The sequence below is a fragment of the Streptomyces sp. NPDC016851 genome (genome assembly GCF_055562795.1).
Window position 1 is genome coordinate 1 of sequence record NZ_JBVHEP010000008.1, and the last position, 56,006, is coordinate 56,006.

Consider the following 56,006-nt stretch of genomic DNA (forward strand, 5'->3'; position numbering starts at 1 on the left):
TTTGGGGTGCTCTCCGCCGCCCGGTGGGGGGGGGGGGGGGGGGCCCCCCCCCCCCCCGGGGGGGCCCCCCCCCCCCCCCGGGGGGGCCCCCCCCCCCCCCCCGGGGGGGGGGGGGGGGGGCGGCGCGGCCCCGTTGTGCCGGAACATCCGGTCGGGTGGAACGTGCGGTCGGATGGAACGTGCGGTCGGCCGGAACGCCCTGTTCGTCAGAACGTCACGTTTGTTGGTACGTCCTGACAAAGCTGTTGACATCGCCCGGAGGCCCCCGCATAGTACCTGCCACTAGAGCGCGCTAGTGACGCGCTCCAGTTGCCTCCCGGACCGGGCACGGCCCGCTCTCCCCAGCACACCGAGGTGCACCCGACATGCGCAGACACCACAGATCCGCCGCCCTGACCACCGCCGCCCTCGTGGGCGCCCTGCTCGCCGCCGGCTGCTCCAGCGGCTCCGGCGGGAAGCAGTCCGAGACCGGCGGTGACGACGCCGCCGCGGGCAAGGCCACCACCCCGCGGATGACCGTCGCCCTGGTCACCCACGCGGCACCCGGCGACACGTTCTGGGACCTGATCCGCAAGGGCGCCCAGGCGGCTGCCGCGAAGGACAACATCAAGCTCGTCTACTCCAGCGACCCGGTCGCCGGGAACCAGGCCAACCTGGTGCAGAACGCCATCGACCAGAAGGTCGACGGCATCGCGCTCACCGCCGCCAAGCCCGACGCCATGAAGGCGGTCGTGGCCAAGGCCAAGGCGGCCGGCATCCCCGTAGTCGGCTTCAACTCCGGCCTGGACAACTGGCGGGAACTCGGCATGCTCGAGTACTTCGGCCAGGACGAGAACATCGCCGGCCAGGCCTTCGGCGAGCGCCTCAACCAGCAGGGTGCCAAGCACGCCGTCTGCGTGATCCAGGAGCAGGGCCAGGTCGCGCTGGAGGCGCGCTGCGCCGGCCTGAAGAAGGGCTTCAAGGGCACGACGGAGAACCTGTACGTCAACGGCACCGACATGCCCTCCGTGAAGTCGACCCTGACGGCCAAGCTCCAGAAGGACTCCAGCATCGACCAGGTGGTCACACTGGGCGCGCCGATCGCCATGACCGCGGTGCAGTCGGTCAAGGACGCGGGCAGCAAGGCCAAGGTGGCCACCTTCGACCTCAACAAGGACCTCGTCGCCGCCATCCAGGGCGGGGACATCCAGTTCGCCGTCGACCAGCAGCCCTACCTCCAGGGCTACCTCGCCGTCGACGGGCTGTGGCTCTACAAGACGAACGGCAACTTCAGCGGCGGCAGCACCGCTCCCGTGCTCACCGGGCCGGCCTTCGTCACGAAGGACAACGTCGACAGCGTCGCCGAGTTCGCCAAGAAGGGCACGCGCTAGGGGTGTCCGCAAAGTCCCGTCGTCCGCCCGGAGGGCGGGCCGCGCGGCGTCCGGTGCGTGCTCTGGGGGTCCCCCCGGCCGAAGGCTGGGGGAGTGCCGGGCGGACGCCCGCGTACTGGTTGCACGCGGGTGTTCGGCCGGTGCGGCGAGTGGGGGCACCTCCCACGCCCTTAAGGCAGTGGGGGAGCGTGCCGGGCGTCGCGCGGCAGGCGGGACTTTGCGGGCACGCGCTAGGCGGGCAGAACCTGGGAACCCTCCGCCGGGGCAGGCCCGCTCGTCCCCCGCACCACCAGCTTGGGGTCCAGCACCGCCTCCCTCGGCGGCAGTTCCCCGTTCTCCAGCCGTTCGACGGCGAAGCGGACCGCGTGCTCGGCCATGAGGACCGCGTCCTGGCGGACGGTGGTCAGGCCGATCGGCATCAGGTGGGAGAGGTGGCTGTCGTCGTAGCCGACGACGGACAGGTCGCGCGGGACCTCGACGCCCGCCCGGGTGAGGGCCATCAGCAGCCCCATCGCGCAGCGGTCGTTGCCGGCGAGGACCGCCGTCGGCAGCGGCCGCCCGCTGTCGCGTTCGGCCAGCAGCAGCCGCCCGGTCTCGATGCCGGACTCCTCGGTGTGCTCGCCGGGAATCACCCGCGCCCGGTCCTCCAGTCCGTGGCGGCGCATCGCGGCGCGATAGGCACGCCGCCGCTCCGCCGACCCGGGACCGCGCCCGCCGTCGATGTGCACGATCCGGCGGTGCCCCAGCTCCACCAGGTGGTCCATGGCCTGCCGGACGCCCTTGCCCTCGGCGGAGTGCACGAAGTCGACATGGGCCTGGGGCACCCGGCGGCTGATCGAGACGGTGACCGTGCGCTGTCCGAGCTCGGCGACGTAGGCGGGGTCCGCGTCCGGGCCGAGCAGGATCACCGCCTCGCAGCGGTGGCTGAGCAGCGCCTCGACCGCCTTGGCCTCGCTGCGGCCGTGGGTGGCACCGGAGAGCAGGACGTCGTAACCGAGCCGCTCGGCCTCGGGGTAGATGCCGGTGATGAGGTCCGTGTGGAAGGTCTGGTGCACGGTGAACATCACGCCGAGCGTGCGGCTGCGGCCCCGGGCCAGCAGCCGGGCCGCACTGTCGGGCCGGTAACCGATCTCGTCGGCGACGCGCAGGACCCGCTCCCGGGTCTCCTGGCTGGCTCCCGCCTGGTTGCGGAAGATGATCGAGACGAGCGCGCGGGACACGCCCGCCTTCTCGGCGACGTCCGCCATCGTGGGCCGCTGCCTGCCCGATGCATCCACGTGTGAACCCACCCTCCGACGCCGACCACCTTACGGGTGCCCCGTGCAAGGCCCGTACCAGGACTCGGCAATCTCCCGGCAACAACCTATTGACATGACATTTGGACAGGGGTCATCGTACTCGAACTAGAGCGCGCTAGTAGAGCGCATCAGTTCACGCCTGCCCCCTTCCTCTCCCCGAAGGACTCTCACCATGGCAACGGTGCCAGCCCCGCTGCGTACGACCGTCGGCAACCTGTGCCTCGGCTCCGCCCCCGACTCCTGGGGCGTCTGGTTCCCCGACGACGAGCACCAGGTGTCGTACACCCGCTTCCTCGACGAGCTCGTCCAGGCCGGATACGAGTGGCTGGAGCTCGGCCCGTACGGCTACCTCCCCACCGACCCGCGGCGGCTGAAGGCCGAGCTGGACGCCCGCGGGCTGAAGGTCTCCGGCGGTACCGCGTTCGGCGCGCTGCACCGGCCCGATGCGTGGGACGAGATGCTCGCCCATGTCCGGCAGGTCGCCGAGCTGACCGCCGCCGCGGGCGCACACCACCTCGTCTTCATCCCGCCGATGTACCGGGACGAGAAGACGGGTGCGTTCACCGAGTCGCCCGAGCTGACCGCCGAGCAGTGGGCCGGGTTCGGCCGGGCCGCCGACCGGCTGGGCCGGCTGCTGCTGGAGGAGTACGACGTACGGCTGGTCGTCCACCCGCACGCCGACAGCCACATCCAGACGCAGCCCGAGATCGAGCGGCTGCTGAACGAGTCCGACAGCCGTTACACGAACCTCTGCCTGGACACGGGGCATGTCGCGTACGGCGGCGGGGACAACCTCGATCTGATCCGTCGCTTCGGTGAGCGGGTCGGCTACGTGCACATCAAGCAGATGGACCCGGAGATCCTGGCGCAGGTCGCGGCCGAGGACCTGTCCTTCGGCGAGGCCGTGAAGCGCGGGGTGTGCGTGTCACCACCGGCCGGGGTACCGAGGCCGGCCGACGTGGTGGGTGAACTCGCCAAGCTCGACGCCGAGTTGTTCGTGATCGTCGAGCAGGACCTGTACCCGTGTGCTCCCGGGGTGCCGCTGCCGATCGCGGTCAGCACCCGTGAACACCTGGCCGGCTGCGGCCTGTCGGGTACCCGGCGCCCGAACATCGACAGGTAAGGAGCGGCCCATGGACGTCACCGACGACACGACACCGGCCCCCGTCCCGCCCCCCGCCACCGCCGTCGCGGACGACGCTCCCCCGGCGGTCAGGCGGCGGCTGAGGCTGATCACGATCATCGCCACGTTCGGTGGTCTGCTCTTCGGCTACGACACCGGCGTCATCAACGGCGCCCTGCCCTACATGACCGAGGACCTCGGTCTGACCCCGGTCACCGAGGGCATGGTCACCAGCTCACTGCTGCTGGGCGCCGCGCTGGGCGCGGTGACCGGCGGCCGGTTGTCGGACGCGCGCGGCAGGCGGCGCAACATCCTGCTGCTGGCCGTGCTGTTCTTCGTCGGCGCGCTCGGCTGCACGCTCGCCCCCACGACCGAGGTGATGATCGTGGCGCGGTTCGTGCTCGGTCTCGCGGTCGGCGGCGCGTCGGTGACCGTGCCGGTGTATCTCGCCGAGGTGTCCCCCGCCGAGCGGCGCGGTGCCCTCGTCACCCGCAACGAGCTGATGATCGTCAGCGGTCAGCTGCTGGCCTTCACGTCCAACGCGATCATCGCCCAGGTCGGCGGCGAGTCCGGCGGTGTGTGGCGCTGGATGCTGGTCATCGCCACGCTGCCGGCCGTGGTGCTCTGGTTCGGCATGCTGGTGATGCCGGAGAGCCCCCGCTGGCTGGCCTCGCAGAGCCGCTTCGGGGAGGCCCTCGACGTCCTCAGGCAGGTGCGGTCGCAGGCCCGGGCCGAGGCCGAGCTGAAGGAGGTGTCCGCGCTCGCCGTCAAGGACGAGCAGGCCAAGCTCGGCGGCTGGCAGGACATGAAGAGCACGCCGTGGGTGCGCAAGCTGATGTTCGTCGGGTTCGGCATCGCGATCGTGCAGCAGATCACCGGCGTCAACACGATCATGTACTACGGCACGCAGATCCTCACCGACGCCGGTTTCGCCGCCGACAGCGCCCTGACGGCGAACATCGCCAACGGTGTGATCTCGGTGCTGGCCACCTTCGTCGGCATCTGGCTGCTGGGCCGCGTACCGCGCCGCCCGATGCTGATGACCGGTCAGGCCGGCACGACCGCCGCCCTGTTGCTGATCGGCGTCTTCTCCCTGGTCCTGCCCTCGGGTGACGCGCGGGCGTTCGCGGTGCTGGCCATGACGGTCACGTTCCTCGCGTTCCAGCAGGGCGCGATCTCGCCGGTGACCTGGCTGATGCTGTCGGAGATCTTCCCGATGCGGATGCGCGGCTTCGGCATGGGCGTCGCGGCCGTGGTGCTGTGGCTGACCAACTTCGTCATCGGGCTGGTCTTCCCATCCCTGGTCTCCGGGATCGGGATCTCCAACACCTTCTTCCTGTTCGTGGTGGCGGGGCTGCTGTCGCTCGCCTTCGTCAAGCGCTACGTCCCCGAGACCAAGGGCCGGACCCTCGAAACCCTCGAAGCCGAACTCCGCACCCGCTTCTCCTGACCCTCCCTTCGAAGGAACGACCATGACCGTACGTGTAGGCGTCATCGGCGCCGGAATGATCGGCCAGGACCACATCCGGCGGCTCACCGAGGTCGTCATCGGGGCCGCCGTCACGGCCGTGACCGACATCGACGCCGGGCGTGCCGCCGAGGTGGCGGCCCGGGTGGGTGCCACCGCGCTGCCCACCGGCGCGGAGCTGATCGCCTCCCCCGACGTGGACGCCGTGCTCGTCACCTCCTGGGGGCCCACCCACGCCGAGCACGTCCTGGGCGCGATCGCGGCCGGCAAGCCGGTGTTCTGCGAGAAGCCCCTGGCCACGACCGCCGAGGACTGTCTGCGGATCGTGGAGGCCGAGCGGGCGCACGGCCGGCGGCTGGTGCAGGTGGGCTTCATGCGCCGCTTCGACGCCGGCTACCGCCAGATGAAGGAGGTCCTGTCGACCGGCTCGCTCGGGGCCCCGCTCATCGTGCACTGCGCCCACCGCAACCCGACCGTGCCGGAGGCGTACCACTCCGCCATGGCCGCCCAGGACACCGCCGTGCACGAGATCGACGTGCTGCGCTGGCTGCTCGACGACGAGATCGTCTCCGCGCAGGTGGTCACCCCGCGCGCCACGAGCAAGCGGTTCCCCCATCTGAAGGACCCTCAGATCATGATCTTCGAGACGTCCGAGGACGTCCGGATCGACCTGGAGGTCTTCGTCAACTGCCAGTACGGCTACGACATCCAGTGCGAGGTCGTCGGCGAGGACGGCCTGGTGCGCCTGCCCGACCCGGCGGCCGTCGGGATCCGCACCGCCGCCCGGCACGGCACGGATGTCCTCCAGGACTGGAAGGACCGGTTCGCGGAGGCCTTCGACACCGAGTTCCGCGAGTGGGTCGCCTCGGTGGCCGCCGGCACCGAGCCCACCGGCCCGTCCTCCTGGGACGGTTACGCCGCCACCGTCATCACCGACGCCGCCGTCCGGTCCCTGGAGACCGGCGGCGAGACCGTCACCACCGACATGAAGCCCCGCCCCGCGTTCTACGGAGGGACCGCGTGAAAATCGCCCTCGACCCCTATATGTTCCGCTCCCTGCCGATCGACGACATGGTGCGCACGGTGGCCGAACTCGGCTATGAGTACATCGAGTTGTCGCCGCGCGCGGAGTTCATGCCGTTCTTCCTGCACCCGCGTGCGGACGACGCGCGGGTGGCTGAGCTGAAGCAGTCGCTGCGCCGGCACGGTGTGCGGCTGTCCTCGGTGCTGCCGCTGTACAAGTGGTCCTCGCCGGACGAGACCGAGCGGCAGGCCGCCGTCCGCTACTGGAAGCGGATGATCGAGATCACCGTCGAGCTCGAATGCCCACTGATGAACTCGGAGTTCAACGGCCGGCCCGAGCGCGCCGCCGAGAGCGAGGCCGCCTTCTGGCGCTCGCTGGAGGAGCTGCTGCCGGTGTTCGAGCGCGAAGGCATCGCTCTGAACCTGGAGGCGCACCCGGACGACTTCTGCGAGGAGAACACCCCCGCCGTCGATCTCGTCCGCGCGATCAACAAGCCGTGGGTGAACTACCTGTACTGCGCCCCGCACTCCTTCCACCTCTCCGGGGCCTCGGAGGTCGGCGCCGACATCGCGGCGATGATGCGCTACGCCGGTGACAAGCTCCAGCACGTGCACATCGCGGACTCCTTCAACCACAAGGGCTCGTCCGGCCTGCGCTACATCCTCAACCCGCCGGGTACGCCGGCCCGGATCCACCAGCACCTGGACATCGGCCAGGGCGAGGTCGACTGGGACGCCTTCTTCGGCACGCTGCGCGAGCTGGGCTTCGACGGTGTCGCCACGTCCTGCGTCTTCGCCTGGGAGGAGCGCGCCCGGGAGTCGTCGGCGTTCATGCTGGACCGCATCCGCAAGGAGCTCGCCGCCTGAGCGGCGTCCTGAAACCTCCGGCCGGGGCCCCCACTGCGGGAGGGCCCCGGCCGGAGCCCGTCTCAGGAGCTCGTGAGGACCACGAGCCGCTGGGTCGCCCGGGTCATCGCGACATAGTGGTCGACCGCTCCCTCGATGCCCGTGCCGAAGTCCTGCGGGTCGACGAGGACGACCAAGTCGAACTCCAGCCCCTTCGACAGCTCCGGGGTCAGCGACCGCACGCGGGAGGACGCCGGGCGGAAGGCGGGATCGCCGATGACACAGGCGATCCCGTCGGCGTGTGCGGCCAGCCATGTGTCGAGGACCGAGCTCAGCTCCGAGACCGGCCCGTACGCGACGGGAACGCCGCCGCTGCGGATCGACGTCGGTACGTTGGCGTCCGGCAGCGCGGCCCGGATGACCGGCTCGGCCTCCGCCATGATCTCCGCCGGTGTCCGGTAGTTGATGCTCAGCGAGGCCAGGTCGACCCGGTCGAACCCGACCCGCTCCAGCCGTTCCCGCCACGACTCCGTGAAGCCGTGCCGGGCCTGGGCGCGGTCCCCGACGATGGTGAAGCTGCGCGACGGGCAGCGCTGCAGCAGCATCTGCCACTCCGCGTCGGTCAGTTCCTGCGCCTCGTCCACGACGATGTGCACGAACGGTCCGGCGAGCCGGTCCGGGTCGGCGGTGGGCAGGGCACTCTCGTCCACCAGGGAGTTGCGCATGTCCTGCCCGTGCAGCATGACCAGCACGCCTTCGCCGTCGTCGTAGCTGTGGGCCTCCAGCAGGTCGTCGATGACGTCGGCCATGCGCTCGCGCTGGGCGGCGACGGCGGCCTCCCTCCGGCGCGCGCGGCGGGACGCCTCCGGGTCGCCGAGCCGCTGCCGGGCCGCGTCCAGCAGGGGCAGGTCGGACACCGTCCAGGCCTGGGGCTGCGCGCGTTGCAGCGTGCGCACCTCGTCGCGGCTGAGCCAGGGAGCGCACATTCGCAGATAGGCCGGTACCGACCAGAGGTCGCCGACGAGGTCGGTGGCCTCCAGGATCGGCCAGGCCCGGTTGAAGGCCGTGAGCAGTTCCCGGTCCTGTGCCAGCGACTTGCGCAGCAGGGCCTCGGAGACCTCGCCCTCGTGCTTGTCCACCAGGATGGTGAGCAGTTCCTCCCAGACCTGGTCGCGGGCCTCGTTGTGCGGTGTGCCGGGTTCCGCCGCCTCGAACGCCACCGCCCAGTCGGCGGCGCTCAGGTGGACGTCGGACCAGTGGGTCGTGACCGTCCTGGCCTCGGTGGGCGGTTCCTCGTAGAACCGGACGGCCTTCTCGATCGCGCGCACCATGTCCGCGGACGACTTCAGCCGGGCCACGTCCGGGTCGGTCTCCTCCCCCGCCGTCGCTCCCTCGTCGACGAGGTCCCGCAGGACGCAGGTCTGCACGCCCTCCTCGCCGAGACTGGGCAGGACGTCGGACACGTAGGACAGGTAGGGCCGGTGCGGTCCGACGAACAGCACGCCGCCCCGGCGGTGCTGCCCGAGGCGCGGGTCGGAGTAGAGGAGGTAGGCGGAGCGGTGCAGGGCGACGACGGTCTTGCCGGTGCCCGGCCCGCCGTCGACGACGAGGGCGCCGCGCGAACCGGCGCGGATGATGGCGTCCTGGTCGGCCTGGATGGTGCCGAGCACGTCCCGCATCCGGGGCGAACGGTCGGTGCCCAGGCTGGCGATGAAGGCGGACTGGTCGTCGAGCGCGGCGTGCCCGTCGAAGGCGTCGGCGGTGAACACCTCGTCCCAGTAGTCGCTGATCCGGCCGTCGCTCCAGCGGTACCGGCGACGGCTGGCGAGCCCCATCGGGTTGGCATGGGTGGCCCCGAAGAACGGTTCGGCCGCGGGGGATCGCCAGTCGACCAGCAGGCGGCGACCCTCACGGTCCGTCAGGCCGAGCCGTCCCACGTACACGGGCTCGGAGTCGTCGGTGGCGACCATGTGCCCGAGGCACAGGTCGAGTCCGAAGCGGCGCAATGCGCGCAGGCGGGCGGTCAGCCGGTAGATCTCGGCGTCCCGGTCCATGGCCTGCCGTCCCTTGCCGCCGGGGGCCCTGCGCTCGGCTTCGAGACGCTCGGTCAGTTCGGCGATCGACTGCTCGAGGCAGTCGGCGACGGCGGCGAAGTGCCGCTCGTCCCCGGCGATCAGCGCCGGGTCGGCTTTGTGCGAGAGGCGGTCGGGAAGGTCGAACGCGCTCGTGGTCAGGGGGGTCACGTCATGCTCCCGTTTCCGCAGGTCGTGGGCCTAGGCGGGACAGTTTGCGGGAGACATGGGGCCTTGCCGCAAGACCCCCTGTGTGTTATAGCTTGAGAGTGGCAAGGAGAGGACTCCTTGCCTTTCTTGTTGCCTTGTTTGTTGCGGGCCGCCGTTCGGGCCAGGTCACACCGGTCCGGGTGCCGTCATCCAACGCCACTGGGTGAACTCCTCCAGACTGGCTGTGCCGCCGATCCGGGAGCCGTTGCCGGAGATGCCCATGCCTCCGAAGGGGGCGTTCGCGGCGTCCTTGGCGGAGACGTCGTTGATGTGGACCATGCCGGTGCGCAGTCGCCCGGCGACAGCGGTCGCCCTCGGTACGGATCCCGAGTGCACGGCGGCCGTCAGGCCGTAGGCGGTGTCGTTGGCGATCTCGACGGCCTCTTCCTCGCTGTGAAAGGGAATGACGGGGGCGACGGGACCGAAGATCTCCTCGGTGAACGCGGGCATGGCCCGGTCCACGCGGTCCAGGACGGTGGGTGGGTAGAAGAGGCCGTCGCGGCGGCCGCCCGTGAGCACCCGCGCCCCGCCGGCCACGCTCTCGTCGACGATGCGCTCGATCCTGGTGGCCAGCCGCTCGCTGATGATCGGGCCGACGCTGACGCCCTCCACGCGGGGGTCGCCGATGCGCAGGGTGCGCGCGTGTCCGATCAGCGCCTCGGTGTACGCCTCGACCAGGTCGGCATGGACCAGGTGGCGGCCGGCGGCGACGCACGCCTGTCCCTGGTACCCGAAGGTGCTCACGGCTCCGGCCAGGGCGGCCGCGTCCACATCGGCGTCCTCGAGCACGACGAGCGAGTTCTTGCCGCCGAGCTCCAGGGCGACCCGCTTCAGCCCCTCACCCGCCACACGGGCCACGACGCGCCCGACCTCGGCGGAGCCGGTGAAGGCGACCATGGCGACATGAGGATCCTCCGCGACCGCCTGCCCGGTCTGCGCGCCGCCCGGCAGGACGTGCAGCACCCCGTCGGGAAGTCCGGCGTCCTCGAAGAGCCGCGCGACGAGGACTCCCCCGGACACCGGGGTGAGGGGGTCGGGCTTGAGCAGCACGGTGTTGCCCAGCGCCAGTGCGGGCGCCAGCGCGCGCATCGCGAACAGCAGCGGCGCGTTCCATGGGTTGATGACGCCGACGACGCCGAGCGGCACCCGCCACGCCAGACTCGTTCCGCCCGGGGTCTGCGGGGCCAGGACCTCGCCCCTGGGCAGGGACGCGAGTCCCACGGCGTGCGTCAGCTGGGCGAGGGCGGCGGTGATCTCGTAGTCACCCTTGGCGGGGACGCCGGCCGACTCCCGCACGATCCAGTCGCGGACTGCGGCGCTGTGCTCACGCAGCGCGGAGGCTGCGCGCAGCAGGACGTCGATGCGGTCGGATGGAGCAGCCGCGGCCCAGTCCCCGGCGGCTCGGGCGGCCCGGGCGCCGGCCCGGGCGACGTCCGCGGAGGAGGCGACGCCGACCTCGGCCAGCACCTGTCCCGTGGCCGGTTCGATCACCTGGCGTGTGCCGCCCTCGGACGCGCGCCAGCCCGCGCTGTAGATCTTCCCGGTCCATTCGGCCGCGTCCGGCCACCTCGTGCCGTTGCCCTCCATGGGTGCCGCCCTCCGTCCGGGATCGGTGCCGCCGTCCTGACATGAGGACCGATACACGCCTGTCTGTCACTCTTGTTGTCTAGTGTCGTAATAGTGAAGGTGCGACGCACCTCCGGCGCAAGGGGCTCCTGGGCACAGGCCGCCAGGGCGGGATTGAGGGCAGATGACGTCATGACCGGATCCGCGTCCGCCTCGGACGACGGCCCGAGCGCCGGGTCGCAGGACCGTTTCAACAATGCGGCGACGGCCAGGGTCGTCGTCGATGACCTCGGTGTCGTGACCGCGTGGAACGAAGGGGCGCGGCGGCTGCTCGGGTACCGGGCCTCCGAGGTGGTCGGCCGGAAGGCGGCCGCGCTGCTCGCGGACGCCGCTCCCCTCGATGTGGTGGACTCGCTGGCCGGCCAGCGCAGGTGGAGCGGGACGGCCACGCTGCTGCACCGGGACGGCCACCGCCTCACCGTCGGGCTGCTGGCCCATCACCGGACGGTCGACGGGGACGACTGGCTGCTGGTGTCACCGGTGGCCCGACCGGCGCCGACCCCTGAGGACGACGCGTTCGTGCGGCGCAGTTTCGCCCAGGCTCCCTACGCCATGGCCCTGTACGACACCGGACTGCGGTTGCGGTGGGCGAACGCGGGCATGGAACGTGTGCTGGGCCTGTCCGAGCGGGAGATGCGCGGCCTGCGGGTGACGGAGATCGTCCTCGACCCGGAGAGCGAACGGGCCGAGCAGGGCATGCGAACCGCACTCGAGACGGGGTGTCTCCAGGAGCTCGGAGCCGCCCTGCACCTCGCCGGCCATGAGCGGGAGAGCGTGTGGTCGGTGTCCCTCGTCCCCGTACGGGGCTCCGACGGCCGGCTCGAAGGTGTCCTGCTGTCGGCACACGACGTGACGGAGCAGCACCTCGCACGGCAGCGACTGGTCCTGGTCAACGACGCCAGCCTGCGGATCGGCAGCACCCTGGACCTGCCCCGTACCGCCCAGGAACTCGCCGACGTGGCCGTCCCGCGATTCGCGGACTTCGTCACGGTCGATCTGCTGCCGGCGATCGAGGGGGGCGAGGATCCGCCGCAGGGTTCTCCGCACGGTCCGGTGATGCTGCGCCGGGTCGCCTGTCAGTCGGTGCTGGAGGGCTGCCCCGAAGCCGTGGTGCCGTTCGGGACCGTGACGCCCTACCCCGAGGGTTCCACCGCGGCGGAGTGCCTGGCCGCCGGGCGGCCGCTCATCGAGCACATCACGCCCGCCGCCCTGGAGGATCTGGACCGGACGGCCCCGGACCGGGCCGAACGCATGCGGCGGTTCGGGTTCCACTCGGTGCTGGCGGTACCCATGCGTGCGCGTGGCCTCACCTTGGGCGTGGCCACGTTCTCCCGCCATCGCCGGCCCCAGCGCTTCCAGCAGGACGACCTGCTGCTGGGCCAGGAGATCACCGCTCGCGCCGCCGTGTGCATCGACAACGCCCGGCGGTACACCCGCGAACGCGACACCTCCCTCACGTTGCAGAGCAGCCTGCTGCCGCAGCGTCTCCCCGAGCAGGCGGCTCTCGATGTCGCCTCCCGTTATCAGCCCGCCAGCACCCGGGCCGGTGTCGGCGGCGACTGGTTCGACGTCATCCCGCTCTCCGGTGCCCGGGTCGCCCTCGTCGTCGGTGACGTCGTGGGCCACGGCATCCAGGCCTCGGCGACCATGGGGCGGCTGCGCACCGCCGTACGCACGCTGGCCGATGTCGACCTTCCCCCCGATGAGTTGCTGACCCACCTCGACGACCTGGTCAACCACGCTGCCGGCGGCGGCGACACCATGGCCCCGCTGGACGGCGACGTCGGCGCCACCTGTCTCTACGCCGTCTACGACCCCGTCTCGCGCCGCTGCACGATGGCCCGCGCGGGCCACCCCGGACCGGCCCTCGTGGCGCCCGACGGCACTGTCGAGTTCCTCGAGGTCCCGGCAGGCCCTCCCCTCGGCCTGGGCGGCCTGCCCTTCGAGTCGACCGAGCTGGAGCTGGCCGAGGGCAGCCTTCTCGTCCTCTACACGGACGGGCTCGTCGAGGCCCGCGGCCGGGACATCGACGAGGGGATCGCCGCCATGCGCGAGGTGCTGCGGCGACCGGCTCAGGATCTGGAGGCCGTGTGCGACGCCCTGTTGAGCACCCTGATCGCGGATCGCCCCTCCGACGACGTGGCACTCCTGGTGGCCCGCACCCGAGCCCTCGACGCCTCGCACGTGGCGACCTGGCCGGTGTCACCGGACCCCGCCGCGGTCGCGGATGTACGCAAGACCGCCTGCCGGCAACTGTCCGAGTGGGGCTTGGACGATGCCGTGTTCGTCACCGAGCTGGTCGTCAGCGAACTGGTCACCAACGCCATCCGATACGGCCGGCCTCCCATCGAACTCAGACTGATCTACGACCGCACCCTCATCTGCGAAGTGTCCGACGGCAGCAGCACCGCGCCCCACCTGCGCCGGGCCCACACCTTCGACGAAGGAGGACGCGGGTTGCTGCTCGTCGCTCAGCTCACCCAGGGCTGGGGATCCCGTCAGATGACCAACGGCAAGACCATCTGGGCTGAACAGTCACTTCCCGGCGAGTGAGAGGCGCAGGAGGCCTGACCTCCCCCGCGGCCGGTGCCGTGTGACACGCTCTTCGGCGAGCGGGCGGCCGAGGAACGGCCGTCGGCTGTCACGGCACCGTGGAGAGGCGACGGCATGCGCATAGGACTGCTCGGCACCGGCCCATGGGCGCAGATGGCCCACGCACCCGCCCTCAGCGGGCACGACGAGCTCGACTTCACGGGCGTGTGGGGACGCCGCCCCGAGGCGGCGAAGGAGCTGGCGGAGCGGCACGGCGTCCGGGCCTACGACGACGTGGACGCCCTGTTCGCCGGCGTGGACGCGGTCGCCGTGGCACTGCCTCCCGAGGTGCAGGCCGACCTCGCCGCGCGGGCGGCGCGGGCCGGGTGTCATCTGCTGCTCGACAAGCCCCTGGCGCCGACGGTGGAGCAGGGCCGGGCGGTGGTCGAGGCCGTCGAGGAGTCGGGGGTCGCCTCCATCGTGTTCTTCACGGCCCGCTTCCAGCCCGAGCCGGCGGCGTGGATCACCGAACAGGCGGCGGTGCCGGGCTGGTTCACGGGGCGGGCGCAGTGGCTCGGGGCGGTGTTCAGCAGCAGCGAGAGTCCCTTCGCCACGCCGTGGCGGCGGGAGAAGGGCGCCCTGTGGGACGTCGGGCCGCACGCCCTGTCCGTCCTGCTGCCGGTCCTCGGCGACGTACGACGCGTGACGGCGGCGGCGTACGGCCCCGGGGACACGGCTCATGTCGTCCTCGACCACAGCGGCGGCGCGTCGAGCACGCTCACCCTGAGTCTGACGGCACCGCCCGCCGCGTCCGGTGCCGCCGTGGAACTCCTCGGGGAGGCCGGGGTCGCGGTCCTGCCGGAGAGCTCCGACGGGGCGGTCCCCGCGCTGATGCGGGCCGCGGACGCCCTGCTCACCGCCGCCCGGACCGGCCGCCCGCACGCGTGCGACGCGGTGTTCGGCCTGCGGGTCACGGAGATCCTGACGGCGGCCGACGACCTGTTGAACGGCGGCGCGCGTTAGTCCTGGAAGACGGCCGGGTTTCTACGCCGGTGCGAAGTTGAGGCGTTCCCTGACCACCGGGAAACCGGCCTTGGTGAAGTTCGCGGCCATGGGGAAGTTGCCCTGGTCCGTTGCTGCCGCGATGAACTCGGCGCCCCGCTCGGCCAGGAAGTGGGTGCACTCGGCCAGCAGGTCGTAGGCGTAGCCGCGGCCCCGCTGATCGGGCAGGACCCCGATGAAGCCGATGCACGGGCCCGACGGGTTGTGGGCCGGGATGTGGATGCCGACCGGTTCGCCCTGCCGTGTGGAAGCGACCTGCCACCACTCGCGGGGTGAGGGGCACCAGTGGAAGAAGTCGAGTTCCTCCTGGGCGGCCTGGTCGAGTCCGCCCTGCTCGACGGCTTTCAGCGCGTGCGCGTCCAGCGTGACGGAGTGGATGCGGCGCAGCGCGTCGAAGAACACGGCGTCGTCCGGTTCGGCGCGGAACACCAGGCGCCCGGGCCGCTCGGGCAGACCGCGGTCGGGTGTCCACCGGTACAACAGGCGTTCCACCAGGAGGTCGTAGCCGGCCTTCCGTGCGGCGGCGGCACGGGTCTCGGCCGCGCCGCGCAGAGCCGGGTCGTCGCGCCAGCCCGCGGGCAGGTTCAGTTCCAGTTCCACCTGCCAGGGGGCGGAGCGCAGGAGGGCGGCGCCCGCTTCCTCCTCGCCTTCCGTCACGTCGAACCAGTTGAGGCTGAGGGGCTCGGTGTCGTCGGGGCCGCCCCACCAGGCGCCGCGGGCCACGACCCTGCCGTCGCGCAGGGCCACCCGCTTCCAGTCGGGACGATGCCGGGTCAGCCGGTGGCCCTCACGGGCGCCCAGCGGATCGGGCAGGGTGTCGAAGAGATCGGCGTCGCTCGCGTCGAGCGCGCGGATGACCGGATCGGTCACGGAATTCCTCCGGGATGCATGCTGCGGACAGCCATGGCTTGTCGGACGCGCCTTAAGTGGCCCTTAAGAGCCGGTTAAGCGATCAACGATGTCCCCAAGTGGCGGCTTCAGCAAGGGATTTCCGCGGGACGGACGGGTTGGCGAGGGCACGCCCCCTCCGTAGCATCCGTCACACGCATCCGCGTGAGAGCGCTCTCAAGAAGCCCAGGAACCCGCACCCCGTACCACAAGGAGGCCCCCCACATGACTCCTCGTCACCGACGCCCGCTCACCCGCCGTACGCTCCTCGCCGGCCTCGGCGGCGCGGTGGTCGCCGCTCCGGCTGTCGCCGCACTGGCCCCCCACGCCCTCGCGGAGACCACCGGGAGCACGATCGGAGGCAAAGCCGGAAGCAAGGCCGCGCCCGAGGCGGCGGCTTCCCTCCCGCTGACGCTCGTCAACAACAGCGGGTCCTTCGGCAACGCGAGCGTCCACGTCTACGTCGTGGGCAACGCGGACGGCCGGCAGGTGCGCCTGACACCGGAGGGCACCCTGGCCCCGGTGGCCCTGTCGGACAACGGGCCCGACGGCTTCACCGACTACGCGATCTCCCTGGCCGGCAGCGGCGAGACGCGGTTGTCCCTGCCGTACATGTCGGGCCGGATCTATGTGTCGCTGGGCGCGAAGCTCAAGTTCAAGGTCGTCGCGGACGGGGCGGGCCGGCCGGCGCTCCAGTACCCCGCGGGCTGGGTGACGTCCGACCCCAACTACGCGGCGCTGCACGACTGTGCCGAGTTCACGTACAACGCGTCGGGGATGTTCTGCAACACCACGATGGTCGACATGTTCAGCGTGCCGCTGAGCATCCGGCTGACCGGCGCGAAGGACCAGACGACGGGCACGCTGCGCGACGGGGGCCGGGCGGCCGCGTTCGCCGCCGTGCGGGAGGTCCCGGAGTTCGCGCGGCTCGTCGTGGACGACACGCGGATCATCGCCCCCGGGCACGGCCTGGACGCAGGTCTGTTCGCCGAGGACTACTTCGCGCCCTACATCGACGAGGTGTGGAGCACGTACACCGGCAAGGACCTCAGGGTGACCACCAACGCCGGTACGTTCACCGGGCGGGTGCGCGGTGAGCGGCTGTCGTTCACCGGGCCCGCCGAGGTCTCCTTCGGCAAGCCGTCCACCCGGGACGTGCTGTTCTGCGACGGTGCCCTCGCCGCTCCCAACGACGGCACGACGGGGCCGGTCGCCGCGATCCTTGGCGCCGGGTTCAACCGCTCGACGCTGGTGAGCTCCGCGGCCCAGCCGACGGCCGACGCCGCGTCCTTCTACCGGGCCGGCCTCACCAACCACTACGCCAAGGCCATGCACGCGGCCGCGCAGGACGGCAAGGCGTACGGCTTCGCCTTCGACGACGTGGCCGACTTCGCCTCGTACATCCAGGACACGGCGCCGACGGGGCTGCGGCTGACGCTCACGCCGTTCTAGCGGGGCGGCGGGCCGTTTCGGCGCGGGCCCGGAGTGCGGTGCCGGGTGGGGCGTAGCAGCGTGGTGGTGTGAATGGTGCGCACGTCCGGCTGCCGCGCCGGGACCGGGACCTGGACCGGCGGGGCTGGCTGCGGGGCGCGCCGCCGCCGGTCTGGGCGCGGTTGCTGCCGTCCGTGCTGCTGGCGGGCGTCTGCACGGCCGAGCTGATCAGTCCGGAGCCGCTCGACATCGGATTCCTGCTGGGTGCGATCCCGCCGCTGGCCGTGCTGGCGCACGGGCCGGTGATGACGGCGGTGCTCGGCGCACTGGCGGTGGTCGTGCTGACGGTGCCGGTCTTCCGGCTGGACGACCCCGGCAGCACCGATCTGCTGACCGTGTGCTTCGTCGCGGTGCTGAGCGTGCTGCTGTCGTACGTGCGCAGCAGGCGTGACGCGCAGTTGGTCACCGAGCGGGCCGTCGCCGAGGCCGCGCAGCGGGCCGTGGTGCCGCCGCTGCCGGAGCGGGTCGGGCCGGTGCGGTGCGCGGGGCTGTACCGGGCCGCGCAGAGCGGGACGCTGGTCGGGGGCGACTTCTTCGACGTACGTGCGTGCCCCTACGGCGTACGGGCGGTCATGGGCGATGTGCAGGGGCACGGGCTGTCGGCGGTGGCCACGGTCGCGTCGCTGCTGGGGGCGTTCCGGGAGGCGGTGCTGGACCAGCCGGACCCGGAGTCGGTGGCGGCCCGGCTCGACCGGAGGCTGGTGGTGGACTCCGCGGCCGAGCCGCATGCCGAGCTGTTCGCGACGGCGGTGTTGATGGACTTCTCCGCCGACGCCCGTGTGGTGCGGATCGTGGCGTGCGGGCAGTCCGGGCCGTTGCTGTTGCGGGACGGGCGGGTCGTCGAGCTGGACGTCGAGCCGTGCACGCCGTTGGGGCTGGGCCTGGCCGAGGCCACCGCGGCGAAGGTCGTCTCGGTGCGGCTGCGGCCCGGGGACCGGCTGTTCCTCGCGTCCGACGGTGTCACCGAGGCCAGGGACGCGGGCGGGGTGTTCTATCCCCTCGCCGAGCGGTTGCCGGGCCTCGCGGACGATGACCCGGCGGCGCTGGCGGAGCGGGTGTGGACCGACCTCGTCCGGCACTGCCCGGATGTGCGGGACGACGTCACGATGCTCGTGCTCGCGCCCCGTCCGCGGGGCGAGCCCTGACGGCGGCCGGGGGGGGGGGGGGGGGGGGGGGGGGGGGGGGGGGCGGGGGGGGGGGGGGGGGGGGGGGGGGGGGGGGGGGGGGGGGGGGGGGGGGGGGGGCGTGCCGCGCCCCCCCCCCCGCGCCCCCCCCCCCCCCCCGCCCCGCCCCCCCCCCCCCCCCCCCCCCCCCCCCCCCCCCCCCCCCGGCGGGGCCGTACGACCGGTGCGTCAGTCCTTGATCGTGCACTCGTTGCCGAACGCCGGGTTCAGCAGGCCGATCACGTTGATCGAGTTGCCGCAGACGTTGGCGTCGATGTCGATGGGGATCTGCACGACGTTGCCGGAGAGGAAACCGGGGCTGTTGGCGGCGATGCCCACGGGATCCGAGTCGGCGCTCGCCGTACCGGCGCAGGCCAGGAGGGCGGCGCAGGCCAGGCCGATCGCGGCGGTCACACGTGTGCGCATGGGAAAGCTCCTGTCAGTCGAGGAACACGTGCCTCCACGGTCGCCCGGCACATGGAAAGACGACAGCGGTGAGCGTCCGAACGGGGGGCTGGTGGGCCTGACCGGTGGCTTTCGGGGCTGGGGACTTCCCGGGGCGGGAGGTTTCGATGCTCGGCGGACCAGCGGCTGCGGGCCGCTGGCAGAGCGGGCCCGGAGCCGGCCGCGGGCCGGGCTCCTGCAGGCCGCGGGCCGGGGGCCAGCAGGCCGCGGGCCGGGGGCTGGCAGGGCAGGGCCCGGGATGCCCGCCAGGGCCGAGAGCCGGGGTCGGCAGGCTCGGAGGTCGGAAGGGCCGAAGGACTGGAGGGCCGAAGGAGCTGGCAGACGCGTGGCCTGGAGCCGGAGTCCGGTGGGCCCGGGCGGACAGGTGGGTTTGGCGGGCACATGCGGCGGGAGGCTCAGAGACCGGCCAGCCACGGATGGGCGGGGTCCGGAGGAGCCAGCAAGCCAAGGGATCCGGAGGCCCGGAGACCGGGGCCGGGGCCGGGAATCCCGAAGGACGGGAAACCCGGAGACCCGGGGCCGGGAGCCCGAGAGGCCCGGAGGCCGGGAAACCCGCAGGCCCGGGGGCCCGGGGGCCCGGGGGCCCGGATGCCGGGATGCCGGGATGCCGGGATGGCAGGAATCCCGCAGGCCGGGATGCCGCGAAACCCGGAAGCCCGGAGGCCCGGAGGCCCGGAGTCCGGGAAACCCGGAAGCCCGGGGGCCCGGAGTCCGGGAAACCCGGAAGCCCGGGGGCCCGGAGGCCGGGATGGCAGGAAGGCCCCCACGTTCGCCGGGTCCATCCGCACGCACCGGCAGGCGCGGGACATCCTGGGCAACCCGGCCCTGACCGTCTACGACAACCCGCACTCGTTCCTGATGTGCGTCTACAACCGCGACCGCGCCCTGTGTCACCGGCTCGATGTCAGCGACGCCCCGAGCCTGGACCGATGCCAGCCGACCTGCGCGAACATCGCGCGCACGGACCGTCACGCCGACGAACTCGTGCAGTACGCGCAAGTGTTGGAGAAACAGGCCGCCTCGGAGGCAGCGCCCGGCCCGCTCGCCGACCGGCTCACCCGGCGCGCTGAGCATCTCCGTGACCTGGCTGACCGCCATCGCCACGGCCGCATCGACCACCAGGAGCAGACGTCATGAGCCCCATCCCAGGCGAGCGTGACCTCATCCGTGCCGCGATGGACCGCATCCTGGACGGTGCGCCCAAACGCTCCAACGGCGCGCTGACGATCGTCGCTCTCGCGCTCGAAGCCGGTGTCCCACGCAACGCACTCACTCAGCGGCACACCGACCTGAAGAACGAGTTCTACGCCAAGGTCCGCGCCCGCGGCGGCACCCCGGACAGCGAGCAGCGGCTGCGCAAGCAGGTCCGCAAACTCAAGGAGCTCCGGGCTGCCGACGCAGTGGAGATCGCCCGCCTGAAAGCCGACGTCGAAGGCCTCGTCGGGGCTCTTCACGAGGCCACAACCGAGAACCAGCTCCTGCACCGGCAGCAGGCGGAGAGCACCTCTGTGGTCCGTGCACTGCCCGTGCAACTCCAGCGCCCTACGACACGTACGGAGCCCGGCCACCGGAGGGGCGAAGGGAAGTGAGAACAATGATCTCCGTCAGGGATGCGGTCAGCGGTAATGGCGGAAGTATTGCCGGAGGTCGCCGATGAGGAGGTCGGGCACGTCGAGTGCGGCGAAGTGGCCGCCGCGCTCGAAGACCGACCAGTGGACGATGTTGTTCGCGCGCTCGGCAATGGTGCGTACCGACTGGAAGTTGTAGGGGAACAGGGCGACCCCGGTGGGGGTCGGGTTGGGTGTCTCCGGGTTGCCGGCCTCGCTGTGGGCGTCTTCGAAGTACCAGCGGGCCGAGGATCCGGCGGTCCGGGTGAACCAGTAGATCGAGGTGTTGGTGAGCAGTACGTCGCGGTCGCGCGGCTCGGGGGGCGCGAAGCGGCCGAGACCCATGAGGGGGTCGTTGATCCAGGCGAGCTGGCCGACGGGCGAGTCGGTCAGGCCGTAGGCGAGGGTCAGGGGCCGGGTCTGGTGGACGCCCTGGTGGCTGGAGTGGTCGTTGAATTCCGCCATGAACGCCAGGCGATCCTTCTCGGTGTCGTTGAGACCGTCCAGTTCGCCCGGTGCGCCGGTGGGGAAGGCCCAGATCTCCAGGACGTGGATGGCGAGCAGCCCGGCGGGCTGTGCGATCCCCATCTGGCGGGTGACGAACGAGCCCACATCGCCGCCGTGCGCGACGTAGCGCGGGTAGCCGAGGCCGTGCATCAGCGTGTCCCAGGTCCGGGCGATGCGGGCGCTGTCCCAGCCCGGTGTCGTGGTCGGGCCGGAGAAGCCGAAGCCCGGGAGAGAGGGGATGACCACGTCGAAGGCGTCGGCCGGGTCGCCGCCGTGCCGGCGCGGGTCGGTCAGCGGGCCGATCATCTCGGCGAAGTCGGCGAAGCTGCTCGGCCAGCCGTGGGTCAGGATCAGCGGCAGCGCGTTCGGTTCGGGCGAGCGGACGTGGATGAAATGGACCCTCTGATCGTCGATGGTGGCTGTGAACTGCGGGAACGCGTTGAGCGCCGCTTCCTGCTTGCGCCAGTCGAAGCCGTCGCACCAGTAGGCGGCCAGGTCCTTGGTCCAGGCGAGGTCGCTGCCGTGGGTCCAGCCGGAGCCGGGGATCGTGTCCGGCCAGCGGGTGCGGGCGAGGCGATCCTTGAGATCGTCGATCTCGGCGTCGGGAATCGCGATGGTGAAGGGTGTGACGTCCAGGCTTGTCATAGCGGTCTCCTGTAGCGAGCTATCGATGGATCTGTGTGATGGATGGGATCGGACAGGGTCGATTTGGACGTGCTCCTCCCTCGCCTCCAGCCTGGGGCAGGGCGGTGTGCGGGTCGGCTTGGGCTACTGCACCCGGGCGCCCGTGTCGGCCCGTGTTTTCGGGGGTCCGTTCGGCGTCCGCACGCTGGTGGCGGCCGGGGTCGGGTACGGCAGGTCCGGCGCTGTCAGTGGACGATGACCGGCACCGTCGGCCCGTCCTGGACGGCCTCGCCGGACCCGGCGGCCGTGCTGGCACCCGGGCGTCCGGCGTTGATGAAGGTCACAGCGATCACCGCGGCCAGGACGAGAATGGCGACGGCGCACCAGATCGCGTCGGTGTAGCCGTGCACCATGGCCTGCATCTGGACCAGTTGCTGCGACCGGCCGTTCGCCCCAGCGGCGGCGGCGCTGTGGTCGGTGAGGTAGGAGGCGGTCGCTGAGGCGGCGATCGTGTTCAGCAGGGCCGTGCCGATCGCACCGCCCACCTGCTGTGAGGTGTTGACCATCGCGGAGGCGACACCGGCGTCCCGCGGCGCGACGCCCTGGGCGGACAGCGCCATGGCCGGCATGAACGCCGTGCCGATGCCAAGGCCCAGCAGCAGCATCCCCGGCAGCACGAATGAGGCGTACGCCGAACCGGTTTCCAGCTGGGTCAGCAGGAACAAGCCCGCAGCGGCGACCAGGAACGCGGGGGCCATCACCAGCCGGGGTGCGAGGCGGGTGACCAGCCGGGTGCCGATCTGGGCGGAGCCCGTGACCATGCCCACGACCAGGGGCAGGAAGGCGAACCCGGTGCTGATCGGGGAGTAGCCCTTCACGATCTGCAAGTAGTAGGTCAGGAAGAGGAAGGTGCCGAACATACCGATGATCGCGAGGCCCAGGGAGAGGTAGGCGCCGCCGCGGTTGCGCTCGGTGAGCACACTCAGCGGCAGCAGCGGGGCCTTGGACATCGCCTCGACGAAGACGAAGGCCGCCAGCAGCACCGCCGACGCGACGAACAGGCCGACCGTCACCGCATCGCCCCAGCCGTCGGTCTCGGCGCGGGTGAAAGCGTAGACGAGACAGACCAGGCCCAGGGTGGACAAGACGACACCGGGAAGGTCGAGCGGCGAACGGTTGCGCCCACCCTCGGGCTCATGGATGACGAAGTAGGCGCCGGCCGCCGCGACGATCGCGAAAGGGATGTTGACGAAGAACGTCCAGCGCCAGTCCAGGTACTCGGTGAGCACGCCACCGAGGATGAAGCCGACAGCGGCGCCGCCACCGGAGATCGCCGTGTAAATGCCGAACGCCTTGGCGCGCTCCCTGACGTCCGTGAACATCACGGTGAGCAGGGAGAGCGCGGCGGGCGCGAGCAGCGCGCCGAAGACGCCCTGCAGGGCGCGGGCGCCGAACATCATCGCCTCATTGGTGGCCGCGCCGCCCAGCGCGGAAGCGACGGCGAAGCCGCCCAGGCCCACGACGAAGGCCTTCTTGCGGCCCCACAGGTCGGCAATCCGGCCGCCGAAGATGAGCAGGCCGCCGAAGGCGAGGGCGTAGGCGGTGACGACCCACTGCCGGTTGCCGTCGGAGATGCCCAGGTCCTGCTGGGCGGAGGGCAGGGCGATGTTCACGATGGTGGAGTCGAGGACGACCATCAGCTGGGCCAGTGCGATGAAGACGAGCGCTTTCCAGCGGTTGGCGTCCGGTGCGCCGGGAGCCTTTGAGGCTACTTGAGACATGGGGGTACCCACTTCGGGACTTCAGGACGGAAACATGGGGCGGACGAAAAGGAACGGCTCGTCGGCGCTGACGGCCGGAATCTCGACGCGAGGTCTCCTGCCCGAGCTATCGCTGGAGCTTTGGGACGGAGCGCATCAGACAGCGGTGTGAACGCACTGTTCGGCTTGGATTCGCTCAGGCTGACGCATTCGTCAGGTGGCGGCCGCGCGGGCCAGATCGGCCAGCTTCAGCACGGTGTTCCAGTTGCGCGCCGTGTTGGGCACGCCGATGCCCTTGTCGAACCGTGCCGCCAGGTTCCTGCCGTCGAAGCCGCCCGGCGTGTGGATATAGGCGACCCTGTCGATGACGGCGAACCCCTCGCCGGGCGCCGCAAAGGCGCGCAGCGCCTCCACCTTCTCCGGCTCCGGCTGCCCGGCCAGAACCGCCACGTGGAAGAACTTCGGCACGGCGACGGCGTCCGGGAACGGATTGGCCTCGATCAGCCCCTCCCATTCGGCGAGCGAGACGGCATGGATGTCCTTCTCGAAGCCGAATTCCCGCACGCAGATCTGCGCGATGCGCTCCACCACTGCTTTCCGCGAAAGGTCGCTCTCCACGATCGCGTTACCGCTGCTGATGTAGGTGGCGACCTTGGCGAAGCCCGCCTTGGCAAGCTTTTGGCGCAGCGGCGCAACGGGAAGCCGCGTCGCGCCGCCCACACCGCGGAACAGGATGATCCAGACCGTCCGTGCGTTCATGTCTGAAACGCTATCCGCAATTAAGGTCAGTTCCTGTCCTCGTTTGCTGGCAGAATGAATTCCATGCTCGACACGTCGGCGCGCCTCCTGCGGTTGCTGTCCATCCTCCAGAGCCGCCCCGAATGGACCGGCCCGGAACTCGCCGAGCGCCTCGAGGTGACGGTGCGGACCCTGCGCCGGGACATCGCCCGACTCCGCGAACTCGGCTACCCGGTCCAGGCCACCGTGGGTGTCGCCGGCGGCTACCGGCTCGGCGCGGGCTCGACGCTGCCGCCGCTGCTGCTCGACGACGACGAGGCGGTCGCGATCGTGCTGAGCCTGCGCACAGCCACCAGCCACACCGTGACCGGCATCGCGGAGACCTCGCTGCGTGCCCTGACCAAGCTGGAGAGGCTGCTGCCCATCCGGTTGCGCCGGCGCACCGCCGCCCTCCGGGAGACCACCATCGCCCTGACCAGCCAGGCACCCACGGCCAGCCCTGAGGTGCTGACGGTGCTCGCCGAGGCCTGCCAGGCTGCACACCTGCTCACGTTCGGCTACCGCGCCCACAACGGCGAGACGAGCTTCCGCCGAGTGGAGCCGCACCGGCTGGTGCACACCGGCCGCCGTTGGTATCTCGTCGCCCGCGACCAGGACCGCGACGACTGGCGCACCTTCCGCGTGGACCGCATCGACGATCCCCGCTCGACCGGGATCAGGTTCGTTCCCCACGATCCGCCCGACGCCGCGGCCTATGTCGCCGACGCGGTCACCGCCGCCCCCTACCGCCACCGCGCCCGCATCCTGGTACGGGCACCGGCGGCCACCGTCGCCGAGCGGGTCTCACCTGGCACCGGGACCATCGAAGCGACAGACCCCGACAGCTGCCTGCTGACCATCGGCGGCGACTCGCTCCCGCTGCTCGCGATGAACCTGGCGCTGCTTGGCCACGACTTCATCGTGCACGAGCCCACGGAGTTGGTCGAAGAGCTGGGACGGCTGGCAGACCGGCTCGGCCGGGCCCACCAAGCCTCCGCGCAGTAGCCGCGCAACTCCTACCTCAAGCGCAGCCACCCCCGCGTGACGCACCGCCCTTCAACACGTCGAACTGACAGAGAAGGCCCTGCGAGCTTGCCGCAGGGCTGGCGCAGGGCTCTCAGCAGGGCCTGCGGCCGGCTGTCCGCGGAGGTTGCGGGGTCGGGGCCGGGCTCTCCGGATGCACAGTGGGCTCTCGCGTTGAATGGTGGTCCTGGGCCCGTTTTTCAGCACCGGGGCCGCACCAGCGATCCGGACCCTAGGAGCAGAGAACATGTCGACTTCACAGCCCGAAGCGTCCCGGCCGCCCGAGGACCGCACCACCCCGGACCGCCTGCTCCACGCCCGCACCGGCACCGACGTGTCGCCGGAGGACCTCGTCCTCGCCTCGGGCAAGGACCTCACCCCGCGCACCCTGGAATGGGCCAGGCGCAAGCTGGCCGCGGAGGGCCCGGCCGCGCTGGAGAAGCTGCTGCCGTAGCCCCCGCCCGGAGGTCACGCCCTGTCGTCGTCCTCCGGGAGGGCGCTGTCGTCCTCCACCACGTGGACCGCCGCCTCCTCCGCACCGGCCGCACCCCCGTCGATGCCGATGTCCGTCGCGACGGTCTCCTTCGTCGTGTCCGGGTGGGCGCCCTCGTCCGGGGCGACCAGGCGGCCCGCACGGGCGGTGCCCGCCTCGGGGTCGACCGGCTCGCCGTCGCTGTCGGGGGTGTCGCCCACGCCGTCCCCGGCGGGCTCGGCGGACACGTCGGGGACCTCCTGGGAGAGGCGGTCGTCGAGCGTCTCGCCCTCGTGCTGCTCGGCGGCGGTCGTGCCGCGCTTGGTGACGCCGAGCGGCTTCTCCGGCGGGGAGTAGCCCTCGTCGAGCGTGTCGTCGTAGGTCCGTTCGTCGACGGCGTCCTGGAGGTCCAGAGGCGCGGCGTCCTCCTGCTCCTCGTTGCTCCCGGTGGGCTGGTACGCGTCGTCCGCCATCGGCTCGGGGCGCATCGGTTCCGTGCCCATCACTTCTGCCTCCCTGTCGCGCTGCGTCGACTCGTTCGTCTCATGTGCCCGTTCCGCGTTTCCCGTTACGCGGGCTCTAACCTTCCCGCCCCGGCCGGGCCAGGCCACCCGTCCACTTGTCCTCGATGCGCCCGAGCCTCCACACCAGCAGCGCGACGACCCACGTGGCGACGAACAGCGCCACGACGACGTATCCCAGGACGTTGAGGTCGAGGCCGGAGATCCAGTCCCAGAAGGGGCCGTGCAGGCCGAGCCGCGTCACGAGCAGACCGAGGAGTTCGACGGTCCCGATGAGCAGCGCCACGGCGACGGACAGGCCGGTGATCGTGAGGTTGTAGTAGACCTTGCGGACGGGCTCGGAGAAGGCCCAGCCGTAGGCGAAGTTCATGAACGAGCCGTCGATGGTGTCGAGGAGGCACATCCCGGCGGCGAACAGGACGGGCAGGCACAGGATCGCGTACCAGGGCAGACCGGACGCGGCGCCGGAGCCGGCCAGCACGAGCAGGGCGATCTCGGTGGCGGTGTCGAAGCCGAGGCCGAAGAGGAGGCCCAGCGGGTACATCTGCCCGGGCTTGGAGACCGACTTCATGACACGGCCCAGGAGCCGGTTCATGAAGCCGCGGTTGTTCAGCTGTTCCTCCAGGGCGGCCTCGTCGTAGTGGCCCGAGCGCATCCGGCGGAAGACCTTCCAGATGCCGGCGAGGATGACGAGGTTGACGGCCGCGATGAGGTAGAGGAACGTCCCGGAGACGGTCGTGCCGATCAGCCCGGTGACGTCGTGCAGCGAGGAGCCGCCGTCGCGGACCGGTCCGGCCAGGGTCTTCACGCCGAGGGTGAGCAGGAAGGCCAAGACGAGGACGACGCTGGAGTGGCCGAGGGAGAACCAGAAGCCGACCGACAGCGGACGCTGCCCCTCGCCCATCAGCTTGCGGGTGGTGTTGTCGATGGCGGCGATGTGGTCGGCGTCGAAGGCGTGCCGCATGCCGAGCGTGTACGCGGTGACGCCGATGCCGACGCCGAAGGTCTGCGTGCCGATGGCGCGGTGCTCGGGGGCGACGATCGCGACGAGGGTGACCCAGCCGATCACGTGCAGGGCGACGATGACGGCGGCCATCCCCCCGGCCCTGGTCCACTCCTGCCGCGTCATGGAGGTACGGACGCGGTGCCGGGCCGTGCGCTGGGCCGCGGCCGGGGCGGGGAGGGGTGGAGTGGACTCAGGGGCGGCCGCCATCGGGGATGGGTCTTTCTGTCGGACCGACGGCTGCGGGGAGCAGCCTTGCGCCATCCTCCAGTACCTGCAATCCATGCGCAGTAAAGCCCGCGACAGGTCTTGTCCATGGAAGCGGAAACTCCGCGGGAGCATAGGCTTCCTCGACCCGGACGCCCCGCGGCCGGGGGGTCACACCGCGGCGTTCGGTCCGTCCGGCCGGCCGCGGCGCTGCTCGACCATCTCGCGGCTGAGCTCCTCCGTCTCCGTCTCCGGCAGCCGCTCGAAGCCGTCCTCGGTGATGACGGACACGACGGGATAGATGCGGCGGGTGAGGTCCGGACCGCCGGTCGCGGAGTCGTCGTCTGCCGCGTCGTAGAGCGCCTGGAGTGCTGCCAGCGCGGCCTCGCGCCGGGTCAGTCCGGGGCGGAACAGCTTCTTCAACGCGCCCCGGGCGTACGGCGATCCGGAGCCCTCGGCGTGGAAGCCGAACTTCTCGTAGCGGCCGCCGGCGACGTCGAAGCCGAAGATGCGGCCCTGTCGGCCCTCGGGAGCCGCGGGGTCGTAGCCGGCGAGCAGCGGGACGACGGCGAGGCCCTGCATGGCCTGGCCCAGATTGCCCCGGATCATCGTGGCCAGCCGGGTGGCCTTCGCGGCGAGGGTCATGGGGATGCCCTCGACCTTCTCGAAGTGCGTCAGCTCGACCTGGTAGAGCTTCACCAGGTCGAGGGCGAGCCCGACGGAACCGGCGAAGGCCACGGCGGTGTGGTCGTCGGCGGGGTGCACCTTCTCCAGGTCCCGCTGGGCGATCAGGTTGCCCATCGTCGCCCGCCGGTCGCCCGCGATCAGCACGCCGTCGCCGAAGGTGAGGGCCAGCACGGTCGTGCCGTGCGGGGCGCCCTCGGCGCGGACGCCGTCCGGGAGGACCCGGCGGGTGCCCAGCAGTTCGGGGCGGTGGGCCGCCAGGAACTCGGTGAAGGACGAGGAGCCCGGTGTGAAGAACTCCTCCCCCAGCCGGCCCTCGTGGTCGATCCCCGTCATGGCGTTCCCCCCTCGTCCGTGACCCTCGTCTCCCGACTCCTACCTGGACCACGCGGGGGGGAAACGCGAGTTGATCCCTCAGTGGCCGCTGTTCCCCGGCGCAGGCGGTGCGACGCGGACGTCCAGGTCCGAGATCCGGTGGACGGGCCAGGTGCGGGCGTAGCGAGGCGGGGTGCCGCCGGCCGGTGCGATGTGGGCGACCGGGAGACGGTCCGCGGTACGCAGGATGTCCGCCACCGTGGTGTTCTCGTTGTGGCCGGCCGTCGCGCCCGAGGAGCAGCCGGTGTAGTAGCCGATCGGGATGGCCTCGTGGCCGGTGAGCAGGCAGGGCGGGCGGACGCCGAGGCGGTGCAGTTCTCCGGCGGTGCGGTCCCAGTCGCGGCGGCTCTCGGTGTTGCGGGACACGGCGCCTTCCAGGACGGCGATCTGCACCGCCAGATGCCCGGCCAGGCCGAGCGCGACCAGCGTGGCGGCCACCGGCCGCCACTTCCTGCCCGGGGTTCTGACCAGGTGCCACAGGGCGTCGGCGACCGGGATCGCGAGCAGCGCGTAGGCCGGCTGGAGGAAGCGGGGCGCCGCGTAGCCGATCATGAACAGGTACGGCAGTGCGGCTGTGGCGGCGCAGGCCAGGGGGATCAGGGTCCGTCCCAGGCGCCGGGCCCGGGCCGCGACGACCAGGCCGAGTCCGGCCAGGACGGGCAGGGTGAACCACCAGACGGTGACCAGGGGGTTGGGCATCGGCACGGTGCACGGCCGGCACAGGGCCCGTCCGCCCAGGCTGCGCAGCTGGTCGTCGACGGCGATCTGCCAGCCCAGCCCGCCCTGGATGCGGGAGGCGTCCGACAGCCGCTGTCCGAGGCCGCCGTGGCCGAGGTAGGCCTCGATCACCCACTCGACGGCGCCGGCCGCGAGGCCCGCGGCGAGCGCGAGGAGGAGTCGCCAGTGGCGGCGGACCAGGGTGAGGACGAGCAGCGGCACGGTCACCCAGACCGCGTCGGTGGGCCGCATCCACGCCATGAGGGCGGCGCCCGCGGCGATGCCCCACAGCGCCGCCCGGGCGGAACGGTCCGCCCGGGCCCGCAGGAAGCAGCCCACGGTGATCAGGGCGCCGATCGCGACCCAGTAGTTGGGCATGGCCTGCGGACCGTAGAAGAGGGTCACCCACAGGGAGGCGAAGAGGGCGCCGCCGAGGACCAGGACCCGGGTCGGGAACAGGCCCCGCCAGGCGCGCAGGGCCAGGAAGAGGGCGACGCCGGACAGCAGCGCGAGGTAGACGCGCAGCAGCGGGACGGACGACGACCAGGACGCGATCGGCGCCACGAGCAGGGAGACCCCCCGGGAGCGCGGGGCACTGAAGAAGGCCGCCGGGGTGTGGGAGGTGACCTGGCTGACGTAGACGATCTCGTCCCAGCCGAGGCCGAGGACGGGCCGGACGAGGACGAGTTGCGCGAGGACGAAGACGGCGGCCAGCGCGGCGAGAGGTCTGTCGACGCGTCTCCTGCGAGGTGTGCCCGACGCGGCCGCCTGTTCGCGTCTTCGCATACGAACAAGAATGGCGTTGGCGCCGTCGGACATCGTCCACCCCTTACCCCTACGCGCGCAGGGACGCCGTGACCCCCACGGCCCGCGAGCCGGACCTGGAGGTCCGATAATCGGATAACACGGCCAAACTAACCCGCGGGGTGGGGACGCGCAGACCGCAATTCGGCCAAGTGCCTGACCCGATCAGGAGGTCAGCGGGCGTTCGGGGTCCGGTGCGGGGGCTGGCTCGGGGCCGGACGCCGGGGCGGCGCGGGTACGGGGCGGGTAACGGGGGCGCCCTCACTCACCGTCACCTCGGTGCCGTGGTGGCGGATCGTCAGCGGCGGGCCCGAGCGCAGGGTGTACGTGGCCTGCCCGGCGGTCAGTTCCACCCGCAGGCACCGGCCGAGGAACCCGACCGAGAAGGCCAGCCGGCTGTACCTCTCGGGCAGGCGCGGCGCGAACCGCAGGCCGCCGTCGGCGCACCGCATACCGCCGAACCCGGCGACCAGCGCCATCCAGGTGCCGGCCAGCGAGGCGATGTGCAGTCCGTCGCGGGTGTTGTGCTCCAGGTCCCCGAGGTCCATCAGCGCGGCCTCGGCCGTGTAGGCGCAGGCCAGGTCCAGATGGCCGGTCCGGGCGGCCATGACGGCCTGGACGCAGGCCGACAGGGAGGAGTCCCGTACGGTCAGCGGCTCGTAGTAGGCGAAGTTGCGGGCGATCTGCTCCTCGTCGAAGTACTCCTCGAAGAAGCTGCCGCAGGTGTACATCGCCAGCACCAGGTCCGCCTGTTTGATCACCTGCTTGCGGTACAGGTCGAAGTACGGGAAGTGCAGCATCAGCGGGTACTGGTCGGGGCCGGTGCGGTCGAAGTCCCAGCGCTGGTAGCGGGTGAAGCCGGCGTGCTGCTCGTGCACGCCGAGTTCCTCGTTGTAGGGGACGTGCACGGCCTCGGCGGCGTCCCGCCAGGCGGCCCGCTCCTCCTCGTCGGCGCCGAGCCGGGCCGCCTCGTCGGGGTGGCGTTTGCAGGCGTCGGCGGCGGCCAGCAGGTTCGCCCGGGCCATGAGGTTGGTGTACGTGTTGTCGTCGGCGATCGCGCTGTACTCGTCCGGTCCGGTGACGCCGTCGATGTGGAAGACGCCCCGGTCGTCGTGGTGGCCGAGGGAGCGCCACAGGCGGGCGGTCTCCACCAGCAGCTCCACACCGACCTCGCGCTCGAACTCCTCGTCGCCGGTCGCCGCCACGTACCGCACGACGGCGTCCGCGATGTCGGCGCCGACGTGGAAGGCGGCGGTGCCGGCCGGCCAGTACGCGGAGCCTTCCGAGCCCTCGATGGTGCGCCAGGGGAAGGCGGCGCCGCGCAGGCCGAGCTGGGCCGCCCGCTCCCGGGCGGCGGGCAGGGTGTCCAGGCGCCAGCGCAGGGCCTCGGCGGCCGCGGCCGGCGCGGTGTAGGTCAGCAGCGGCAGCACGAACGCCTCGGTGTCCCAGAAGGCGTGGCCGTCGTAGCCGGAGCCGGTGAGTCCCTTGGCGGGGATGGCGCGCTGTTCGGCGCGGGCGCCGGCCTGCAGGACGTGGAAGAGGGCGAAGCGGACGGCCTGCTGGATCTCCTCGTCGCCGTCGACCTCGACGTCGGCGCGCGCCCAGAAGTCGTCGAGGTAGGCCCGCTGGTCCTTCAGCAACCCCCACCAGCCGCTGTGCGCGGCCGCCGCCAGCGCCGCCTCGACCTGGTCGCTCATCGCGGGCCGGGAGCGCGCGCTGGACCAGCCGTGCGCGACGAGCTTCTCCACCCGAAGCCGCTCCCCCGGCTCCAGCACGGAGGTGATGGTCAGCCGGGCCACGTCCACGTTGCTCTCGCTGCTGGTGGTGGTCCGTTCGGGGCCGGTGACGAGGTGGTCGGCGGCCACGGCGACGCGCAGGCCGCTGCGCCGGGTGCGGTGGACCAGGCGCAGCCTGCTGCCCGAGGCGAGGTCCTCCTCCGGTTCCAGCGGCGACTTCAGCGCCCGTGCGGCGCGCGGGTCGCCGTCCGGCTCGGGCAGGCTCTCGTTGGCGACCAGCTCCGACTGGACGACCACGCGGGTACGGCTGTCGACGGGCTCCACCTCGTACGCCACGGCGGCGATCGCCCGCTGGGTCAGGGACACCAGCCGCGTGGAGCGCACCCGGACCGTCGAGCCGGCCGGGGAGGTCCACTCGCAGACCCGTTCCAGCACGCCGCGCCGCAGGTCCAGGGTCCGCTCGTGGGTGACGAGCCGCCCGTAGCGCAGGTCGAACGGCTCGTCGTCGACCAGCAGGCGCAGCACCTTGCCGTTGGTGACGTCGATGGACGTCTGGCCGGACTCGGGATAGCCGTAGCCGGCTTCGGCGTAGGGCAGCGGGTGCAGTTCGTGGACGCCGTTGAGGTACGAGCCGGGCAGGCCGTGCGGTTCGCCCTCGTCGAGGTTGCCGCGCCAGCCGACGTGGCCGTTGGACAGGGCGAACACGGACTCGCTCTGGGCCAGCAGGTCGAGGTTGAGCTCCGTCTCGCGCACCGTCCAGGGTTCGACGTTGTACGCCCGCTGTGTGATCACCGCGTGCCCCCCAGTTCGGCGAGGTCCTTCACCACGACGTCGGCGCCGTGCGCGTACAGCGCGTCGGTCTGTCCCACGCGGTCGACGCCGACGACGTATCCGAACCGGCCCGCGCGGCCCGCGTCCATGCCGGCCAGGGCGTCCTCGAAGACGGCGGCCTCGGCCGGTTCGATGCCGAGGTCCTCGGCGGCGGCCAGGAACGTGTCGGGGCGCGGTTTGCCGCGCAGCTTGCGCTCGGCGGCCACCACGCCGTCGATGCGGACGTCGAAGAAGTGCTCGGCGCCGATCGAGCGCAGCACGTCACGGCAGTTGGCGCTGGAGGAGACGATCGCGGTGCTCAGGCCGTGCGCCCTGACCGCCTCCAGATAACGCAAGGTGCCCTCGTAGGCCTCGACGCCTTCGGTGCGGATCTTCTCCAGGACCAGCTCGTTCTTGCGGTTGCCGAGCCCGTGCACGGTCTGCGCGCCGGGTGGGTCCTCCGGGTCGCCGTCCGGCAGGTCGATGCCGCGGGACGCGAGGAAGGTGCGCACGCCGTCGGCGCGTGGCCGGCCGTCGACGTACTCGTCGTAGTCGGACGCGTCGAACGGCCGGAAGTCCGCGCCGTCGCGCTCGCGCAGGAACGCGTCGAACATCTCCTTCCAGGCGGCCGCGTGCACGACGGCCGTCTTGGTGACGACACCGTCGAGGTCGAAGAGGCAGGCGTGGATGTCTTCGGGAAGACCGAGCTGCGTCATACAGGTCCGGTTCCCCGGCCGGCGATGTCCAGTGAGTGGCGCACGCCACACTCCGAGGGGTGACACACTCTGCTGTGTGCCGCTGACCTTCGACGACCTCGTCCGCCGCGCCCGGGCCCTGCCCCGGGAAGGCCGGCGCGCGATCCTCGGTATCGCCGGCAGCCCCGGCGCGGGCAAGTCGACGCTCGCCGAGCGGCTGGTGCGGGAACTGAACGGATCCGGCGACCCGTGGGTGGCGCACGTCCCCATGGACGGTTTCCACCTCGCCGATGCCGAACTGGACCGGCTCGGCCTGCGGGACCGCAAGGGCGCGCCGGACACCTTCGACGCGGCGGGGTACGCGGCGCTGCTGCGGCGGCTGCGGGTGGAGACGGACGACGTGGTGTACGCGCCCGGCTTCGAGCGCGTCCTGGAGCAGCCGGTCGCGGGGGCGATCCCGGTGCCGCCTGCGTCCCGGCTCGTCGTGACCGAGGGCAACTACCTCCTGCTGGAGACCGGCGCCTGGGCCCGGGTCCGCCCCGAGCTCGACGACGTGTGGTTCTGCGAACTCCCCGAGCCGGAGCGGCTGCGGCGGCTGATCGCCCGGCACGAGGAGTTCGGCAAGGGCCACGAGGAGGCCGTCGCGTGGGTGCTGCGCTCGGACCAGCGCAACGCCGAACTGGTCGCGACGACCCGGGAGCGGGCCGACTTGGTGGTGCCGGAGTCGGCACTGCCGCGCGTGCGGGCGTGAATTCCCCGGCCGCCTGGCGATGAGGCATGATCGGTCGCATGATCAGGTCCGCCACCGTGAACGACGTCCCCGAGATCCGGGCCATGATCCGTGAACTCGCCACGTACGAACGGGCCGCCGAGCAGGCCCGGGCCACCGACGAACAGCTGCGTGAGGCGCTGTTCGGTGAGCACCCGGCCGCCCACGCGCTGATCGCCGAGGACGACGGCACGGGTGAGGCCGTGGGCTACGCCCTGTGGTTCCCGCGCTTCTCGACCTGGACGGGCACGCGCGGCATGCACCTGGAAGACCTCTACGTACGGCCGCGGGCCCGCGGCGCGGGACACGGGAAGGCCCTCCTCGCCGCCCTCGCCGCGACCTGCCGGCGGGGCGGCTATGACCGCTTCGAGTGGTGGGTCCTGGCCTGGAACACACCGACGATCGACTTCTACACGTCGCTCGGGGTGGAACTCCTGGAGGAGTGGAAGGTGTGCCGGCTCAGCGGTGGGCCCCTCAGCGAACTCGCCGCTCAGGCACCGGACGTCGCGCACCTCGCCCCCGACGCGTAGGAGGCCCGCCTCGTCCGTCCGGTGACTTCGCCGGCGCTCGCCGCCCGAATGAACCGCTCTCAGGCGTCCGTTCCGCAGGACAGCGTCAGCTCCGGTTCGGCGTTCGCGTCGCCCGCCGCCTCGCCGACCACCGCCGTGAACGCCTCGGTGCGGACCACGAGGGCCGTGCCCTCGTGGTCGAACGCCGGTGTGAACTCGTCGTCGCCCGGGCCGTAGCGGACCGCGAAGACGTGCAGGTCCTCGGGGGCGCCGGGGGCCGGTCCGGCCTCCAGGGCGGTCGAAGCGAGCAGGTGTCGCCAGCCCTCGTCGGGGTTGCCGTAGCCGCGCGGGTCGGCGGCCAGGGCGAAGGCGGCCTGCTCCTGCGTGGTGTCGGCGCGGGCGTCGAAGTGGTGCGGGTCGTCCGGGCCGGGGTGGGTCAGCCGCAGTGTGCCCGCCGACGTCACCCTGGGGTCCGCCGTCCGCCGTACCCGGTCGCCGTCGTCGGCGGCGTACGGCAGGCCGGCGAGCAGGTACGGCGTGCCCGGGAGCCGCTCCACCGCGACCGTGGTCCACAGGCTCGTGCCGTCCGTGACATAGAGGGACCGCACGTGCCGCAGGACGTGATCGCGGCCGACCACCGGCTTGGTGACCAGCTTCGCCGTCAGTCCGCCGGCGCTCACGTCCCGGACGCGGACCTCGCCCATCGGGCGGCACAGCAGGAAGCCGTCGGCCACCGGCCCGAAGCCGTGCTGGCGATTCACCACGGCCGGGAGGTAGTACGTGCCGGCCGCCTCGACCAGCGACGGGGTCATGCGGTCGTCGAAGGCCACCGACACGGTGCCCGCGCGCAGTTGGTGCCGGGCCGGCGCCGGCGACGGGGCGCGGTGCCAGCGCGTGGTGTCCTGGATCTGCCAGACCAGCATCCACGCGAAATGGCCGTCCACGCCGCCGTCCGCCTTGCGGGCGTGCCGCGCCCAGCGGCTGTCGCCCCGGTAGCGGCCCAGGTCGGAGCCGATACGGGCGCTGAAGTAGCGCAGGCCCAGCACCGACTCGAAGGCGGAGTGCTGCTCGCTGTAGCGCGGGCCGCCGTTGTCGAAGCCGCCGTTCGTGAGGCGGGCGTCGATGTAGCGGGCGAGCGCGTCGCCGTCCTCGGCGAAGACCTCCTCGCCGCTGACCCGGTGGGCCTGGGCGAGGAAGGAAAGGGAGATCGGTCCGTAGTTGTTGTCGTAGGCGCCGCCGTGCTCGGGCGGCAGGAGCGCGCCGCGGTCGCGGACCCGGTGGGCGCGGATCTCGTCCTCGTACAGCCGCATGGCCCGCCGCCGCACCGACGCGCCGTCCGGGGAGGGCAGGTGCCGGGCCAGCATCAAACCGCCGACCACGCAGCCGATCGCCTGGTTGCCGGCCTCCTGCGGGTTGAAGAACGTCGCTTCCGTCAGCCAGCGCCAGTAGCCGTGCGCCACCTCGGCGAGCCGGGCGCGCTGTGCGTCGTCGACGAGTCCGTCCGCCGCGTCCAGCACGTTGACCGCCTGGAGCAGGGCCCACACCGTGCTCGGCCAGTCACCGATCGGGTGCGCGCCGGCCGCCAGGGTGTAACGGGCGTACGGCAGGCCGGAGTCGCGCACCCGGAGGTTGGGGTAGCCCGGGTTGTCCTCGGTGTAGACCCGCTCCTCCAGGTGGAAGGCGAGGCTGCGGCGCACCGCCTCCGGCAGGCGGGGGTCTTTGGTGCGCTGCCAGGCGAGGGCCAGCAGCGAGGTGACGCCGAGGGACGTGTCGCCGATGTCGTCGACACAGTCCGGGTGTTCGAGGTTGCCCTCCGGCGTCATGCGGGCCAGGGCCTGCTCGGTGACGTCGGCGAGGACGGCGTCGTACGCCTCCGGGGTGTCGGGGAGGTCGTGCAACGGGCCGCGCTGGTGAGGGAGGTGCACGGTCAGTCCTTCAGTCCGGCGTTGATGTCGGCGTTCATCACGTAACGCTGGAACACCAGGAAGACGACGATCAGAGGGATCATGGAGATGACCGATCCGCCGAGCACCACCGACCAGTTGATGTTCTGCGCCCCGACGAGGCTCTGGATGCCGATCTGCACGGTGAACTTGCCGGGGTCGTTGAGCATCAGCAGCGGCCAGATGTAGTCGTTCCACCGCCACTGGAACGACAGGATGGCGAGCGTCAGCATGATGGGCCGGGAGATCGGCACCATGATCCGCAGGAAGATCGACAGTTCGCGGGCGCCGTCGATGCGGGCGGCCTCGATGAGCTCGTCGGGGACCGTCAGGAAGAACTGGCGGAACATGAAGCACCCGGTCGCCGTGAGCACGGCCGGGAGGATGATGCCGGCGAGCGAGTTGTAGAGGCCGAGGTCGCGGACGACCAGGAACTGCGGGGCGAGCATGACCTCGGACGGCAGCATGGTGGTGGCCAGAATGCCGACGAAGAAGACCTTGAGCCACTTGTTGTCGTACTTGGCCAGCGCGTACCCGGTGCAGCAGCTGACGCCCACCGTGAGGATCGTCGAGATCACACACACGATGGTCGTGTTGATGAAGTACCCGGAGAAGTTGGCGCCGTCCCACGCTGCCTTGTAGCCCGACAAGGTGGGGTCGTCCGGAAACAGTGTCAGCGAGGAGAACAAGTCTCCCGCCGGTTTGAAGGAGCTGAGGACGAACCACAGCACCGGAAACCCGTAGATGACCGCCAGGACCCACAGCAGTGTCGTCGCGGGCACCGCGCGGCGAAGCCCACCGCCGACCGCCTTGCGGGGCCGCTTCTTGGTGACAGCCCGTCCGGGCCCGGAGTCGACCGGGCGTGGCATGTCTGTGGTTGTCATCGGTTCTCCACCCGCCGGTTGATGATCAGCTGCATGATCGCGACGGCCATCAGGATGAGCATGAGCACGAACGACGCGGCGCTCGCGTAGCCGATCTGGCCCGATTTGAAGCCGGTCTGGTAGATGTACTGGACCAGCAGGTTGTTCGACGTTCCGGGTCCGCCGTTGTTGAGGGAGGCGAACAGCGGGTATTCCTTCATCGCGTGGATCGTGTTGAGCAGGATGACGATGAAGGACGTGGGCGCGATGCTCGGCAGTGTGATGCTGACGAACTGGCGCCAGGGACCGGCGCCGTCGAGCGATGCCGCCTCGTAGTACGACACCGGTACGTTCTTGATCGCCGCGATGAACAGCAGCATCGAGAAGCCCGTCCAGGCCCAGGATGCGGCGACCACCACCACCATCAGCGACAGGTCCGCGTTCGACTGCCACGGAACGGCACTTCCGCCGACCTTCTCGATGAGGTAGTTGACCAGTCCGAAGTTCTCACCGAACAGCCACCGCCACAGCACACCCACGACGATGGGCGACAGCAGCCACGGGATGAAGAAGAAGACGCGGGCGACCGACACGCCCTTGGCGTGCTTGCTCACCAGCACGTTGGCGATGAGCAGCGAGAACACGAAGTTCAGCGGAACGAAGAGCACGGTGTACAGCAGCGTCCGGGTCAACGCGCCGAAGAACGTGGAGTCCCCGAACAGGTTCTGGTAGTTGTCCAGTCCGACGAACTGGAACGCCCCGACGCCCGTGTAGTTCGTGAACGAGTAGACGAGCCCGATCACAGCCGGCCAGACGAAGAACAGCGCGAAGAGCACGGCGTTGGCCGCGATGAGGACGAGCGGCGCAAGGGTGTACTTACTGCGGCTCCTGGGCGGGCTCGCGGACACGTCCGGGGCGCGTTTGGTCATCTTCCTGACTCCGTGCTGGTGGAATGGGTTCTGTGGGCTCAGGCCATGAGCCCGGCATCGCGTGGTCCCGGGGCCGGGCGGCGGTGTCTGTACCCCGCCGCCCGGGCCTGTCGGCCTGCGCTCAGCCGCCGACCTGCTGGTTGTAGCCGGCCACGATGTTGTCCAGCGCCTTTTCGGCCGACTGCTGGCCGTTGATCGCCTTGCCGAGCTCCGTCTTGGTCGGGTCCTCGGTGAGGCTCTTGCCCTTCAGCACCCAGTTCGTCTGCGCGGTGTTGAAGTAGCCGGAGATCGGGGCGTACAGCGGGATCGACTCGTTGTACAGCTTGAACGCCGCCTGCGCCGCCTCGGACTTGAAGGGGTACTTCGGGTTCAGACCGCTCTCGACGGGCAGGAACCCGGACGCCTCGCACAGCGCCTGGTAGTGGGCCGGCTCGTACAGCCAGGACAGGAACTTCGTCGCGGCGGCGGCCGCGTCGCCGTTGTTGTTGAAGCCCACCGTCATGCCGCCGCTGTTGACGTCACTGGCCTGCACCGGCTCGGCGGGAGTCGGGACGCTCGCCCAGTCGAACTTGTCGATGCTCTCCGCGAAGGCGGGAACCTGCCACACGCCGGACCAGTAGGCGACCACGTCACCGCTCTGGAACATGGCCGACGGGTCGGCGCCGCTGGTCCACACCGACTTCGGCATGGTCTTGTTGTCGTTCATCGCGACGAAGCGCTTCACGGCCTTCTTGGTCGCGGCGTCCACCGAGAACTTGCCGGAGGAGTCGGCGTGGACGTACTTCCCTCCGAGCTCGTACACCATGGCGCGGAGCCGGGAGGGCGACTGGTCGAACGTGAGGGAGTACTTGGCGCCGGTCTTCTCCCGGACCTCGTCCGCCGCCTTGATGAATTCGGTCCAGGTCCAGGTCTTCTGGGGCGAGGTGGGGACGGAGACGCCGGCCTTCTTGAACAGCGTCTCGTTGATGAACAGGCCGGAGGCGGTGATGTCCGAGGGGATGGACAGCACCTTCCCGGACGAGTCCTTGGCGATGAAGTTCTTGTTGATCTTGTTGCTCTTGTTGTTGGCGATGGAGCTGAGGTCGATCAGCTTGTTCGCCCAGATCGGGTCCAGCTTCGGCACTGCCGCCACGTCGGGCAGGGAGTTCGCCTGCGCGGCGTTGCGCAGCTTCGCGTCGTAGCCGTCGTAGGGGATGTTGACGAGGTTGACCTTGACGCCGGTTTCCTTCTTGTACTGCGCCACCGTCTTCTTCCAGCCCGCGTCCTGCCCCGGAACCGTGGAGATCCAGAACGTCAGCGACTTGGAGGTACCGCCCGACTCGGACCCCGACCCGCAGGCGGAGAGCAGAAGGGCACCTGCCGTGGCCACGGCAGCGAGGGGAACCACGCGGCGTATGCCGCCGCGGCCGAGTCGGCGGGAGCGCCGCACACCCACAGTGATCATCTTCGATCCCTTTTCTCGTAGCGGAAGAAGCACGGCGCCAGCCGAGGCGGCACAGGTGCAGTTTGCAGGAGGTTTCACTTCCCGGGGGCGCGGCCTCGCCCGGCCGCGTCGCCTTCACGGGTGGGTCCCCGGCCATGACGGCCGGCGTCGCACAAGCTCGCCCTCGTGCGGCTGCCGTACTTCGCGTACGAGCGGGAGGCTTACCCGGAGTCGGCGTCCCGGCCGACTAGAAAGCGCTTGTCCGGACATTGGCAGACCGATGGCGCACCCGTCAATGCTTCGCCCGCACAGCTCCGGTCACGGTTTGAATTCCATGGGCGACCGCGAGCCTGCTGGCGCCCGCCACCGTGCCGGTGTCGCCCACCACACTGCTGACCACCTCGGTGGGCCAGCTCAGCCGGGCCAGCTCGGCCCGCACACCGGGCAGGAGCTGCGGATCCGCTCCGGTGCCGCCGCCCAGGACGATCAGCCCTGGGTCCAGTACGGCGGCGACGGCGGCGGCGAGCCGGCCCACGTCGGCGGCGTGCGAGGCGACCACGGCCGCCGCCGTGGCATGCCCCTGCCCGGCCAGGGCGAGGAGCCGCTCGGCGGTGCGCGGACGGGGCCCGTCACCGCCCTGCCAGGCCTCGGCCGCCCGGCGCAGCAGAGTGCGCGACCCCATGCGCTCTTCCAGGCCCTCGTGGCGCGGGGCGCGGTCGTCGTCCCAGGGGTAGGGCAGCCGGGCCACCTCACCGGCGGCCCCGTTCGCACCGCGCAGCACCCGGCCGCCGATGACGACGGCGAGACCGATGCCGACGCCGATGCGCAGGTAGCCGAAGGTGTCGCGGCCGACGGCGGCGCCCTCGTGGAGCTCGGCGAGGGCGGCGCAGTTGACGTTGTTCTCCAGGTGGACGGGGACGCCCTCCGGCAGGGCGACGGCCATGGCGTCGAAGACGGGTCCCGCCTTGGCGGTCGCGGGCCGCTCCCCGGCACGGTCCCGTATGGGGACGTCACCGACGGCGACGACCACGGCCCGCAGCGGCGCCCCGGCGGGCAGCGCGTCGAGGACCTTGCGGACGGTGTCGGCCGCGTCCCGGCGTGAACCGGTGCCCTCGGCGAGCAGGGTGCCGTCCAGGGCGCAGCCGCGCACCCGGGTCACGGCGGGTCCCAGGTCGACCGCGAGCACGGAACCGGCGGCCGGTCCGAGCCGGTAGATCGCGGCGCTGCGGCCGGTGCCGCCGGAGGCCCTGCCGGAGTGGGCGGCGAGCTCGACGGCTTCGAGCTCGGCCACGGCGGAGGAGACGGTCGGCTTGGACAGGCCCGCACCGGCCGCCAGCTGGGGGCGGGTGGCCGTGCCCGTCCCGGCCAGTACGTCGAACACCACACGGGCACTCTCACTCAGGCGCATGGTCTCCCCAGGTCGTACTGCGGCCGTGCAGGGCGGCGGCAGAGGTCGCGCGGCACCGGGATTCCGTGCCTCTTGACGCGCACCCTACTTCGTTAGTTAACTTCCTAACGAACTCCACGGTACTCGCCTGCCGTGGTCCGCAGAAGCCCGTCCCGGGGCTTCCTTACCTCTTCAACTGCCGTGGTCCGACGTGCGGTTCGCCTGCCGTCGCCGTGACCGCGCAACGACGAAAGAGGACCCGTGCAGGACTCCACGCCTTACGTGGTCGGTATCGACGTGGGCGGAACGAAGACGCATCTGCGTGCCCTCGCGGGCGGCGAACGCGTCGTCGACCGTGTCCGCAGCAGTTCGGGATGGCGGCCGCACGACCCCGGGGCCGCCGCCGGCCGCCTGGCCGCGCTGGTCCGCGACGCCCTGCCTGCGGACGCACACCCGTCCGCCGTCGCCGTGGGCGGCCACGCCTGCGAGACACCCCTCCAGTGCGAAGCCATCCGGGCCGCGCTTCAGGAGCGGCTCGGGGTGCCCGCGCTGGTCGTGGGCGACGCCGAGCTGCTCGTTCCCGCCGCCGGGCTGGACAAGGGCGTCGGACTGGTCGCCGGCACCGGTTCGGTCGCGGTGGGGCGGCTACCCGACGGCGGTCCGGTCCAGGTCGGCGGCTGGGGCGCGGTGCTCGGCGACGAGGGCGGCGCGGCCGGACTCGTCCGGGAGGCCGCACGGGCCGTCTGGGCGGCGCACGACCGCGGCGAGGAGCCCGACGCACTCGCGACCGGTCTGATCGCCGCCTTCGGCGTGGCCGAGGTGCCCGCGCTCGGCGCCGCGCTGGAGGCCGCCGCCGACGTCTCCGCCGAATGGGGCCGGCACTCCCCCGCGGTGTTCGCCGCCGCCGAGGCGGGCTCACCGCTCGCCCGGGCCGTGATCGCCAACGGCGGCCGGGCGCTCGCCGCACTCGTCGTACGGCTCGCCGCACGCGGGGTCCCGGTGGACGACGTGGTGGTGGCGGGCGGCACGGTCCTCGCCCAGCCCGCGCTGTACGAGGCGTTCACCTCCGCGCTCGCCGAGTCCCTGCCCGCGGCCCGGCCGCAGCCGCTGCGCGTGCCGCCGGTCGAGGGCGCGGTGGCGCTGGCCCGTTCGCTGCTGTGAGCCGGGCGGTGCCGTTCACGCTCCGGACACCGGCTCGTGGCCGATCCCTCTCCGCAGGGTCACCACACGGCCGTAGATCTTCGCTGATCCCCGGCCGCACGGCCGTAGGTCTTCGCTCGTCCCCCGGCCGCAAGGCCGTAGCTCTTCGCTCGTCCCCCGGCCGCAGCACGGCCGCAGCTCTTCGCTCGTCCACCGGCCGCAAGGCCGTAGCTCTTCGCTAGGCCCGGCCGCACGGCCGGAGAGCGCGCCGCAGTACTCCGGCGCAGACCCCCTCGCAGAACTCAGGAGAGGCACAGCATGCCGTCACCAGCCGGGCAGTCCACCACCGCGTCCGTCGACCGGCGCGGTTTCCTCAAGACCTCCCTCGGCGCCTCGGCCGGTCTGCTGGCCGCGCCCACCTTCGCCACGTGGCTCGCCGCCGCCGACGCGAAGGCCGCCACGGGCCCCGCCGCGTTCGTCGACGACTACAAGTCGAACGTCGTCGCGAACCAGACCCCGGAGACCAACGCCGTCCTCCGGATCCTGGGCGGCATGGCGAAGGTGTGGAAGACCGGCGGCGCCTGGGACACCGGCCGCGTCCTGGACCGCGAGGTGCTGCGGGCCAACATGCGCTACTGCGCCCGGATCACGGCGACCCGCACCGAGGAGCAGGCGAAGGAGGCCTTCCTCTACGACCGCCGGCACCAGAGCTACGCCATGATCGGCGGCCTGGGCCCGCTCGCGGGCCTGTACACGTCGGGCGCCAAGGCGGTCACGTCGATCACCGCCGCCCCGGACGGCACGCCCCCGGGGAAGATCAGCGACACCCTGCCCGCCGACGCCCCGGCCGGGTCCGCGCTCGGCGCGGGCTCCCACGAGTCGGAGCTCGGCAAGGTGGCCAAGCTGGTCGACACCGTGCGCGGGCCGTTCGCCTCGGGCAACCCGGCCAAGTTCGCCTTCCAGTACCCGCGTCCGTGGCGGATGAACGAGGACAGTGAGGTCGTCGACACCGGGAAGAAGGACGACCTCGGCTACCCGGTGTACGACTCGGACGTGATCGTGGCCCCGCAGCTGCTGCGCCAGCGCTCCGAGGACCCCGAGGAGGACGGCGGTTTCCCGAGTGGCCACACCAACGCCTTCCATCTGGCCGGTCTGGCCTACGCGTACGCGGTGCCCGAGCGTTTCCAGGAGCTGGTGACGCGGGCGTTCGAGCTCAGCCACACCCGGATCATGTCGGGCATGCACTCCACCGTCGACGTCATCGGCGGCCGCGTCATGGCGACCGCCCTGACCGCGGCGACGCTGGCCGACCCGGCGAACGCGGAGCTCAAGGCGGCGGCACGCGCCCAGGCCCTCGCCTACTTCACCGAGAAGACCGGCACGACGGCGGACACGCTGTACGCCTACGCCCACTCGGACGCCGACGACGCCTACGCCGACCGCGAGGCCAACGCCCGGTCGGTCGGGCACCGGTTGACGTACGTCCTGCCCCGCCGCGGCCGCAAGGACCCACTCACCGTGCCGAAGGGAGCGGAGGTCCTGCTGGAGACGCGGCTGCCGTACCTGACCGCGGCCCAGCGCCGCGAGGTGCTGCGCACGACCGCGCTGCCCTCCGGGTACGTCCTGCTGGACGGCTTCGAGCAGTGGGGTCGGCTGAACCTGTTCGCGGCGGCGGACGGGTACGGCGCCTTCGACACCGGCGTCACGGTGACGCTGGACGCGGCGGCCGGTGGCTTCCACGCGGCCGACAGCTGGCGCAACGACATCGAGGGCGACGGCGGTCTGACCAAGCGCGGCACGGGCACGCTCACCCTGACCGGCCACAACCGGTACCACGGCGGGACCGTCGTCGAGGACGGCACGCTGGTCACCGCGTCCCCGAACGCCCTGGGAGAGGGTGACGTCCGGGTCACGGGCGGCACGCTGCGCGCGGAGAAGGTCCTGCGGGTGCGCGGCTCCTACGTCCAGGAGGGCGAGTCGGCGCTGGAGCTGACGCTGCGCAAGAACCACGGCCCGGCGCTCACGGTGAGCCGGCGCGTGCTGCTGGGCCGGGGCAGCGTGCTGTCGCTGCGGCTCGACGCCGAGCGGCCGCCGGTCGCGGGGACCACCGTCCCGGTCCTGTCGGCTCCGGCGCTGCGCGGCCGGTTCGACCGGGTCGAGCTGGACTCGACGACGCTGCGGGCCGTGCCCGTTCACACGGCTGACGGTCTGTCGGTGCGACTCGTGAAGCGGTGACAACCCGGGCGGCGGGGGCTGGTGCAAAGTGGGTCCATGAGGGACCTTTGGACCGCTCCCGCCGTCCCCCGGGCGCTGTCGCTCCCCCCACCGTCGCCCGCGGGGGCCGCCCCTCGGTCCGGCAGACGGTGGGTGCTGCCGCTCCTCGTGTCCGTGCTGCTCGCGGTGATGGCCTTCGCCATGGTCAGCACCGCCGTGCGGCAGACCCCGACGATCGACGAACCGGTGTACGTGGGCGCCGCCGCCGAGTACACGCACGAGCACCGACTGCGCCACAACCCCGAGCACCCGCCGCTCGGCAAGCTCCTCATCGGCGCCGGGGTGGCCCTCGCGGATCCGCGCGTCGACCCCTCCTTCGCCGGTGACCAGGGCGCGGTGGGGCGGCACTTGCTCTACGAGACGGGCAACGACCCCTGGCGGCTGATGCTGTGGGCCCGCCTCCCCGTGATCGCGCTGACGCTGCTGTTCGGGCTGGTCCTCTTCGTCTTCGCGCGTGAACTGGCCGGGACAGCCGGGGCATTGGCCGCGCTCGCCCTGTACTGCTTCTCCCCCGACGTCATCGCGCACGGCTCCCTCGCCACGCTCGACGTGCCGGCCGCCGGGTTCGTGCTGACGTCGGCGTGGCTGCTGTGGCGGGCGCGCCGCCGGCCCCGGCTGTACGTGCCGCTCGCGGGGGTGACGCTGGGGGCGGCCCTGGCCACGAAGATGAGCACGCTCCCGGCCGTCCCGGTGCTCATGGCTCTGGCCGCCGTGTCGGTGTGGCACGCGTCCGCGGGAGGCCGGCGCCTCGTGCGGGCGGCCGCCGGGGCGGGCGTGGTGGCCCTGGCGGCGATCGCGGTCGTGTGGGCCACGTATCTGATGGTCGATCCGCGGCTGCGGTGGACTCCGGAGCAGCATGTCCCGGTGGTGCACGGGCTGCGGGGGCTGCTGGTTCAGCTCCTGCCGTTCCCGGAGGCGTACCGGGACGGGTTGCGGGTCCAGTTCGGGCTGGAGAACCGGCCGTGGCAGGGCTTTCTGTTCGGCCGGCTGTACTCGGGCTCGCTCTGGTACTACCTGCCGGTCGCGCTGCTGGTGAAGACGCCGCTCGGGATGCTCGTGCTGGGGGCCGCCGGGGCGGTCGTCGTGCTCACGGTGCGCCGTCTGCGGCCGGCCGCGCCCTATGTGCTGGCCCCGCCTCTGGTGCTGCTGGCGGCGGCCATGCAGGGGGCGCGGGACTTCGGCACCCGGTACGCCGTCTTCCTGCCGTTGTTCCTCGCGGTGGCGGCCGGGTGCGTTCTCGTGGTGCGGCGGCGGTGGATCCCGGTCGGGGTGGGGGTGCTGGTGGCGTTCGTCGCGGCCAGTTCGCTGCGTACGTACCCCTATTACCTGCCGTACTCCAACGAGGCGTTCGGCGGGCCGGGCCGGACGCGGGAGTTCCTGCACGACTCCAACGTGGACTGGGGGCAGGATCTGGGACGGCTGGCGGAGCGGCTGCGCGAGCGGTACGGCGGTGAGCGGGTGTGGCTGGTGTACAAGGGCAGCGGGGTGCCGTCCTTCTACGGCATCCGGGCCGGTGATCCTCGTGAGGTGCCCGTCGACGACGTGCGGGGGGTACTGGTGGTGTCGGACTCCGCGGCCGCGAAAGCGACCGGGCGGCTGGCCGAGTTGATCGGCGGCAGCCGCCCGGTCGACGATGTCGGGCACTCGATCACGATCTATCGCCGGTGAGTCTTCGACCGGTGTGTCGTGTGCGGGTCAATGAGTCGCGTGGAAGAAGCCGTCCGTGCTCACGTGCTGCATCACGCGACTGGCCACGCGGTAGCGGCCGTTGGGCACGTCCGGGCACCTCGCGACGTGTACCGCGAGCGGGCCCGCGAACTCGTAGCCCTTGCGTTCCGCGTGGCGAGACAGGCTGTCGGTGAGCGCCTGTCCCACGTCGGTGCCGTGGCGCGTCAGCTGGTCGTACACCTCGTCGGCCAGTTCCACGTCGTAGGCGTTGGGGACCATGACCCGGTCCGCCCGGCACACCACGGCGTTGTCGTCGCACTCGTGCCGCAGGGCGTCGAGGACCTCGACCGGCTCCTTGTCGAGAACCCGGGCCCACAGGGCCTCCCATCGGTTTTCCAGTGTCTCCTCCAGCGCACTCAGTGCGCCCATGCGGTCTCACCTGCCGGAAGCGTCGTCGGTGCGGTTGCGGTGGCCTGGAGAGCGCTAATGCTCGTCGTAGTCGTCGGGCCGCACCTCGGCCTCCTCCAGGGCCTCGCGCATCGTGCGGCCGCTCGCGCCCGGCGGTCGGGACCGGTTCTCGTCCTGCTGTTCCAGGACCTCGTCCGTGGTCTCCGTCTTGGGCCGGTTCTCCTCGGGAACGGTCATGACATCGGCTCCTCGTCCGTCGTGTCGGGATCTTCTGCCGCGGCGGGTTCCCGCCCGGCGCCCGGGTATCCCACCTGCCGGGAACCTCATTGCTGTGCGAAGAAGCCCTGGTCACCACGGTGCGTGAGCTATGTTGAACGTCCCTGGGAGACGAAGGAGGCGAACCGGTGCCATCGCCGCAGCAGGCACGCGCACAGGCATCCGCGATCACCTCGGGGAAGGCCGCCCCGGAAGCGGAGGTCTCCCCGTCCGCCCAGCTCAGAGCACTCTTCGACCGGCCCCGGCTGTCCCCGGGCCAGCGGCGCATCGCCCAGTACCTGATCGAGAACATCACCGAGGCGGCGTTCCTGTCCATCACGGATCTCGCCGACCGGGTCGGCGTGAGCCAGCCCTCGGTGACGCGGTTCGCCTCGGCGGTCGGCTTCAGCGGCTACCCGGCACTGCGCGAGAAGCTCCAGTCGATCGCGCTCGGCACCCTCGCGGGCGGCGGACCGGCCGAGGAGAACCGGGGCAACGAGCTGCAGGCGGCGGTCGACGCCGAGATCGAGAACCTGGAGAACCTGCGGCGGGACTTCGCCGACCCGAACCTGGTCATCGACATCGGCCGCAAACTGTCGTCCTCGACCCCGCTGACGGTCCTCGGCCTGCGGATCTCCGTCTCACTGGCCGAGTACTTCGCCTACGCCGCCCGCCGGATCCACCCGGACGTACGGCTCGTGACGCGGGGCGGCAGTGTCGCCTACGACGCGCTGCTCCAGTCGCGCGAGGCGGGCGGCACCTGGGTGCTGGCCTTCTCCATGCCCCGGCACGCCCAGGAGACGCTGACGGCCGTCCGGGTCGCGCGGGGCGCCGGACTCAAGGTCGCCCTGATCACCGACCTGGCGCTCGGACCGCTCGCGGACGAGGCCGACGTCGCCTTCGCCATCGGGACCGGGTCGCGTCTGGTCTTCGACTCCTACGCCGCCCCGGGCGTGATGTGCTCGGCGCTGCTCCAGGCCATGACGGACGCGGATCCGGAACGGACCCAGGCCCGGCTCGAGGAGTACGAGCAGGTCGCCGACCAGCATCACTTCTTCCTCCGGGACTGAGCGGCGGTCCGCAACAAAGCGCGCATGAATGTTTTCATGCGGCTTGAAAACCGGATGGCATATATAAATACTGCACACGGATCGCGACCCGGCCCTTCCGGATCCGTTCCGCACCCGAGGGGCCGGCTCCTACCCGCTTCGGCGTCCCGGGTGTCCGTGGCGGCCCCGGCCATCCCCTAGGCCGGGGCCGCCCCGACCCGTCGTCCACCCTCACGACGCCGCACACCCGGAAGCGATGATCATGCCCCTGACGACCACGCGCATCAGCCCGGACTGGCCCTGCCAGGTGAAGACCCCCGGGAGCTACGACTGGGAGCGCTCGGCGGCCAAGTGGCTGCGCGAGCTGGTGCCCGCGCGCTACGCCGGCTACCCCGTTTTCGTCCGCCACCCCGTCCTGCTCGCCCGGCATGCCCAGATCCAGGTCCAGCAGGAACTCAGGGTGGCCCGCACCGCCCTCCAGACCGCCCGCGCCGACCTACCGGGACTCGGCCTGCACGAGGGCGTCATCGAGCACACGATCAAGCTGTACGCGGCCGAGGTCATGCAGTTGCAGCACATCGCGCGCAGCGTGCGGGCGGTCACCACGGCGCTGGTGGAGGCCAACCGCCAGCCGTGAGGCCCGGGGCATGGCCCGCGTCAGGCGTGGCACCCGCAGGGGGATGAGCACCACCGAAATCCGGCGCGCCGAGCCGGTGACCACGGTTCTGACCTGGCAGGTGCGACCTGGCCGGGAGCAGCAGTTCGAGGAGTGGACGCGCGGCATCACCCGCTGCGCCAGACAGTTCCCGGGCAACGAGGGCGTCTCCTGGCTCACTCCCGAGGACGGCCACCGGTACCACGCCGTGCTGCGCTGGTCCGACCAGCACCGGCTCGCCGCCTGGCTGGAGTCCGAGGAGCGCGCACACTGGCACCGGCGGATCGAGGACATCGCGACCGAGGTCAGCAGCGAGCGCCAGTCGACGACCGGGATGGAGACCTGGTTCAGCCTGCCCGGCACGACCGTGCAGGCCCCGCCCCGGTGGAAGATGGTCCTCACGACGTTCCTCGGCGCGTATCCCTTCACCCTGCTCATCCAGTGGCTGGTGACGCCGCACACCACCGGCTGGCCGCTGCCGCTGCGGGCCGCCGTGTTCCCGCTGGTCCTGCTGCCGGTGCTGACCTATCTGGTGATGCCGAGGCTCAGCCGGCTGCTGCGACTGTGGCTGTATCCACGCGACGACCCCTGAACGCTCAAGAGACTGATGTGACCGGCGTGGCCCCCGGGAACCGGGAGCTGCCCGTGCGCACAAGGCAGTCTTCGAACAAGGCCGGGTATGCGATGCTCAACGCGTGACGAGCGAGCCCGTGACACCGGCGGAGCCCGGTGCCGCACCGGACCTGGTCGAACTGGCCAAGATCGTCGCCCGGCAGCGCGCCGAACTGGACCGGCTGCGCGACCAGGCGGCGACGTCGGCTGTCGTCGAGCGGGCCAAGGGCGCGGTGATGGCGCTGACCGGGTGTTCCGCGGACGCGGCGGACGAGCGGTTGCTCCAGCGGGCCAAGGCGGCGCGCCACACCCTGCTGGAGGAGTGCTGGATCACGCTCGGCTCCCTGGCACCCACGGCACCCGGCCCCGGCGAGGCGACCGAGCCCCTCGGCGCCGACGCCCCCGGCCCCGGCTCCGCGGCCCTGGTGGAGACGTCCGCGCCGGACGACGTCTCCGCCGCCCTGGCCCGCCTCGGGCAGGCCCTCGTTCGGGTGACGACACCGCCCGACCTGGCCCGGTGTCTGCTGGAGCATCTCGCGCCCGACATGGCGGCCGACGCCGTCATGATCTACGCCCGCAGGCCCGACGGCGGACTCGAACTGATCGGGCACGCCGGCATCGACGACCAGCTGGCCACCCAGTGGAGCCGGGTACCGCCGCTGAGCGGGATCGCGGCGCTGGACGCGCTGCGGACGGGCGAACCGTGCTGGCTGGAGGACGTCGCCACGCACGAGCGGCGGGAACTGCTGATCGGTGACCCGCCCGAGCGGTGGCGGTCGCGCGCCTGGCTGCCCGTGGACACGGCGGGCTCGGCCGAGGTCTGCATCGGCGTGCTGCGCGTCCACGCCGGGGCGTTCACGCCCCGCGACCGCGCCCATCTGCGGGGCGTCACCGAGCTGTGCGCCGGCCGGCTGCGCGCCTTCGACGCACCGACCGAGCGGGCCGGCGACGCCGCCACGGACGCGGTGCAGACCCTGTTCGACGCGCTGCCGATCGCGGCGATGCTGCTCAGCCCACTGCGGGCCGCGTCGGGCGAGACCGAGGACTTCCGGGTCGAGGCGGCGACCGCGCGGGCGGGTGACCTGCTGGGGCGCCCAGGTGAGGAGCTGGCCGGCCGGCGGCTGCTGGAGTTCCGGCCCGCCCTGACGGAGGAGCCGCTGTGGCAGGGCTGCCTGCGCACCCTGTCCACCGGGGAGCCGTACGAGAGTGAACCGTTCGCGCACGAGGAGGTCGTGGGGGGCATCGCGGCGCTGTCCACGTACTCGGCGCGGGCGGCGCGGCTGGACGACGCGCTGGTCGTCACCTGGATCCGGCACGGCTCCTCCGACCGGCAGGAGCAGCGGCTGGCGGATCTCCAGCGGCTGGGCAACCTCGGCTGGGCGAACTGGAACCTGGCCACGCAGGAGGCCTCCTGGTCGACCCAGGTGTTCTCCATCTTCGGCCGGGACCCCGCGCAGGGCCCGGTGCGGCTCGCCGGGATGCCGGAGCTCGCGCTCCCCGAGGACGCTCCCGCGGTGAGCCGCGCCGTCCGCGACCTCGTCCAGCGGGGGCGGGCGTTCGACCTGCCCTTCCGCATCAGGACGAGCGGTGGCATCCGGCATCTGCGGCTGGTGGCCGAGGCCGTGGCCGACACGCACGGCACGCCCGTCGAGGTGCACGGTGTCGTCCAGGACATGACGGCCCGGCGGCGGGCGGAGCTGGCCTTGGTCGAGAGCGAGCAGGCGATCCTCACGCAGCACGACGTGCTCCAGGCCGAACGGACCCTGGCCTCCCGGCTCCAGCATGCGCTGCTGCCGTTGGCCAACCGGCCCGTCCACCTGGCGGGGCTGCGCGTCGAGGTCGCGTATCTGCCCGCGCAGTCGGGTGTGCACGTCGGCGGTGACTGGTTCAGCGCCGTGGAACTGCCCGACCGGGACGCGCTGCTGGTGGTCGGCGACGTCGCCGGGCACGGCGTCGACGCCGTCGCCACGATGGCCCAGCTCCGCTTCACCGCGAAGGGCATGGTCATCACGGGTTCCTCGCTGACCGGCGCGCTGGCCCGGCTGAACACGCTGCTGTTGCACTCCCGCGATTCCCACGCGACGGCCACCATGGTGCTGGCCCGGTACGACCCCGGGCAGCGCCGTCTGGTCTGGGCCCAGGCGGGGCATCCCCCGCCCCTGCTCCTGCGGGACGGCGAGGCGCGGTATCTGAGCCGCCCCAAGGGCATGCTGCTCGGCGCGACCACGGCTCCGGTCTTCGAGGAGGCGGAGTGCCGTCTCGAGCCGGGCGACCGGCTCATCCTGTTCACCGACGGTCTGGTCGAGCACCCTCCGGAGAGCATCGACCGGGGTCTGGACCGTCTCGCGGAGGCGGTGGCGTCCTCGCACGCGGACGGGCCCGTGGCCCTGGGGCCGTTGCTCGCGCGGATGCTGCCGGACGAGCGGCGGGACGACGTGTGTGTCGTGGACGTCCGGGTGCCGGGAGTTCTGGAGACATAGCGGCTTCGGGACGCGGGACGCGGGACGCGGGACGCGGGACGCGGGACGCGGCTCAGTCGACCGGATGACCGGGCTTGATGGTGTGGGCGCCGGAGAGGCGCAGCAGCGGCCCGTCGTACGTCTCGTCCCCGCCCCACTCGACCGGCTCGAGGACGAAGCCGATGTGGTCGCCGCCGCCCGCACGCGTCACGATCCGGCCCACGAACCAGGCCGGCGCGTCGGCCAGCACGACGGCCCCGCCGTAGGCCTCCCGCAGCGGGATGCCCTCGAATTTGTCCGTCCGGTCGCCGGTCCGGCCGCCGAACCGCTCCGCGATGCCGTGCTGTTCACGGGCGAGCAGGTGCACCGCGAGTACTTCGGCGTCCCGGGCCACCCGGAAGGTGTGGTTCACCTCGGACAGCCACACGACGAAGCGCACGGGATGGATCGAGCACTGCGAGGCGAATCCGACCAGGCACCCCGCCCGTTCACCGCCCGCGACGGCCGTGACGACGCACATGTCGGGGTCCAGCCGCCCGATGAACGCGTCCATGCCCGCCATGCCCACACCACTCCCTCGACCCGCGCGGCCACCGTCTCCTCACCACCCATCACCTCACCATGCCGGGGCTGCGGTTGCCATCCGGGGTGCCGTCCCGAGAAGGCGGTCAGCCGGTGCCGGGTGCCGTGCGGGACTCCAGGGCGAGGCGGGTGTCGTTGCCGTAGACGCCGGTCTCGTCGCCGCGGATGCCGTACCAGAGCTGGAAGCGGGCGACCGCCGCGGTCAGTGTGGGGTCGTAGCGGCCGTCGGTGGCGCCGTCCCGGTAGACGTCCGGGATGCGCAGGAGGCGTTCTTGGAGGTCGGTCACCTCGGGGCCGGTGGCTCCCTCGCGGAGGGTGCCGGGGCCGTCGGGGTCGGCGGCGGGGGGCCGGGGGGGTGTGGGGGTCTGAGCAGCGGCAGGGGCGGAAGCGGACTCGGTGGGGCGGGGCGCGGGGGCCGTCTTGTCTTCGGTGTTCCCGCCGGGGAGCAGGAGGGCGGCGCCGCCGAAGCCGAGCACCGCCGCGGCGACGACGGCCACCGCGACGGCTGCCCGGCGCAGCCCTGATCCGGGCACGGCAGGGCCGTAGCCCTTCTCGCGGGTGAGGGGCGGCAGTTCCTGTGTCAGGTCCTCGGAGCCGGCCGGCCGCCGGGGAAGTACGACGGACTCGTAGCCGCCGGGCGCCTGGCGGCCGGGCTTGAAGCCGCTGGACGACCCATAGCCGCTGGAGCCGTAGCTTCCGGATTCAAGGCCGCCGGGTGCTTGGCCGCCGGGTTCATGACCGCCGGCTGCTTGGCCGCCGGGCTCGTCGCCGTCCCGTGCGGAGGCGAGCTCCTCGCGGTACTCCCGCATCAGTTCCGCGAGTGCGTCGGTGCGGCGGGGCCGCAGGACGCGGATGGGTTCGAGGGCCGGGCCGTCGTGCGGCTGCCGGGGCTCGGACGGTGTCGACACGCTGCTCTCCTTCCGTCCGGGCTCGGGGGCGCCCGTCTTCGGGGATCGTCCTGCCGCTAGATACGCGGCTGCCGCGCCACGAGTTCAGAGGGAACTCGGTTCCTCCCCATGAGTGCACTGAGTGCCATGCGTTCCCTTCCGGGTGCTACGTTCCCGCTCATGAGCTCCGAGAAAGCCGACGCCGGGACCGGAAAGCCGCCCATGCGGGACGCCCTGGTGGCGGCAGCCTTCCAGCTGTTCCTCGAACGGGGTTACGAGCAGACCACCATCGACGACATCGTGGCGCTGGCCGGGGTCGGGCGGCGCTCCTTCTTCCGCTACTTCCCCTCCAAGGAGGACGTGGTCTTCCCGGACCACGAGCGGTGCCTGGCCGACATGACGGCCTTCCTGGCGGCGGGCACCGGCGACGAGGAACCCGTGCGGAGGGTCTGCGACGCGGCCCGGCTCGTACTGCGGATGTACGCCGAGAACCCGACGTTCTCCGTACAGCGCTACCGCCTCACCAAGAAGGTCCCGGGGCTGCGCGCCTACGAGCTGTCGGTGGTGTGGCGCTACGAGCGCGCCCTCGCCGAGTATCTGCGCCGGCGTTTCGCGGCCCGCCGGGACGGGACCCTGCAGGCCGATGTGATCGCGGCGGCGGTGGTCGCGGCGCACAACAACGCGCTGCGTTCCTGGCTGCGTTCGGACGGCCAGGGCGAGGCGAACACCACGGTGGACCACGCGCTGGCGTACGTGCAGTCCGCGTTCGGCGGCACGCCGGTGCCTCCGGCCGTGGAGCAGCCCGAGGACGTGGTGGTCGTCGTATCGCGGCGCGGCGCGCCGTTGTGGCGGGTCGTGCAGGAGATCGAGTCGACGCTGGGGCGCGGCTGAACGGCTCCACATTGAGGGAACGGAGTGCCTTTACGAGTGGCACTGAGTGCCATACTCTGTGCTGCGTGCGCGGTGGCACGGCGAACCGGGCACACGTGTGCGCGGGTGACCACGCACACGGGATTCCGGCCGAGTGCAGGGAGTTGACCAGCGTGTACCACCACTCAGGAACCGTCACTCAGCAGGCAGCCGGCTCCCCGACGGGTCTGCTCGACCCGAAGGGCCCGGACACCGAGGCCATCCTCTACCAGCGCTGCACCTGGTGCGGCACCGCGATGTACCACCGGGTGCTGTGTCCGGTCTGCCGCGGCAGCGAGCTGCGGACGGAGCGCAGCGAGGGTACGGGCACGGTGCGTCACTCGACGGTGGTGCACCGCAACACGCCCGCGGCACGCAACGTGTCCCTGATCGAGATGTCCGAGGGGTTCATCGTGCGCGGCCGGGTGATGGGCCCGCCCATCGGCATCCACAGCGGGGACCGGGTGCGGCTGTCCACGGCCAAGGACCCGGTACGGGGCGAGCCGGTCTTCCAACTGCTGGACGAGCCGTACCGGGCCTGGCGCTGACGGGCGGTCCGGTCACCGGTCACCGGTCACCGGTCACCGGTCACCGGATCCCGGAGAGCAGTTCGCCGGTGCGCACCGGCCGTCCCGTCTCGAAGCTGCGGTTGGCGGCGAGACCGACCGCCAGGGCGAGTGCCCCGTCGCGTTCGGTGGCCGTCGGGTGGGTCGTCGCCGCGGTGTCGGCCGGGCGGGTGGGGTCCGCGGGGCCGAACAGCGCGTCGAGCATGCGCGGGTCGCCGCCGCCGTGGGCCTCGTGTGCGACCGCGAGCGGCACGTCCGCCGGGGGCTGCCACAGCGGGCGCAGGGTGAGGCGGGCGCCGCCCGGGTGATCCGCCGCCGTGTCCCCGTGCAGGGCACCCGCGGCCGAGGTGATCCGGGTCAGGGGCGGCTGCCAGCGGCTCTCCTCGACCTCCAGCTCCAGCCGGCCCGCGCTGCCGTTGAACATCACCCGGTAGCCCTCCCACGGGGAGTAGGCGGTCAGGTGGTACGTCATCGTCGCGCCGCGCGCGTAGCGCACCAGGACGGACATGTCGTCCTCGATGGTGATCGGCCCGTCGAAGACGTTCCGGTCGCGCAGGTACCCGTCGTCGCGCTCGGCATCCAGGTAGAGGGCGCGCAGGGTGTCGTTGGCCGCGAGGTCCAGGGCGAAAGGGTCGTCGGCTGCCCCGTCGGCGCCGTGGGCGCGGTCGTACTCCCGGCGCAGCCCGTGCCGCTCCCCCGCCTCGCGGCCGTAGAAGCCGAGCCGCCCGTAGCCGAAGACCTCCCGGGGCTCGTCGGCGAGCCACCAGTTCACCAGGTCGAAGTGGTGCGAGGACTTGTGCACCATCAGGCCGCCGCTGTTGTGCTTCTCGCGGTGCCAGCGGCGGAAGTAGTCGGCGCCGTGCCGTACGTCGAGCAGCCACTCGAAGTGGACGGAGAGCACCTCGCCGATCGCGCCGTCGGCGAGCAGGGAACGGACCTTCTCGTGCACGGGGTTGAAGCGGTAGTTGAAGGCGACGGTGAGAGAGTTGCCGGTCTCGCGGACGGTGCCGAGGATGCGGGCGCAGCGCTCGGCGTCGACGGTCATCGGCTTCTCGGTGACGACACGGCAGCCCGCCTTCAGGGCCGGGACGATGTAGCGGTCGTGCTCGGCGTCGACGGTGGTGACGACGACCTCGTCGATTTCCTCATCGGCGAGCAGATCGGTGAAGCGGTCGGGCTCCCACTCGGTGGCCGCCGGAGCGCCGGCGTCGGCCAGCAGCCGGTTGTGGAAGGCCATCCGCGTCGGGCTGGGGTCGCACAGCGCGGCCACCAGGTGGCCGGGGCGTTCGGCGAGGCCCCGGGTGAACAGCTGGGCCCGGTGGCCCGTGCCGACGACGGCGGCGCGCAGGACGGGATTTCGGCTCATGACAGGTGGTCTGTCCCGGGGACGGGCCGTCCACTCCCCCGGCGAGGAAAGCGCTTGCCGGACGTGTGTGCCGAAACGTCTGTCAGCGCGACGAGGGGTGGGTACCGAAGCGGCTGTCAGCGCGACGGGGCGTGGGTGCCGAAGCCGGGGGGCAGCGCGTCAGGGCGTAGGTGCCGAAGCCGGGGGGCAGCGCGTCAGGGCGCGTGCGGCGAAACCGGGGTCCCGCAGGGCATCGCCTCGTACGGCGTCGCCGCGGGCGGGCCGGGCAGGAAGGGCGGGAATCCCGCGCGACGATGCCGGGTCAGCGCGGGAAGGCGCGCGCCCAAGCCGGGGTCGGTCAGCGCGTCAGAGTGAGGCGGATGCCCACCGTGCCGTCCAGGCCCCGGCGCAGCCG

General features: G+C 71.9%; 49 protein-coding genes (1 of these 49 running past the window's edge). 24 read left to right on the forward strand and 25 right to left on the reverse strand.

The genetic code is table 11. The features are described from left to right. The first annotated feature begins 365 nt into the window (after positions 1–365). Positions 366–1,370: a substrate-binding domain-containing protein gene (locus ACZ3I3_RS14570; protein WP_467365009.1), complete on the forward strand. Its 1,005-nt coding sequence runs from the start codon at positions 366–368 to the stop codon at positions 1,368–1,370. Positions 1,371–1,600: 230 nt separating this feature from the next. Here ACZ3I3_RS14570 and ACZ3I3_RS14575 read toward each other — a convergent pair whose 3' ends face one another. Next, a complete protein-coding gene (locus ACZ3I3_RS14575; protein WP_467365497.1) occupies positions 1,601–2,617 on the reverse strand; it encodes a LacI family DNA-binding transcriptional regulator in 1,017 nt (338 codons plus the stop codon). A 223-nt stretch (positions 2,618–2,840) separates the two neighbouring features. Between ACZ3I3_RS14575 and ACZ3I3_RS14580 the strand changes: the two genes are divergently transcribed. The 4 genes from ACZ3I3_RS14580 to ACZ3I3_RS14595 are packed head-to-tail and all read left to right on the forward strand — an operon-like array spanning position 2,841 to position 7,149. Beyond that, the gene (locus tag ACZ3I3_RS14580) at positions 2,841–3,791 is read left to right on the forward strand and encodes a TIM barrel protein (RefSeq protein ID WP_467365011.1); all 951 of its coding nucleotides are present in this window, start codon (positions 2,841–2,843) and stop codon (positions 3,789–3,791) included. Between the two features lie 10 nt (positions 3,792–3,801). Beyond that, the gene (locus ACZ3I3_RS14585) at positions 3,802–5,241 is read left to right on the forward strand and encodes a sugar porter family MFS transporter (RefSeq protein WP_467365013.1); all 1,440 of its coding nucleotides are present in this window, start codon (positions 3,802–3,804) and stop codon (positions 5,239–5,241) included. A 22-nt stretch (positions 5,242–5,263) separates the two neighbouring features. Beyond that, entirely contained in the window at positions 5,264–6,283 is a 1,020-nt protein-coding gene (locus ACZ3I3_RS14590) for a Gfo/Idh/MocA family protein (RefSeq protein ID WP_467365015.1), read from the forward strand. Next, a complete protein-coding gene (locus ACZ3I3_RS14595) occupies positions 6,280–7,149 on the forward strand; it encodes a sugar phosphate isomerase/epimerase family protein (RefSeq protein ID WP_467365017.1) in 870 nt (289 codons plus the stop codon). The genes ACZ3I3_RS14590 and ACZ3I3_RS14595 overlap by 4 nt, the downstream gene beginning before the upstream one ends. 62 nt (positions 7,150–7,211) lie before the next feature. Here the strand turns inward: ACZ3I3_RS14595 and helR are convergent, their stop codons facing one another. Both helR and ACZ3I3_RS14605 read right to left on the reverse strand, forming a co-directional pair. Then, a complete protein-coding gene (gene helR, locus ACZ3I3_RS14600; protein ID WP_467365019.1) occupies positions 7,212–9,371 on the reverse strand; it encodes an RNA polymerase recycling motor ATPase HelR in 2,160 nt (719 codons plus the stop codon). Between the two features lie 165 nt (positions 9,372–9,536). After that, positions 9,537–10,997 (reverse strand): aldehyde dehydrogenase family protein, encoded by a 1,461-nt coding sequence (locus ACZ3I3_RS14605; protein ID WP_467365021.1) that lies wholly within the window; start codon positions 10,995–10,997, stop codon positions 9,537–9,539. 171 nt (positions 10,998–11,168) lie between these two features. Between ACZ3I3_RS14605 and ACZ3I3_RS14610 the strand changes: the two genes are divergently transcribed. Then, positions 11,169–13,589, forward strand: a complete 2,421-nt coding sequence (locus ACZ3I3_RS14610) for a SpoIIE family protein phosphatase (RefSeq protein ID WP_467365023.1) — start codon at positions 11,169–11,171, stop codon at positions 13,587–13,589. Between the two features lie 114 nt (positions 13,590–13,703). Continuing rightward, complete coding sequence (locus ACZ3I3_RS14615) at positions 13,704–14,591, forward strand: Gfo/Idh/MocA family protein (RefSeq protein WP_467365025.1); 888 nt, start codon at positions 13,704–13,706, stop codon at positions 14,589–14,591. Between the two features lie 21 nt (positions 14,592–14,612). Here ACZ3I3_RS14615 and ACZ3I3_RS14620 read toward each other — a convergent pair whose 3' ends face one another. Continuing rightward, positions 14,613–15,500 carry a GNAT family N-acetyltransferase gene (locus ACZ3I3_RS14620; protein ID WP_467365027.1) on the reverse strand — a complete coding sequence of 296 codons (888 nt, stop codon included), beginning with the start codon at positions 15,498–15,500 and terminating at the stop codon, positions 14,613–14,615. Between the two features lie 243 nt (positions 15,501–15,743). Between ACZ3I3_RS14620 and ACZ3I3_RS14625 the strand changes: the two genes are divergently transcribed. Beyond that, positions 15,744–16,970, forward strand: coding sequence for a beta-1,3-glucanase family protein (locus tag ACZ3I3_RS14625; protein WP_467365029.1), 1,227 nt, complete (start codon positions 15,744–15,746; stop codon positions 16,968–16,970). Positions 16,971–17,038: 68 nt separating this feature from the next. Continuing rightward, positions 17,039–18,154 (forward strand): PP2C family protein-serine/threonine phosphatase, encoded by a 1,116-nt coding sequence (locus ACZ3I3_RS14630; protein WP_467365031.1) that lies wholly within the window; start codon positions 17,039–17,041, stop codon positions 18,152–18,154. 207 nt (positions 18,155–18,361) lie between these two features. Here the strand turns inward: ACZ3I3_RS14630 and ACZ3I3_RS14635 are convergent, their stop codons facing one another. After that, positions 18,362–18,598: a chaplin gene (locus tag ACZ3I3_RS14635; RefSeq protein ID WP_467365032.1), complete on the reverse strand. Its 237-nt coding sequence runs from the start codon at positions 18,596–18,598 to the stop codon at positions 18,362–18,364. A gap of 897 nt (positions 18,599–19,495) precedes the next feature. Between ACZ3I3_RS14635 and ACZ3I3_RS14640 the strand changes: the two genes are divergently transcribed. Both ACZ3I3_RS14640 and ACZ3I3_RS14645 read left to right on the forward strand, forming a co-directional pair. Beyond that, a complete protein-coding gene (locus ACZ3I3_RS14640; RefSeq protein ID WP_467365034.1) occupies positions 19,496–19,774 on the forward strand; it encodes a hypothetical protein in 279 nt (92 codons plus the stop codon). Next, positions 19,771–20,226: a hypothetical protein gene (locus ACZ3I3_RS14645; RefSeq protein WP_467365036.1), complete on the forward strand. Its 456-nt coding sequence runs from the start codon at positions 19,771–19,773 to the stop codon at positions 20,224–20,226. The genes ACZ3I3_RS14640 and ACZ3I3_RS14645 overlap by 4 nt, the downstream gene beginning before the upstream one ends. A 27-nt stretch (positions 20,227–20,253) precedes the next feature. On the opposite strand, the gene ACZ3I3_RS14650 is transcribed toward ACZ3I3_RS14645, so the two are convergent. The 3 genes from ACZ3I3_RS14650 to ACZ3I3_RS14660 all read right to left on the reverse strand — a co-directional run bounded on the left by ACZ3I3_RS14650 (position 20,254) and on the right by ACZ3I3_RS14660 (position 23,894). Next, positions 20,254–21,396, reverse strand: coding sequence for an epoxide hydrolase family protein (locus tag ACZ3I3_RS14650; RefSeq protein WP_467365038.1), 1,143 nt, complete (start codon positions 21,394–21,396; stop codon positions 20,254–20,256). 224 nt (positions 21,397–21,620) lie between these two features. Further along, on the reverse strand, positions 21,621–23,156 hold the full coding sequence (locus ACZ3I3_RS14655) for an MFS transporter (protein ID WP_467365040.1): 1,536 nt from the start codon (positions 23,154–23,156) through the stop codon (positions 21,621–21,623). 192 nt (positions 23,157–23,348) lie between these two features. Further along, positions 23,349–23,894 carry a DUF1697 domain-containing protein gene (locus tag ACZ3I3_RS14660; RefSeq protein WP_467365042.1) on the reverse strand — a complete coding sequence of 182 codons (546 nt, stop codon included), beginning with the start codon at positions 23,892–23,894 and terminating at the stop codon, positions 23,349–23,351. Positions 23,895–23,957: 63 nt separating this feature from the next. On the opposite strand from ACZ3I3_RS14660, the gene ACZ3I3_RS14665 reads away from it, so the two are divergent. Then, positions 23,958–24,917 carry a helix-turn-helix transcriptional regulator gene (locus tag ACZ3I3_RS14665; RefSeq protein ID WP_467365044.1) on the forward strand — a complete coding sequence of 320 codons (960 nt, stop codon included), beginning with the start codon at positions 23,958–23,960 and terminating at the stop codon, positions 24,915–24,917. A 265-nt stretch (positions 24,918–25,182) separates the two neighbouring features. Then, positions 25,183–25,389: a hypothetical protein gene (locus ACZ3I3_RS14670; protein WP_356924899.1), complete on the forward strand. Its 207-nt coding sequence runs from the start codon at positions 25,183–25,185 to the stop codon at positions 25,387–25,389. A gap of 14 nt (positions 25,390–25,403) precedes the next feature. On the opposite strand, the gene ACZ3I3_RS14675 is transcribed toward ACZ3I3_RS14670, so the two are convergent. The 6 genes from ACZ3I3_RS14675 to ACZ3I3_RS14700 form a co-directional block, all read right to left on the reverse strand. After that, entirely contained in the window at positions 25,404–25,895 is a 492-nt protein-coding gene (locus ACZ3I3_RS14675) for a DUF5709 domain-containing protein (protein ID WP_037670172.1), read from the reverse strand. A 91-nt stretch (positions 25,896–25,986) separates the two neighbouring features. Continuing rightward, positions 25,987–27,141 (reverse strand): Nickel transporter NicT, encoded by a 1,155-nt coding sequence (gene nicT / locus ACZ3I3_RS14680; RefSeq protein ID WP_467365046.1) that lies wholly within the window; start codon positions 27,139–27,141, stop codon positions 25,987–25,989. 168 nt (positions 27,142–27,309) lie between these two features. Further along, the gene (prcB, locus tag ACZ3I3_RS14685) at positions 27,310–28,158 is read right to left on the reverse strand and encodes a proteasome subunit beta (RefSeq protein ID WP_467365048.1); all 849 of its coding nucleotides are present in this window, start codon (positions 28,156–28,158) and stop codon (positions 27,310–27,312) included. A 78-nt stretch (positions 28,159–28,236) separates the two neighbouring features. Further along, on the reverse strand, positions 28,237–29,733 hold the full coding sequence (locus ACZ3I3_RS14690) for a hypothetical protein (protein ID WP_467365050.1): 1,497 nt from the start codon (positions 29,731–29,733) through the stop codon (positions 28,237–28,239). A 158-nt stretch (positions 29,734–29,891) separates the two neighbouring features. After that, positions 29,892–32,246 carry a glycoside hydrolase family 65 protein gene (locus ACZ3I3_RS14695; RefSeq protein ID WP_467365052.1) on the reverse strand — a complete coding sequence of 785 codons (2,355 nt, stop codon included), beginning with the start codon at positions 32,244–32,246 and terminating at the stop codon, positions 29,892–29,894. Further along, complete coding sequence (locus ACZ3I3_RS14700; RefSeq protein ID WP_467365053.1) at positions 32,243–32,980, reverse strand: HAD family hydrolase; 738 nt, start codon at positions 32,978–32,980, stop codon at positions 32,243–32,245. Before ACZ3I3_RS14700 ends, ACZ3I3_RS14695 begins: the two co-directional genes overlap by 4 nt. Before the next feature lie 76 nt (positions 32,981–33,056). On the opposite strand from ACZ3I3_RS14700, the gene ACZ3I3_RS14705 reads away from it, so the two are divergent. Both ACZ3I3_RS14705 and ACZ3I3_RS14710 read left to right on the forward strand, forming a co-directional pair. After that, positions 33,057–33,710 (forward strand): nucleoside/nucleotide kinase family protein, encoded by a 654-nt coding sequence (locus tag ACZ3I3_RS14705; RefSeq protein WP_467365055.1) that lies wholly within the window; start codon positions 33,057–33,059, stop codon positions 33,708–33,710. Positions 33,711–33,748: 38 nt separating this feature from the next. Further along, the gene (locus ACZ3I3_RS14710; RefSeq protein WP_467365056.1) at positions 33,749–34,258 is read left to right on the forward strand and encodes a GNAT family N-acetyltransferase; all 510 of its coding nucleotides are present in this window, start codon (positions 33,749–33,751) and stop codon (positions 34,256–34,258) included. Between the two features lie 59 nt (positions 34,259–34,317). Here the strand turns inward: ACZ3I3_RS14710 and ACZ3I3_RS14715 are convergent, their stop codons facing one another. From ACZ3I3_RS14715 to ACZ3I3_RS14735, 5 genes are all read right to left on the reverse strand, one after another. Next, a complete protein-coding gene (locus tag ACZ3I3_RS14715; protein WP_467365058.1) occupies positions 34,318–36,162 on the reverse strand; it encodes a hypothetical protein in 1,845 nt (614 codons plus the stop codon). A gap of 2 nt (positions 36,163–36,164) precedes the next feature. Further along, complete coding sequence (locus ACZ3I3_RS14720) at positions 36,165–37,064, reverse strand: carbohydrate ABC transporter permease (protein WP_467365060.1); 900 nt, start codon at positions 37,062–37,064, stop codon at positions 36,165–36,167. Then, positions 37,061–37,972, reverse strand: coding sequence for a carbohydrate ABC transporter permease (locus ACZ3I3_RS14725; RefSeq protein ID WP_467365062.1), 912 nt, complete (start codon positions 37,970–37,972; stop codon positions 37,061–37,063). Before ACZ3I3_RS14725 ends, ACZ3I3_RS14720 begins: the two co-directional genes overlap by 4 nt. A 121-nt stretch (positions 37,973–38,093) precedes the next feature. Next, the gene (locus ACZ3I3_RS14730) at positions 38,094–39,416 is read right to left on the reverse strand and encodes an extracellular solute-binding protein (protein ID WP_467365064.1); all 1,323 of its coding nucleotides are present in this window, start codon (positions 39,414–39,416) and stop codon (positions 38,094–38,096) included. Between the two features lie 271 nt (positions 39,417–39,687). Next, on the reverse strand, positions 39,688–40,803 hold the full coding sequence (locus ACZ3I3_RS14735) for an ROK family protein (RefSeq protein WP_467365066.1): 1,116 nt from the start codon (positions 40,801–40,803) through the stop codon (positions 39,688–39,690). A 240-nt stretch (positions 40,804–41,043) separates the two neighbouring features. On the opposite strand from ACZ3I3_RS14735, the gene ACZ3I3_RS14740 reads away from it, so the two are divergent. The 3 genes from ACZ3I3_RS14740 (at position 41,044) to ACZ3I3_RS14750 (ending at position 45,864) form a co-directional block, all read left to right on the forward strand. After that, positions 41,044–41,943 (forward strand): N-acetylglucosamine kinase, encoded by a 900-nt coding sequence (locus ACZ3I3_RS14740; protein ID WP_467365067.1) that lies wholly within the window; start codon positions 41,044–41,046, stop codon positions 41,941–41,943. A gap of 297 nt (positions 41,944–42,240) precedes the next feature. Then, a complete protein-coding gene (locus tag ACZ3I3_RS14745) occupies positions 42,241–44,157 on the forward strand; it encodes a phosphatase PAP2 family protein (protein ID WP_467365069.1) in 1,917 nt (638 codons plus the stop codon). A gap of 36 nt (positions 44,158–44,193) precedes the next feature. After that, positions 44,194–45,864, forward strand: a complete 1,671-nt coding sequence (locus tag ACZ3I3_RS14750) for an ArnT family glycosyltransferase (protein ID WP_467365071.1) — start codon at positions 44,194–44,196, stop codon at positions 45,862–45,864. Between the two features lie 27 nt (positions 45,865–45,891). Here ACZ3I3_RS14750 and ACZ3I3_RS14755 read toward each other — a convergent pair whose 3' ends face one another. Continuing rightward, positions 45,892–46,293, reverse strand: coding sequence for a DUF3662 domain-containing protein (locus tag ACZ3I3_RS14755; RefSeq protein ID WP_467365073.1), 402 nt, complete (start codon positions 46,291–46,293; stop codon positions 45,892–45,894). A 54-nt stretch (positions 46,294–46,347) separates the two neighbouring features. Then, on the reverse strand, positions 46,348–46,509 hold the full coding sequence (locus ACZ3I3_RS14760) for a hypothetical protein (RefSeq protein ID WP_467365075.1): 162 nt from the start codon (positions 46,507–46,509) through the stop codon (positions 46,348–46,350). A 167-nt stretch (positions 46,510–46,676) separates the two neighbouring features. Between ACZ3I3_RS14760 and ACZ3I3_RS14765 the strand changes: the two genes are divergently transcribed. The 4 genes from ACZ3I3_RS14765 (at position 46,677) to ACZ3I3_RS14780 (ending at position 51,323) form a co-directional block, all read left to right on the forward strand. Next, positions 46,677–47,597, forward strand: a complete 921-nt coding sequence (locus ACZ3I3_RS14765) for a MurR/RpiR family transcriptional regulator (protein ID WP_467365077.1) — start codon at positions 46,677–46,679, stop codon at positions 47,595–47,597. Between the two features lie 241 nt (positions 47,598–47,838). Beyond that, a complete protein-coding gene (locus tag ACZ3I3_RS14770) occupies positions 47,839–48,213 on the forward strand; it encodes a hypothetical protein (RefSeq protein ID WP_356924881.1) in 375 nt (124 codons plus the stop codon). Between the two features lie 43 nt (positions 48,214–48,256). Further along, on the forward strand, positions 48,257–48,823 hold the full coding sequence (locus ACZ3I3_RS14775; RefSeq protein ID WP_467365079.1) for an antibiotic biosynthesis monooxygenase: 567 nt from the start codon (positions 48,257–48,259) through the stop codon (positions 48,821–48,823). A gap of 103 nt (positions 48,824–48,926) precedes the next feature. Beyond that, complete coding sequence (locus ACZ3I3_RS14780; protein ID WP_467365081.1) at positions 48,927–51,323, forward strand: SpoIIE family protein phosphatase; 2,397 nt, start codon at positions 48,927–48,929, stop codon at positions 51,321–51,323. 52 nt (positions 51,324–51,375) lie between these two features. On the opposite strand, the gene ACZ3I3_RS14785 is transcribed toward ACZ3I3_RS14780, so the two are convergent. Both ACZ3I3_RS14785 and ACZ3I3_RS14790 read right to left on the reverse strand, forming a co-directional pair. Next, positions 51,376–51,864 (reverse strand): flavin reductase family protein, encoded by a 489-nt coding sequence (locus ACZ3I3_RS14785; protein WP_467365083.1) that lies wholly within the window; start codon positions 51,862–51,864, stop codon positions 51,376–51,378. A 106-nt stretch (positions 51,865–51,970) separates the two neighbouring features. Further along, positions 51,971–52,792 carry a peptidoglycan-binding domain-containing protein gene (locus tag ACZ3I3_RS14790; protein ID WP_467365085.1) on the reverse strand — a complete coding sequence of 274 codons (822 nt, stop codon included), beginning with the start codon at positions 52,790–52,792 and terminating at the stop codon, positions 51,971–51,973. 201 nt (positions 52,793–52,993) lie between these two features. Here ACZ3I3_RS14790 and ACZ3I3_RS14795 point away from each other — a divergent pair, with 201 nt between their 5' ends. Both ACZ3I3_RS14795 and ACZ3I3_RS14800 read left to right on the forward strand, forming a co-directional pair. Then, positions 52,994–53,662: a TetR family transcriptional regulator gene (locus ACZ3I3_RS14795; RefSeq protein WP_467365499.1), complete on the forward strand. Its 669-nt coding sequence runs from the start codon at positions 52,994–52,996 to the stop codon at positions 53,660–53,662. Between the two features lie 152 nt (positions 53,663–53,814). Continuing rightward, positions 53,815–54,228: a Zn-ribbon domain-containing OB-fold protein gene (locus tag ACZ3I3_RS14800; RefSeq protein ID WP_356924875.1), complete on the forward strand. Its 414-nt coding sequence runs from the start codon at positions 53,815–53,817 to the stop codon at positions 54,226–54,228. A gap of 40 nt (positions 54,229–54,268) precedes the next feature. On the opposite strand, the gene ACZ3I3_RS14805 is transcribed toward ACZ3I3_RS14800, so the two are convergent. Further along, positions 54,269–55,612, reverse strand: coding sequence for a Gfo/Idh/MocA family protein (locus tag ACZ3I3_RS14805; protein WP_467365087.1), 1,344 nt, complete (start codon positions 55,610–55,612; stop codon positions 54,269–54,271). 337 nt (positions 55,613–55,949) lie between these two features. Next, on the reverse strand, positions 55,950–56,006 hold the 3' end of the coding sequence (locus tag ACZ3I3_RS14810) for a PPOX class F420-dependent oxidoreductase (RefSeq protein ID WP_467365089.1). It continues 330 nt past the right edge of the window; 57 of the gene's 387 nt are visible here — the last part of the coding sequence; its start codon lies beyond the right edge, outside the window — the gene reads right to left on this strand; the stop codon is at positions 55,950–55,952.

Coding starts and splice junctions, on each gene's coding strand:
- ACZ3I3_RS14570 (WP_467365009.1), top strand. CDS start 366: ATGCGCAGACACCACAGATCCGCCGCCCTGACCACCGCCGCCCTCGTG.
- ACZ3I3_RS14575 (WP_467365497.1), bottom strand. CDS start 2,617: ATGGCGGACGTCGCCGAGAAGGCGGGCGTGTCCCGCGCGCTCGTCTCG.
- ACZ3I3_RS14580 (WP_467365011.1), top strand. CDS start 2,841: ATGGCAACGGTGCCAGCCCCGCTGCGTACGACCGTCGGCAACCTGTGC.
- ACZ3I3_RS14585 (WP_467365013.1), top strand. CDS start 3,802: ATGGACGTCACCGACGACACGACACCGGCCCCCGTCCCGCCCCCCGCC.
- ACZ3I3_RS14590 (WP_467365015.1), top strand. CDS start 5,264: ATGACCGTACGTGTAGGCGTCATCGGCGCCGGAATGATCGGCCAGGAC.
- ACZ3I3_RS14605 (WP_467365021.1), bottom strand. CDS start 10,997: ATGGAGGGCAACGGCACGAGGTGGCCGGACGCGGCCGAATGGACCGGG.
- ACZ3I3_RS14610 (WP_467365023.1), top strand. CDS start 11,169: ATGACCGGATCCGCGTCCGCCTCGGACGACGGCCCGAGCGCCGGGTCG.
- ACZ3I3_RS14615 (WP_467365025.1), top strand. CDS start 13,704: ATGCGCATAGGACTGCTCGGCACCGGCCCATGGGCGCAGATGGCCCAC.
- ACZ3I3_RS14625 (WP_467365029.1), top strand. CDS start 15,744: ATGACTCCTCGTCACCGACGCCCGCTCACCCGCCGTACGCTCCTCGCC.
- ACZ3I3_RS14635 (WP_467365032.1), bottom strand. CDS start 18,598: ATGCGCACACGTGTGACCGCCGCGATCGGCCTGGCCTGCGCCGCCCTC.
- ACZ3I3_RS14640 (WP_467365034.1), top strand. CDS start 19,496: ATGTGCGTCTACAACCGCGACCGCGCCCTGTGTCACCGGCTCGATGTC.
- ACZ3I3_RS14645 (WP_467365036.1), top strand. CDS start 19,771: ATGAGCCCCATCCCAGGCGAGCGTGACCTCATCCGTGCCGCGATGGAC.
- ACZ3I3_RS14650 (WP_467365038.1), bottom strand. CDS start 21,396: ATGACAAGCCTGGACGTCACACCCTTCACCATCGCGATTCCCGACGCC.
- ACZ3I3_RS14655 (WP_467365040.1), bottom strand. CDS start 23,156: ATGTCTCAAGTAGCCTCAAAGGCTCCCGGCGCACCGGACGCCAACCGC.
- ACZ3I3_RS14660 (WP_467365042.1), bottom strand. CDS start 23,894: ATGAACGCACGGACGGTCTGGATCATCCTGTTCCGCGGTGTGGGCGGC.
- ACZ3I3_RS14665 (WP_467365044.1), top strand. CDS start 23,958: ATGCTCGACACGTCGGCGCGCCTCCTGCGGTTGCTGTCCATCCTCCAG.
- ACZ3I3_RS14670 (WP_356924899.1), top strand. CDS start 25,183: ATGTCGACTTCACAGCCCGAAGCGTCCCGGCCGCCCGAGGACCGCACC.
- ACZ3I3_RS14675 (WP_037670172.1), bottom strand. CDS start 25,895: ATGCGCCCCGAGCCGATGGCGGACGACGCGTACCAGCCCACCGGGAGC.
- nicT (WP_467365046.1), bottom strand. CDS start 27,141: ATGGCGGCCGCCCCTGAGTCCACTCCACCCCTCCCCGCCCCGGCCGCG.
- prcB (WP_467365048.1), bottom strand. CDS start 28,158: ATGACGGGGATCGACCACGAGGGCCGGCTGGGGGAGGAGTTCTTCACA.
- ACZ3I3_RS14690 (WP_467365050.1), bottom strand. CDS start 29,733: ATGTCCGACGGCGCCAACGCCATTCTTGTTCGTATGCGAAGACGCGAA.
- ACZ3I3_RS14700 (WP_467365053.1), bottom strand. CDS start 32,980: ATGACGCAGCTCGGTCTTCCCGAAGACATCCACGCCTGCCTCTTCGAC.
- ACZ3I3_RS14710 (WP_467365056.1), top strand. CDS start 33,749: ATGATCAGGTCCGCCACCGTGAACGACGTCCCCGAGATCCGGGCCATG.
- ACZ3I3_RS14720 (WP_467365060.1), bottom strand. CDS start 37,064: ATGACAACCACAGACATGCCACGCCCGGTCGACTCCGGGCCCGGACGG.
- ACZ3I3_RS14725 (WP_467365062.1), bottom strand. CDS start 37,972: ATGACCAAACGCGCCCCGGACGTGTCCGCGAGCCCGCCCAGGAGCCGC.
- ACZ3I3_RS14730 (WP_467365064.1), bottom strand. CDS start 39,416: ATGATCACTGTGGGTGTGCGGCGCTCCCGCCGACTCGGCCGCGGCGGC.
- ACZ3I3_RS14735 (WP_467365066.1), bottom strand. CDS start 40,803: ATGCGCCTGAGTGAGAGTGCCCGTGTGGTGTTCGACGTACTGGCCGGG.
- ACZ3I3_RS14745 (WP_467365069.1), top strand. CDS start 42,241: ATGCCGTCACCAGCCGGGCAGTCCACCACCGCGTCCGTCGACCGGCGC.
- ACZ3I3_RS14750 (WP_467365071.1), top strand. CDS start 44,194: ATGAGGGACCTTTGGACCGCTCCCGCCGTCCCCCGGGCGCTGTCGCTC.
- ACZ3I3_RS14755 (WP_467365073.1), bottom strand. CDS start 46,293: ATGGGCGCACTGAGTGCGCTGGAGGAGACACTGGAAAACCGATGGGAG.
- ACZ3I3_RS14760 (WP_467365075.1), bottom strand. CDS start 46,509: ATGACCGTTCCCGAGGAGAACCGGCCCAAGACGGAGACCACGGACGAG.
- ACZ3I3_RS14770 (WP_356924881.1), top strand. CDS start 47,839: ATGCCCCTGACGACCACGCGCATCAGCCCGGACTGGCCCTGCCAGGTG.
- ACZ3I3_RS14775 (WP_467365079.1), top strand. CDS start 48,257: ATGAGCACCACCGAAATCCGGCGCGCCGAGCCGGTGACCACGGTTCTG.
- ACZ3I3_RS14785 (WP_467365083.1), bottom strand. CDS start 51,864: ATGGCGGGCATGGACGCGTTCATCGGGCGGCTGGACCCCGACATGTGC.
- ACZ3I3_RS14795 (WP_467365499.1), top strand. CDS start 52,994: ATGCGGGACGCCCTGGTGGCGGCAGCCTTCCAGCTGTTCCTCGAACGG.
- ACZ3I3_RS14805 (WP_467365087.1), bottom strand. CDS start 55,612: ATGAGCCGAAATCCCGTCCTGCGCGCCGCCGTCGTCGGCACGGGCCAC.